The 57,671-nt window shown below is 55.4% G+C and carries 50 protein-coding genes; 25 read left to right on the forward strand and 25 right to left on the reverse strand.

Annotation, left to right across the window (positions count from 1 at the left end; all coding sequences use genetic code 11):
- The first annotated feature begins 300 nt into the window (after positions 1-300).
- Positions 301-1,197 carry an alpha/beta hydrolase gene (locus NR201_RS20335; protein ID WP_022623984.1) on the forward strand — a complete coding sequence of 299 codons (897 nt, stop codon included), beginning with the start codon at positions 301-303 and terminating at the stop codon, positions 1,195-1,197.
- 1,109 nt (positions 1,198-2,306) lie between these two features.
- Positions 2,307-2,699, forward strand: coding sequence for a helix-turn-helix domain-containing protein (locus NR201_RS20340; RefSeq protein ID WP_223566220.1), 393 nt, complete (start codon positions 2,307-2,309; stop codon positions 2,697-2,699).
- Between the two features lie 284 nt (positions 2,700-2,983).
- Here NR201_RS20340 and gorA read toward each other — a convergent pair whose 3' ends face one another.
- Entirely contained in the window at positions 2,984-4,336 is a 1,353-nt protein-coding gene (gorA, locus tag NR201_RS20345) for a glutathione-disulfide reductase (protein WP_062759566.1), read from the reverse strand.
- A gap of 128 nt (positions 4,337-4,464) precedes the next feature.
- On the opposite strand from gorA, the gene rnz reads away from it, so the two are divergent.
- On the forward strand, positions 4,465-5,376 hold the full coding sequence (gene rnz / locus NR201_RS20350; protein WP_010253411.1) for a ribonuclease Z: 912 nt from the start codon (positions 4,465-4,467) through the stop codon (positions 5,374-5,376).
- On the opposite strand, the gene NR201_RS20355 is transcribed toward rnz, so the two are convergent.
- Both NR201_RS20355 and NR201_RS20360 read right to left on the reverse strand, forming a co-directional pair.
- Positions 5,373-6,191 (reverse strand): CPBP family intramembrane glutamic endopeptidase, encoded by an 819-nt coding sequence (locus tag NR201_RS20355; protein WP_154210770.1) that lies wholly within the window; start codon positions 6,189-6,191, stop codon positions 5,373-5,375. The two genes, rnz and NR201_RS20355, sit on opposite strands and share 4 nt — an antisense overlap.
- Positions 6,192-6,251: 60 nt before the next feature.
- Positions 6,252-7,094, reverse strand: coding sequence for a 23S rRNA (adenine(2030)-N(6))-methyltransferase RlmJ (locus tag NR201_RS20360; protein WP_033768001.1), 843 nt, complete (start codon positions 7,092-7,094; stop codon positions 6,252-6,254).
- A 430-nt stretch (positions 7,095-7,524) separates the two neighbouring features.
- Here NR201_RS20360 and prlC point away from each other — a divergent pair, with 430 nt between their 5' ends.
- Together prlC and rsmJ are read left to right on the forward strand one after the other, a co-directional pair.
- Positions 7,525-9,567 (forward strand): oligopeptidase A, encoded by a 2,043-nt coding sequence (gene prlC / locus NR201_RS20365; protein ID WP_010253402.1) that lies wholly within the window; start codon positions 7,525-7,527, stop codon positions 9,565-9,567.
- An 8-nt stretch (positions 9,568-9,575) separates the two neighbouring features.
- Positions 9,576-10,322 (forward strand): 16S rRNA (guanine(1516)-N(2))-methyltransferase RsmJ, encoded by a 747-nt coding sequence (gene rsmJ, locus NR201_RS20370; RefSeq protein ID WP_010253398.1) that lies wholly within the window; start codon positions 9,576-9,578, stop codon positions 10,320-10,322.
- A 50-nt stretch (positions 10,323-10,372) separates the two neighbouring features.
- Here rsmJ and uspA read toward each other — a convergent pair whose 3' ends face one another.
- Positions 10,373-10,810 carry a universal stress protein UspA gene (uspA, locus tag NR201_RS20375; RefSeq protein ID WP_010253396.1) on the reverse strand — a complete coding sequence of 146 codons (438 nt, stop codon included), beginning with the start codon at positions 10,808-10,810 and terminating at the stop codon, positions 10,373-10,375.
- Positions 10,811-11,226: 416 nt separating this feature from the next.
- Here uspA and uspB point away from each other — a divergent pair, with 416 nt between their 5' ends.
- Positions 11,227-11,562: a universal stress protein UspB gene (gene uspB, locus NR201_RS20380; RefSeq protein ID WP_010253393.1), complete on the forward strand. Its 336-nt coding sequence runs from the start codon at positions 11,227-11,229 to the stop codon at positions 11,560-11,562.
- 37 nt (positions 11,563-11,599) lie between these two features.
- On the opposite strand, the gene pitA is transcribed toward uspB, so the two are convergent.
- A complete protein-coding gene (pitA, locus tag NR201_RS20385; RefSeq protein ID WP_010253391.1) occupies positions 11,600-13,102 on the reverse strand; it encodes an inorganic phosphate transporter PitA in 1,503 nt (500 codons plus the stop codon).
- Between the two features lie 243 nt (positions 13,103-13,345).
- On the opposite strand from pitA, the gene NR201_RS20390 reads away from it, so the two are divergent.
- On the forward strand, positions 13,346-14,530 hold the full coding sequence (locus NR201_RS20390) for an NAD(P)/FAD-dependent oxidoreductase (RefSeq protein WP_010671506.1): 1,185 nt from the start codon (positions 13,346-13,348) through the stop codon (positions 14,528-14,530).
- 5 nt (positions 14,531-14,535) lie between these two features.
- Here the strand turns inward: NR201_RS20390 and NR201_RS20395 are convergent, their stop codons facing one another.
- Entirely contained in the window at positions 14,536-15,522 is a 987-nt protein-coding gene (locus NR201_RS20395; protein ID WP_010253389.1) for an aldo/keto reductase, read from the reverse strand.
- Positions 15,523-15,814: 292 nt separating this feature from the next.
- On the opposite strand from NR201_RS20395, the gene NR201_RS20400 reads away from it, so the two are divergent.
- Together NR201_RS20400 and NR201_RS20405 are read left to right on the forward strand one after the other, a co-directional pair.
- Positions 15,815-16,012: a hypothetical protein gene (locus NR201_RS20400; protein WP_010253388.1), complete on the forward strand. Its 198-nt coding sequence runs from the start codon at positions 15,815-15,817 to the stop codon at positions 16,010-16,012.
- A 1-nt stretch (position 16,013) separates the two neighbouring features.
- Complete coding sequence (locus tag NR201_RS20405) at positions 16,014-16,841, forward strand: hypothetical protein (protein ID WP_010253387.1); 828 nt, start codon at positions 16,014-16,016, stop codon at positions 16,839-16,841.
- A gap of 32 nt (positions 16,842-16,873) precedes the next feature.
- Here the strand turns inward: NR201_RS20405 and NR201_RS20410 are convergent, their stop codons facing one another.
- Positions 16,874-17,956, reverse strand: a complete 1,083-nt coding sequence (locus NR201_RS20410; protein WP_010671510.1) for a type I restriction endonuclease — start codon at positions 17,954-17,956, stop codon at positions 16,874-16,876.
- Positions 17,957-18,299: 343 nt separating this feature from the next.
- Positions 18,300-19,319 carry a LacI family DNA-binding transcriptional regulator gene (locus tag NR201_RS20415; RefSeq protein WP_256850113.1) on the reverse strand — a complete coding sequence of 340 codons (1,020 nt, stop codon included), beginning with the start codon at positions 19,317-19,319 and terminating at the stop codon, positions 18,300-18,302.
- A gap of 228 nt (positions 19,320-19,547) precedes the next feature.
- Here NR201_RS20415 and NR201_RS20420 point away from each other — a divergent pair, with 228 nt between their 5' ends.
- Positions 19,548-20,225, forward strand: a complete 678-nt coding sequence (locus NR201_RS20420; protein ID WP_022623996.1) for an SDR family oxidoreductase — start codon at positions 19,548-19,550, stop codon at positions 20,223-20,225.
- A gap of 15 nt (positions 20,226-20,240) precedes the next feature.
- Here the strand turns inward: NR201_RS20420 and NR201_RS20425 are convergent, their stop codons facing one another.
- Entirely contained in the window at positions 20,241-21,629 is a 1,389-nt protein-coding gene (locus NR201_RS20425) for a sugar porter family MFS transporter (protein ID WP_010253379.1), read from the reverse strand.
- A gap of 271 nt (positions 21,630-21,900) precedes the next feature.
- Between NR201_RS20425 and NR201_RS20430 the strand changes: the two genes are divergently transcribed.
- Positions 21,901-22,560 (forward strand): epoxyqueuosine reductase QueH, encoded by a 660-nt coding sequence (locus NR201_RS20430; RefSeq protein ID WP_022623997.1) that lies wholly within the window; start codon positions 21,901-21,903, stop codon positions 22,558-22,560.
- Here the strand turns inward: NR201_RS20430 and NR201_RS20435 are convergent, their stop codons facing one another.
- On the reverse strand, positions 22,561-23,061 hold the full coding sequence (locus tag NR201_RS20435; RefSeq protein ID WP_022623998.1) for a helix-turn-helix domain-containing protein: 501 nt from the start codon (positions 23,059-23,061) through the stop codon (positions 22,561-22,563). It lies immediately after the preceding gene.
- A 344-nt stretch (positions 23,062-23,405) separates the two neighbouring features.
- Here NR201_RS20435 and NR201_RS20440 point away from each other — a divergent pair, with 344 nt between their 5' ends.
- On the forward strand, positions 23,406-24,428 hold the full coding sequence (locus tag NR201_RS20440; protein WP_256850114.1) for an alpha/beta fold hydrolase: 1,023 nt from the start codon (positions 23,406-23,408) through the stop codon (positions 24,426-24,428).
- Positions 24,429-24,454: 26 nt separating this feature from the next.
- On the opposite strand, the gene NR201_RS20445 is transcribed toward NR201_RS20440, so the two are convergent.
- The 5 genes from NR201_RS20445 to uxuA all read right to left on the reverse strand — a co-directional run bounded on the left by NR201_RS20445 (position 24,455) and on the right by uxuA (position 31,639).
- Complete coding sequence (locus tag NR201_RS20445) at positions 24,455-25,423, reverse strand: diguanylate cyclase (protein WP_010671514.1); 969 nt, start codon at positions 25,421-25,423, stop codon at positions 24,455-24,457.
- Between the two features lie 102 nt (positions 25,424-25,525).
- Positions 25,526-26,503, reverse strand: a complete 978-nt coding sequence (gene hemB / locus NR201_RS20450) for a porphobilinogen synthase (protein WP_010671515.1) — start codon at positions 26,501-26,503, stop codon at positions 25,526-25,528.
- Positions 26,504-26,630: 127 nt separating this feature from the next.
- The gene (proP, locus tag NR201_RS20455) at positions 26,631-28,136 is read right to left on the reverse strand and encodes a glycine betaine/L-proline transporter ProP (RefSeq protein ID WP_010253365.1); all 1,506 of its coding nucleotides are present in this window, start codon (positions 28,134-28,136) and stop codon (positions 26,631-26,633) included.
- A 423-nt stretch (positions 28,137-28,559) separates the two neighbouring features.
- Complete coding sequence (locus tag NR201_RS20460; RefSeq protein ID WP_250327948.1) at positions 28,560-30,167, reverse strand: EAL domain-containing protein; 1,608 nt, start codon at positions 30,165-30,167, stop codon at positions 28,560-28,562.
- Positions 30,168-30,454: 287 nt separating this feature from the next.
- A complete protein-coding gene (gene uxuA, locus NR201_RS20465) occupies positions 30,455-31,639 on the reverse strand; it encodes a mannonate dehydratase (RefSeq protein ID WP_022624002.1) in 1,185 nt (394 codons plus the stop codon).
- Positions 31,640-31,788: 149 nt separating this feature from the next.
- On the opposite strand from uxuA, the gene NR201_RS20470 reads away from it, so the two are divergent.
- Positions 31,789-32,472, forward strand: a complete 684-nt coding sequence (locus NR201_RS20470) for a FadR/GntR family transcriptional regulator (RefSeq protein WP_010253357.1) — start codon at positions 31,789-31,791, stop codon at positions 32,470-32,472.
- On the opposite strand, the gene NR201_RS20475 is transcribed toward NR201_RS20470, so the two are convergent.
- Positions 32,461-33,516: an AI-2E family transporter gene (locus NR201_RS20475; protein ID WP_010253354.1), complete on the reverse strand. Its 1,056-nt coding sequence runs from the start codon at positions 33,514-33,516 to the stop codon at positions 32,461-32,463. The genes NR201_RS20470 and NR201_RS20475 overlap by 12 nt on opposite strands.
- A gap of 300 nt (positions 33,517-33,816) precedes the next feature.
- On the opposite strand from NR201_RS20475, the gene NR201_RS20480 reads away from it, so the two are divergent.
- A complete protein-coding gene (locus NR201_RS20480; RefSeq protein ID WP_033785697.1) occupies positions 33,817-35,040 on the forward strand; it encodes an MFS transporter in 1,224 nt (407 codons plus the stop codon).
- 84 nt (positions 35,041-35,124) lie between these two features.
- Here the strand turns inward: NR201_RS20480 and NR201_RS20485 are convergent, their stop codons facing one another.
- Positions 35,125-35,940 carry a TIM barrel protein gene (locus NR201_RS20485; RefSeq protein ID WP_256850115.1) on the reverse strand — a complete coding sequence of 272 codons (816 nt, stop codon included), beginning with the start codon at positions 35,938-35,940 and terminating at the stop codon, positions 35,125-35,127.
- Positions 35,941-36,361: 421 nt separating this feature from the next.
- On the opposite strand from NR201_RS20485, the gene NR201_RS20490 reads away from it, so the two are divergent.
- Together NR201_RS20490 and iolB are read left to right on the forward strand one after the other, a co-directional pair.
- Complete coding sequence (locus NR201_RS20490; RefSeq protein ID WP_010253344.1) at positions 36,362-37,867, forward strand: CoA-acylating methylmalonate-semialdehyde dehydrogenase; 1,506 nt, start codon at positions 36,362-36,364, stop codon at positions 37,865-37,867.
- A 119-nt stretch (positions 37,868-37,986) separates the two neighbouring features.
- Entirely contained in the window at positions 37,987-38,805 is an 819-nt protein-coding gene (gene iolB, locus NR201_RS20495; protein ID WP_010671521.1) for a 5-deoxy-glucuronate isomerase, read from the forward strand.
- A 98-nt stretch (positions 38,806-38,903) separates the two neighbouring features.
- Here the strand turns inward: iolB and NR201_RS20500 are convergent, their stop codons facing one another.
- Both NR201_RS20500 and iolC read right to left on the reverse strand, forming a co-directional pair.
- The gene (locus tag NR201_RS20500) at positions 38,904-39,746 is read right to left on the reverse strand and encodes a MurR/RpiR family transcriptional regulator (protein WP_010253340.1); all 843 of its coding nucleotides are present in this window, start codon (positions 39,744-39,746) and stop codon (positions 38,904-38,906) included.
- Between the two features lie 492 nt (positions 39,747-40,238).
- Complete coding sequence (gene iolC, locus NR201_RS20505) at positions 40,239-42,152, reverse strand: 5-dehydro-2-deoxygluconokinase (protein WP_256850116.1); 1,914 nt, start codon at positions 42,150-42,152, stop codon at positions 40,239-40,241.
- A 545-nt stretch (positions 42,153-42,697) separates the two neighbouring features.
- On the opposite strand from iolC, the gene iolD reads away from it, so the two are divergent.
- The 3 genes from iolD (at position 42,698) to iolE (ending at position 46,655) form a co-directional block, all read left to right on the forward strand.
- Complete coding sequence (gene iolD / locus NR201_RS20510) at positions 42,698-44,638, forward strand: 3D-(3,5/4)-trihydroxycyclohexane-1,2-dione acylhydrolase (decyclizing) (RefSeq protein WP_256850117.1); 1,941 nt, start codon at positions 42,698-42,700, stop codon at positions 44,636-44,638.
- Positions 44,639-44,700: 62 nt separating this feature from the next.
- Complete coding sequence (locus NR201_RS20515) at positions 44,701-45,711, forward strand: Gfo/Idh/MocA family protein (protein WP_033780961.1); 1,011 nt, start codon at positions 44,701-44,703, stop codon at positions 45,709-45,711.
- Between the two features lie 47 nt (positions 45,712-45,758).
- Entirely contained in the window at positions 45,759-46,655 is an 897-nt protein-coding gene (iolE, locus tag NR201_RS20520) for a myo-inosose-2 dehydratase (RefSeq protein ID WP_010253335.1), read from the forward strand.
- A 58-nt stretch (positions 46,656-46,713) separates the two neighbouring features.
- Here iolE and NR201_RS20525 read toward each other — a convergent pair whose 3' ends face one another.
- The gene (locus NR201_RS20525; protein ID WP_010253333.1) at positions 46,714-47,268 is read right to left on the reverse strand and encodes a DcrB family lipoprotein; all 555 of its coding nucleotides are present in this window, start codon (positions 47,266-47,268) and stop codon (positions 46,714-46,716) included.
- 116 nt (positions 47,269-47,384) lie between these two features.
- Positions 47,385-48,050 carry a 7-cyano-7-deazaguanine/7-aminomethyl-7-deazaguanine transporter gene (locus NR201_RS20530; protein ID WP_010253331.1) on the reverse strand — a complete coding sequence of 222 codons (666 nt, stop codon included), beginning with the start codon at positions 48,048-48,050 and terminating at the stop codon, positions 47,385-47,387.
- A gap of 204 nt (positions 48,051-48,254) precedes the next feature.
- Here NR201_RS20530 and tusA point away from each other — a divergent pair, with 204 nt between their 5' ends.
- Complete coding sequence (tusA, locus tag NR201_RS20535; protein ID WP_010253330.1) at positions 48,255-48,506, forward strand: sulfurtransferase TusA; 252 nt, start codon at positions 48,255-48,257, stop codon at positions 48,504-48,506.
- 54 nt (positions 48,507-48,560) lie between these two features.
- On the opposite strand, the gene NR201_RS20540 is transcribed toward tusA, so the two are convergent.
- The gene (locus tag NR201_RS20540; protein ID WP_256850118.1) at positions 48,561-50,852 is read right to left on the reverse strand and encodes a zinc/cadmium/mercury/lead-transporting ATPase; all 2,292 of its coding nucleotides are present in this window, start codon (positions 50,850-50,852) and stop codon (positions 48,561-48,563) included.
- A 93-nt stretch (positions 50,853-50,945) separates the two neighbouring features.
- On the reverse strand, positions 50,946-51,575 hold the full coding sequence (locus tag NR201_RS20545; protein WP_010253326.1) for a lysoplasmalogenase: 630 nt from the start codon (positions 51,573-51,575) through the stop codon (positions 50,946-50,948).
- 144 nt (positions 51,576-51,719) lie between these two features.
- Here NR201_RS20545 and NR201_RS20550 point away from each other — a divergent pair, with 144 nt between their 5' ends.
- Entirely contained in the window at positions 51,720-52,076 is a 357-nt protein-coding gene (locus tag NR201_RS20550) for a DUF2500 domain-containing protein (RefSeq protein WP_022624010.1), read from the forward strand.
- 26 nt (positions 52,077-52,102) lie between these two features.
- Here the strand turns inward: NR201_RS20550 and NR201_RS20555 are convergent, their stop codons facing one another.
- Positions 52,103-52,375, reverse strand: a complete 273-nt coding sequence (locus tag NR201_RS20555; protein ID WP_003852192.1) for a DUF1145 family protein — start codon at positions 52,373-52,375, stop codon at positions 52,103-52,105.
- A complete protein-coding gene (gene rsmD / locus NR201_RS20560) occupies positions 52,365-52,964 on the reverse strand; it encodes a 16S rRNA (guanine(966)-N(2))-methyltransferase (protein WP_010671526.1) in 600 nt (199 codons plus the stop codon). The genes NR201_RS20555 and rsmD overlap by 11 nt, the downstream gene beginning before the upstream one ends.
- 232 nt (positions 52,965-53,196) lie before the next feature.
- Between rsmD and ftsY the strand changes: the two genes are divergently transcribed.
- The 4 genes from ftsY (at position 53,197) to rpoH (ending at position 57,633) form a co-directional block, all read left to right on the forward strand.
- Complete coding sequence (ftsY, locus tag NR201_RS20565; protein ID WP_256850119.1) at positions 53,197-54,888, forward strand: signal recognition particle-docking protein FtsY; 1,692 nt, start codon at positions 53,197-53,199, stop codon at positions 54,886-54,888.
- Between the two features lie 5 nt (positions 54,889-54,893).
- Positions 54,894-55,562: a cell division ATP-binding protein FtsE gene (ftsE, locus tag NR201_RS20570; protein WP_010253318.1), complete on the forward strand. Its 669-nt coding sequence runs from the start codon at positions 54,894-54,896 to the stop codon at positions 55,560-55,562.
- Positions 55,552-56,535 (forward strand): permease-like cell division protein FtsX, encoded by a 984-nt coding sequence (gene ftsX, locus NR201_RS20575; protein WP_187512154.1) that lies wholly within the window; start codon positions 55,552-55,554, stop codon positions 56,533-56,535. The genes ftsE and ftsX overlap by 11 nt, the downstream gene beginning before the upstream one ends.
- A 240-nt stretch (positions 56,536-56,775) precedes the next feature.
- Positions 56,776-57,633, forward strand: coding sequence for an RNA polymerase sigma factor RpoH (rpoH, locus tag NR201_RS20580; RefSeq protein WP_010253314.1), 858 nt, complete (start codon positions 56,776-56,778; stop codon positions 57,631-57,633).
- The last annotated feature ends 38 nt before the right edge of the window (positions 57,634-57,671 follow it).

The raw sequence follows: 57,671 nt of genomic DNA on the forward strand, positions 1-57,671 counted from the left end.
CCGTCAAAGCCGAAGGTACCGCGTGAGCGGCGCGAGGACGGCCCGGCAGCAGCAGAGGTGCTCAGGCCCGCACTGCGGCTCGCTCGCCCGGAAAAAAAGCTGCCACGTCTGACCGTGACAGCCTTTACAAATCTAATCTTAACGGATCAGCATTACGCCTGCCGGGCGCGTTTTTTTATGGCTTTTCAGGGGCCATTGCGTACATAATCGCCAGCCATGGCACCCGACTTGCATCTGTTGATTCTACTGCAGCCTGCCGCAACGGTTTGCTCACTCTTCTGGTATCACATAACAGGCATTATGATTACGCGTCGACGCTTTATTCTCGGCACGGGAGCGCTCGGGCTCTCCATGACCACCGGCAAAATATTTGCCCGCGATGACATTATTCCCCTCTGGCCGGACGATCCGCCCGGCGGCGGCGGCCCATCGGGCCAGTTGCATATTAACAGCACCGGTTCCTGGTCAAATATCGTCAGCCCGGCGATTCAGCGCTTTAAACCGGAAAATCCCAATGGCGAAGCGGTATTAATTGCAGCGGGTGGCGGTTATCGCTGGATCGGCATGGGACGCGAAGCCTGGCCGGTCGCGCGCTGGCTCAATGCCAATGGCTATACCGCCTATGTGCTCAGCTACCGGCTGCCGCATGAGAAGTGGCAGGCGGGGCGGCTGGCACCGCTGCAGGATGCGCAGCGTGCCATCCGGCTGGTGCGATCCTTTGAGCGCAAGGTGCATGTGCTGGGCTTCTCGGCAGGTGGGCATCTGCTGGGGCTGGCGGCGGCGCGTCCGGACTTTGAATCCTATCCGGCCATCGATCCGCTGGATGAAGTGGTGCCCAAAGTCGACAGCGTGGGTCTGATCTATCCGGTCATCACCCTGGAAGCGCCTTATCAGCACACCAATACCCATCTGATGATGGTCGGCAAAAATGCCACGCCGCAGGATGAGGCGAACTGGTCAGTGCAGAACTACGTAACCCGGCAATATCCGCCGACGTTTCTGGCGCAGGCCGAGGACGATCACACCTCAAATCCGTTTAACACCGAGCTGATGCGCGACACCTGTCGCCGTAATCGTGTGCCGGTTGAGCTGATTCAGATCAGCAAAGGCGGGCATGGCTTTGGTCTTGGCAAGGCGGGCACGCCAGCGGCGTTATGGGATCAGGCTTATGTTCGCTGGCTGGATCGCGTGAGCTGAGTTGCACTGGCGCGGTGCACGACTGCACCAGGGGATCCGTTCTCACCCTGCCTGGCGCAAGGTCACCAGATCGAAGGTGACCCTTTGTCCCGGTCCCGGTTAATGCTGCGCCCTCTGCCATCTTAAATCTCCCAATCCAGAGCCAGACTCAGCCCCTCAATATTGATATCAGTGGACTATGCTGACAGGTCAGGGCGCATGAATAACTCATTCTTATTTATCACGTTAACGAGGGAGAACGGAGCTAAGGGGCACTCACGCTTATTTCTGACTCGGTATACAATAAGATGACAATCTCCTGCCGTTAGTAGGGTACAAAATAGCTAAATAAGGACGCTTTAATAATTATCTTAATAAACAAACGGATCTGATTGATTCCCGGGTAAAGAACATTCCTGTCTCATATCTTTTGCTTCTGTTTTTCCGCCATTACTTTGCTTTTTTCACCGATATATTGCCAGTTGATACAGATCAAAAATTGGCCAGAAATATCAGGTCTTATGGATTATAAAAAAACTAATGAAAGCGTTGAAGCGGGCGTGTTCGGATGACGCAATCGTCTTTCAATCCAAAGCGATTCTTCTTTTAAGCTTTATTTTGGCTGATTCTGCTACAGATGGCCGTGATAAAACCCGTAAGTTTTGAACTAAAATAAAAATCCCACTTTATTGTCTTCGTTAACGTTAGATGATTTCATAACGGCTACGCATAAGATGAGGCAAATCAGACAGCAATCCATCCTGGTCAGTTTATCGGTGGTTTCTGATTTAACTAAGAAATATTTAAGTTTTCTTGCCGGCGATGATAAGCAACAACATCTTATTGCATTCTGTCGGATGAGTATTAAGGTCAGTCTGCTTCTCCGCCAGAACAGACTTATTTATTATTACTTTTATTAACGATGTGGCGAGGTGGATAGTCAGGATTTTAACACACAACAAAGCGTTATATGCATGAAGATCATCGAGGCATCGCTATTACAGACCAGGAACAATGGAAAGGCGTGGCCAGGGCTGATTAAAAAGTAATGTACAAATAATGAAGGGATGTTTTTTAAATACCTGAATAAAAGTTATTATCTTGTTTTCATCATTGTTCTGGAGAACCTCATGCTACCGGGTAATGAAGTAAATTTTATTGGCTATCTTATTGAAGGGAACGTGGTTTATTTACACAAGACAAAGCGACTAATTTGTTTGAATGGGTATGGTGAAGATATCATCCTGAGAAAAACCATGGCGCACGTATTAGAGTATCTTTTTGAAAATGCCACTATTGATGTTGTCACGGATTCGGAACTTATGGAGAACGTCTGGGATAAACATGGACTGAGTTCTTCTACGCAGCGGGTCTGGCAGGTTATGTCTAATTTAAAGTCGAAGCTCTTTTTTCTGGGTTTAAGTGATGATGTGATCCTGAGAGTTTCGAAGAAAGGCTATCTCCTCAAAAGCGACAGCGTGGAGAGGTTATTTAGCAGTCGTATCACTTCAGGCATTCATTAAGCACAGCGATAAATTCACTAACGATAATCCTGTGGAAATGGACGCCGGGCCTGTGAATATAATCGGTAGTCATTAAATAATTTCATATATAAATGGATTTAATTACTGTCGGTTCGGTTTTTTCGCTGTTAATCAGCCTGGCTCTTGCTGGGTGTTGATAATATGAAGAGAAACGCAGGTTTTACATTTCGCGTCAGCGGGCGCATTAAATTTCGTTGAGCGCAGTTGCAGGAAAAAACTGGCCCTGATGACCAGTTTTTCCCAATAGTATTTTGTTCGGGGAATTAACGCATCGTCACGAACTCTTCGGAGGCGGTCGGATGGATCGCCACGGTGTTATCGAAGTCCTTTTTAGTGGCACCCATTTTCAGCGCCACAGCGAAGCCCTGCAGCATCTCATCCATGCCGAATCCGATACCGTGAATGCCGACAATCTTCTCATCTGCACCCACACAGACCAGCTTCATGCGACACGGCTGACGATGCTGGGTTACCGCAGTGTACATGGCGGTAAATGACGATTTATAAACCTTCACCTGGTCGTCGCCATACTGTTCCCGTGCCTGCGGCTCGGTCAGTCCCACGGTACCAATCGGCGGATGACTGAACACCACCGTCGGAATATTGCTGTAATCCAGATGCTCGTCCGGTTTGTTGTTAAACAGACGCTCAGAGAGACGACGGCCCGCCGCGACCGCAACCGGCGTCAGCTCAACCGCACCGGTGTTGTCGCCCACGGCGTAGATGCCTGACACATTGGTGTTCTGGAATTTATCGACTTTGATATAGCCTTTGTCGTCCAGCGCGACGCCAGCGGCGTCAATATTCAGGGCATCGTTGGCGGGCTCACGGCCAATCGCCCAGACCAGGCAATCCACGGTATATTCGCTGCCGTTTTCCAGCTGCAGCGTCAGGCTACCATCGCCGTTTTTAATCACAGCTTTTGGAATAGATTCGGTGTGCAGCGCCGGGCCTTCGCTGTTCATCACTTCGACCAGCGTTTCGGTGAGTAGCGGATCGAAGCTGCGCAGCGGCGCGTGTTTACGGACGAACAGATGCGTTTCCGATCCCAGCGCGTTAACCACGCCAGCCAGCTCAACCGCAATGTAGCCTGCGCCGATGACCGCAGTGCGTTTTGGCAGCGCGTCCAGCTCAAAGAAACCGTCGGAATCAATGCCGTACTCTGCACCCGGTATAGAAGGGTGGACCGGACGACCGCCGGTGGCGATCAGAATATGGTTAGCCGTGATAATCTCGCCGTTGACTTCAACACTGTGCGCATCGACAAAGCGGGCAAAGCCTTTGATCACTTCAACTTTGTTTTTACCCAGCACGTTGTCATAGGAGTTGTGGATGCGATCGATGTAGGCGCTGCGGTTTTTCACCAGTGTGGCCCAGTCGAAGCGATTCACGGTGGTGTCGAAGCCATAATCCGGTCCGTAGAGATGGATCGCTTCGGCGATTTGCGCGGCATGCCACATGATTTTCTTCGGCACGCAGCCCACGTTCACGCAGGTGCCGCCCAGCTCTTTCGCTTCAATCAGGGCACATTTCTGGCCATACATAGCCGCACGGTTAATTGAGGCGATGCCGCCACTGCCGCCGCCAATGGCGAGATAGTCGAAATGTCGGGTCATTGAAGTATCCATCCGGTTGCATAAAAAATTGGGGTTGAGTGTAACGCTGCGGGTCGAAATGACGCAAAGTTTGCGCCTATGATTGTAATAGGGTTCTGTTTTTTCACTCGCTTACAGGGAAGCATACCATGCACCTTACTTTTCTCGGCACCGGCGGCGGTGCTCCCAGCCTGCAACGTAACGTCACGTCTATTGCTTTTACCCGCGCGCTGAGTGGTGAAACCTGGCTGTTCGACTGCGGGGAAGGCACACAATTACAGTTTATGCGCTCCAGCCTCAAACCGGGCAAGCTGGATAAGATTTTTATCACCCATCTGCATGGCGATCATATTTTCGGGCTGCCGGGATTACTCACCAGCCGGTCAATGGCCGGGCTGACCACACCGATGACGGTCTATGGCCCCAGGGGATTAAAAACCTTTGTTGAGACGGCGCTGTCGATCAGCGGCTCCTACACCGACTACCCGCTGACCATCGTTGAGATTGAGGCGGGCTGGACGCTGGACGACGGTGAGTTTCGTATCAGCGCCTGGCCGCTGAGCCATCCGGTGGAGTGTTTTGGCTATCGCATTGAACAGCATGACAAACCCGGTCTGCTGGATGCTGCGCGGCTGAAAGCGGAAGGGGTGCCACGCGGCCCGTGGTTTCAGCAGCTGAAGCAGGGTGAATGCGTGACGCTGGAAGATGGGCGGGTAATCAACGGTGCTGACTATCTTGGCCCCGCGACACCCGGCAAAACGCTGGCTATCTTTGGCGATACGGCACCTACTGAGGTCGCGCTGCAACTGGCGGCCAATGTTGACCTGATGGTGCATGAAACCACGCTGGAGGCCGCGATGGTAGAAAAAGCCAACGGGCGCGGGCACTCCACCACACTGCAGGCCGCCGAAGTGGCAAAACGCGCCGGGGCAAAACGGCTGATCGCCACCCATTTCAGTTCACGCTATCTGGCAAAAGACATGAACCGCCTGCTGGCGGAGTGCCAGACGATTTTTCCCTGCACCGAGCTGGCCTGGGATCTGGCGGTTTTTAACCTCTAATGATGCAGTGCGGGATAAGTGAAAAACAGCAGATGGGTCAGGTTAAGGCCAAAGTGCAGGGCGGTCGCCAGCCATAAGCGGCCGCTCCAGTGCCACGCCAGCCCATATAACAGCCCGGCCAGGGTGGCGAAGATCACCAGCAACAGGCCGCCGCTCAGATGCACCAGACCAAACAGCAGCGCGCTTAGTAACAGCGCCGGGATGCCGCCCACTACCTGCTTTAATCGCTGCTGCAGATAGCCACGAAACAGGGCCTCTTCCGCCAGCGAAACAAAGAACAGGTTGGCGAGCATAAATGGGCCCAGCCATTCCGGCGTATGTTGCTCAAACGCTAATCCGCCCAATAATACCGCGCAGTACAGCAGCAGCGGAATGGCCGCGATCAGCGCCAGTGCAGCGGGTAGCCGATAGCGTGGTGGCGTGGCAGGCGCGCGAAACAGCGTCGGCAGGCAGGCCAGTAGTACAAAAGGAATAAGCGCTTTATCGAAGTTAAACCCGAAGCTGAAAGGCACGCTGCGCGGTCCGGCCTGCACATCCTCTGCCTTAAGGGGATTATTAAAGCCTGGAAAAAGATGGAGGAGCAACCCGATGGCGATCAGCACCAGCAGCGCTTCGGTCACTATTTGTCGTCGATGATGGTCACGGTCGTAAATACGGAGTGCCACCACAGCGGCGGTGCCGGTAAACAGCAGCAGCACCGGCCACGCTAACACGTCCTGATAAAAACCCAGCAGTGTGGCGAGCGCCAGTAATAATAATGCCAGCCGTCGGGCCGGTTGCAGCGCGGCCAGCGCGCCAGCCAGTATGATCCACATGGTAAAGACCTGGTACAACGCCGCAGCACCGGTAGTGAGCGGCGTAGAAGACAAAGAGAGTTATTCGGGTACGATCTGGTTAACCGCGTAGTGGCCGGTACCCGTCGGAACCAGTTTCTGGTGCAGCCACGGCAGCAGGGTATTCATCTGCTGGGCCAGTTTCCACGGCGGGTTAATCACGATCATGCCGGAGGCGGTCATGCCGCGCTGATCGCTGTCGGGACGGGCCGCCAGTTCGATCTGCAAAATATTGCGAATGCCGGTCGCTTCCAGGTCGCGCAGCATATGTTTGATCTGCTGGCGTAAAACCACCGGATACCACAACGCAAAGACGCCGGTGCCAAAACGTTTATGGCCTTCCTGAATCCCTTTCACCACTGCCTGGTAGTCGCTTTTCATCTCATACGGCGGATCGATCAGCACCAGACCGCGACGTGACGGCGGTGGCAGTTTCGATTTTAACTGCTGATAACCGTCGGCACGATCGACGCGGGCACGGTTGTCTTTGCTGAATTCGTTACGCAGCAGCGGATAGTCGCTGGAGTGCAGCTCAGTGAGTTGCAGTTTGTCATCTTCACGCAGCAGATGGCGGGCAATTAGCGGCGAGCCGGGATAATAACGCAACGTCCCGTTACGGTTTAATGCACGAATCGCATCAAAATAGGGTTGCAGCAATTCCGGCGCATCGGGCTGCTGCCAGATACGTGAGATGCCTTCCAGATATTCACCGGTACGCTCGGCGTGCTCGCCGCTAAGCTGATAACGGCCTGCGCCCGCATGGGTATCCAGGTAGAAAAACGGTTTCTCTTTCTCTTTCAGCGCCGTGATGATCAGGCTCAGAACGGTGTGCTTCAGCACGTCGGCGTGGTTGCCAGCATGGAAGCTATGGCGATAACTCAGCATTGTTTATCCTGTTGAATGTATAAGGTTTTAATTGATGGAAAATCAATTTATACCAATTATTACCTCACGTATTACCCACAGAACGACGCACAGCAACCGACGCAGGAAAAGCATGAGAATCCGCGATTATATCAGGGATGACCCACTGATGGGCCAGAAGCGTGATAACAAATCGGGATTACCGCGAGCCGCTCAGGGCGGGGCGTGTGGTTCCCGGCACGCAGTCACGGAAAGCGACCGCAAATCTTCCCCGACGCGCCAGCCAGCATTACGTGCATGAGATAAAAGCGTGCATCTTCCGTGCTGCTATTCGCGCGTTTCTTCCCCACCTCATCCTGGCTGCCATTGATTTTCGCTACACTAAGCCGCATGTTACTTAGATTGCGTTGCGCGACCCGCTGCGCCCCATACATCTATAAAGGACTGCGCTATGACCAATCCGCTACTGACATCTTTTACGCTACCCCCTTTTTCTGCCATTAAGCCTGAACATGTGGTGCCTGCCGTGACGGAAGTGCTGAGCCACTGTCGCGCAGAAGTCGAAAAAGTCGTGGCGCAGGGTGCGCCGTATACCTGGGATAATCTGGTTCAGCCGCTGGCGGAAACTGACGATCGCCTGAGCCGTATCTTCTCACCGGTCAGCCACCTTAATGCGGTGAAAAACAGCCCGGAGCTGCGTGAAGCCTATGAGCAGACGCTGCCGCTGCTCTCTGAATACAGCACCTGGGTTGGTCAGCATGAAGGGCTCTATCAGGCGTATCGCAACCTGAAAGAGGGCGATCAGTACGCTGCACTGGATCTGGCGCAGAAGAAAGCGGTCGATAATGCCCTGCGTGATTTCGAACTCTCCGGCATCGGCCTGCCAAAAGATAAACAGCAGCGCTACGGCGAAATCGCCGCGCGCCTCTCTGAGCTGGGCTCGGCTTACAGCAACAATGTGCTCGATGCCACCATGGGCTGGAGCAAGCTGATTACCGATGAAAGCGAGCTGGCCGGTATGCCGGAAAGCGCGCTGGCGGCGGCTAAAGCACAGGCTGAAGCCAAAGAGCAGGAAGGCTGGCTGCTGACGCTGGATATCCCAAGCTATCTGCCGGTCATGACCTACTGCGACAACGCTGCGCTGCGTGAAGAGATGTATCGCGCCTATGCGACGCGCGCCTCCGATCAGGGTCCGAACGCCGGTAAGTGGGATAACGGCCCAATCATGGCGGAAGAGCTGGCGCTGCGTCACGAGCTGGCACAGCTGCTGGGCTTCGACTCCTACGCCGATAAATCGCTGGCGACCAAAATGGCGCAAAGCCCGTCCCAGGTAATCGACTTCCTTAATGACCTGGCGGAACGCGCCCGTCCGCAGGGTGAAAAAGAGCTGGAGCAGCTGCGCGCCTTTGCCCGTAAAGAGCACGGCGTGACCGAGCTTAATCCGTGGGATCTCACCTATTACGGTGAAAAGCAGAAGCAGCATCTCTACACCATCAGCGATGAGCAACTGCGCCCTTACTTCCCGGAAGAGCGTGCGGTCGCCGGTCTGTTTGAAGTGGTGAAACGCATTTACGGCATCACGGCGAAGCAGCGTAACGACGTTGAGGTTTATCATCCTGACGTGAAGTTCTTCGATCTGTTCGATGAAACTGGCGAACTGCGCGGCAGCTTCTATCTCGATCTCTACGCCCGCGAACATAAACGTGGCGGTGCCTGGATGGATGACTGCGTCGGCCAGATGCGTAAAGCCGATGGCAGCCTGCAGAAGCCGGTTGCCTACCTGACCTGTAACTTTAACCGTCCGGTGAAAGGCAAACCTGCGCTGTTCACCCATGACGAAGTGATCACCCTGTTCCATGAGTTTGGTCACGGCCTGCATCACATGCTGACCCGTATCGAAGCGCCTGGCGTCTCCGGTATCAGCGGTGTGCCATGGGATGCAGTGGAACTGCCAAGCCAGTTCATGGAGAACTGGTGCTGGGAACCGGATGCGCTGGCCTTTATCTCGGGCCACTTTGAAACCGGCGAACCGCTGCCGAAAGAGCTGCTGGATAAAATGCTGGCGGCGAAGAACTATCAGGCTGCGCTGTTTATCCTGCGTCAGCTGGAGTTCGGCCTGTTCGATTTCCGTCTGCATACCGAGTTTAATCCGGAGAAAGGTGCTCAGATTCTGGAAACCCTGCGCGAAGTAAAAAGCCGCGTGGCAGTGGTTCCGGGTCCGGAATGGGGCCGTTTCCCGCACGCCTTCAGCCACATCTTTGCCGGTGGCTATGCGGCGGGTTACTACAGCTATCTGTGGGCAGACGTGCTGGCGGCGGATGCTTACTCCCGCTTCGAGGAAGAGGGCATCTTCAACCGTGAAACCGGTCAGTCCTTCCTGGATAACATCCTGACGCGTGGCGGTTCTGAAGAGCCGATGGAGCTGTTCAAACGCTTCCGTGGCCGTGAACCGAAGCTCGATGCGATGCTGGAACATTACGGCATTCAGGGATAAGTCGGTTCGTGAAAATCTGTTTGCTCGATGAATCAGGCGCCGGAGACGGCGCCTTATCACGTTTAGCGCAGCGCTGGCAGCTGGAGCACGATGAAGACGCACTGCTGGCGCTGGTGCAGACCCCGACGCACCTTGAACTGCGCAAGCGTGATGAGCCAAAGCTGGGCGGCATTTTTGTTGATTTCGTCACTGGCGCGATGGCCCATCGCCGTCGCTTCGGCGGTGGACGCGGCGAAGCCGTCGCCAAAGCGGTCGGCATCAAAGGCGGTTATCTGCCGGATGTGGTCGATGCCACCGCCGGGCTGGGACGAGATGCGTTTGTACTGGCGGCGCTGGGCTGCCGGGTGCGAATGCTGGAGCGTCATCCGGTTGTCGCTGCGCTGCTGGAAGATGGATTGCAGCGCGGGTATCAGGATGCGGAAATTGGCCCCTGGCTGCGCGATCGGCTGACGCTGATTCATGCGGCCAGCGCACAGGCGCTGGGGGATATCACGCCGCCGCCGGATGTGGTCTATCTCGATCCTATGTATCCCCATCGCCAGAAAAGTGCGCTGGTGAAAAAGGAGATGCGGGTGTTTCAGTCGCTGGTGGGGCCGGATGAAGATGCTGACGCATTACTGGAACCCGCTCGCCGGCTGGCGAAGAAACGCATCGTGGTTAAACGGCCAGACTATGCACCGCCGCTGGCGGGTATTGTGACGCAGGCGGCCGTGGTAACCAAAAGCCATCGCTTTGATATTTACCCACCGCTTTAAAGCATAAAAAAGCCGGCTCTGCGCCGGCTTTAATCATTTATACGACGAAATTACGCCTCGTCTTCATCGCGCAGCGGCACAATCAGCATGTCGATATGCACGGTGTTGATCAGCTGACGGGCTGAGGACATCAGCTTGCTCCAGAAATCCTGATGATGACCACATACTACAAGGTCAACGTCATATTTTCTGATCGCGTCAACCAGTACCTGGCCGAGGTCGCCACTGCCGCTCAGCGTCTCACTGATCGGGTAGCCCGCCGCATCTGACAACCCTTTCAGCGCCGCATGCGTCTCTTCAGAGATACGCTTCTGCATATCCCCTAAGTTGACATCAATCAGGCCGGTGTAGAGGTCGGAGTAATTGACATCAACGTGAATCAGGGAAATTCTGGCATCGTACGGACGAGCCAGCGAGACGGCCTTATCCACCAGCAACTGGCTTTCGGGAGAAAGGTCTACTGCAATCAGGATATGTTTATAAGCCATGATAAAACTCCTTTCACGAGGTTAAGGATGGCATCCGGTGTTCCTGCCGCGTCACAGCTTAGCGAAATCCCTTGCGCGAGCGGGCGATGAGCGCCACCAAAGTGTCTACCTGCATTGCAGGTGATGATGTTGTTATGTCCTCAGTATAGCCTTCTCCCACTGTAAATGCTGCCGTTGCCGCCTGGCTTATGAATAAGATCAAGGCTATGCCAGATTTACTCGCGCTGAACGAAAATCATCGTTGGAAAAAATGTAAAGATTTCTCCTACACTGAAAAAAGGCGGTCCGATTCGCAACCGCTCAGGGGGTCGAAAAACTTTCGCAGTCCGGTGATTCAGTGGCTGGTTATTTCTGCAGGTGGACTCAGTGTCTGACGCTGGGCCTGTTGCTGCGATTCCAGCCGGGAGGGGGAGAATATGATCAGCACTATTGCGCTTTTTTGGGCGCTTTGCGTGGTGTGTATCGTGAATATGGCGCGCTATTTTTCATCCCTGCGCGCTCTGCTGGCGGTCTTACGCGGTTGTGATCCGCTGCTGTATCAGTATGTCGATGGGGCGGGTTTTTTCACCTCTCATGGCCAGCCGAGCAAGCAGGTGCGGCTGGTCACTTATATCTGGGCAAAGCGCTATCTCGATCATCATGACGATGAGTTTATCCGGCGCTGCGAGCGGGTGCGGGGGCAGTTTATGCTGACCAGTGCGCTGTGCGGACTGGTAGTCATTAGTCTGGTGGCGCTGGCGATCTGGCATTAAAAAAGGGCGACTTGCGTCGCCCTTTTTTTTGCTGGCATCACACCAGTTTTAAGGCAATCCAGTAGAGCGAACCTGACAGCAGAATACAGACCGGCAGGGTGAAGATCCACGCCATGGCGATGTTCTTGATGGTCCGGCTCTGTAGCCCGCCACCGTCGACCAGCATGGTACCGGCAACCGATGAAGAGAGGATATGCGTGGTGGAGACGGGCATGCCGGTATAGCTGGCGACACCAATCGACAGCGCTGCTGTCACCTGTGCTGACATTCCTTGCGCATAGGTCATGCCTTTTTTACCAATCTTCTCACCAATGGTGGTGGCAACACGACGCCAGCCAATCATGGTGCCGATGCCCAGCGCCAGCGCGACGGCCACAATAATCCAGATAGGCGCATACTCGATGGTGCCAAGCAGGTCGCTTTTCAGCTTATTGAGGAAGCGTTTGTCATCTGGCGAGGTTTCCTGCAGACGAGCCGCTTTATCGGCGGTATCGGAGATACACAGCAGCAGACGACGCATCTGACCGCGCTGATCAACCGTCAGCTGATCGTAGCTCTGCAGGTTATTCAGCAACACCTGCGCACCCTGTACCGCCTGTAATGCGCGCGCGCTGTCACAGTGGAACTCCTGCGGGCTGGTTGCTGGCACTTCTTCCGGCGTTGGCAGCTTAGGCGGTGCCATCTGGATGATATGGGTCAGCGAGGCGTTATGCTGCTGATAATACTGCTCCAGGTGATTGACTGCATCGCGGGTTCGCGTGATGTCGTAACCGGAGGCATTCATATTCACCACGAAACCAGCAGGTGCCACGCCAATCAGGACCAGCATGATCAGGCCGATCCCTTTCTGACCGTCATTCGCACCGTGGGAGTAACTCACGCCAATTGCCGAAACAATCAGGGCGATACGGGTCCAGAACGGCGGCTTTTTCTTGCCGTCGATCTTCTCACGGTCAGCAGGCGTCATATGAATACGCGCACGCTTTTTGGTATTGCTCCAGTAGCGACGCAGTATAAAGATTAAGCCACCCGCCATCACCAGACCGACAATCGGCGACAGGATCAGAGAAAGGAAGATGTTCAGCACTTTCGGGATGTTGAGCGCATCAACCACCGAGGTTCCGCTCATCAGGGCGTTGGTCAGACCGATACCGATAATGGCGCCGATCAGCGTATGGGAGCTGGATGCCGGCAGACCGAGATACCAGGTGCCGAGGTTCCAGATAATCGCCGCCAGCAGCATAGAAAACACCATGGCGAGACCGTGAGCCGATCCAACATTTAACAAAAGATCGGTGGGAAGCATATGAACAATAGCGTAAGCGACACTCAATCCACCGAGCAGCACGCCAAGGAAGTTAAATACACCCGCCATGACCACAGCAAGCTGGGCACGCATAGCACGCGTATAGATGACCGTCGCAACTGCGTTGGCCGTGTCGTGGAAACCGTTGATCGCTTCGTAAAACAATACAAACAGCAGGGCAAGAACCAATAACAGGCTAGTACTGAGGTCTAGACCAGCAAACAGATGTAGCATAAACGTTACGCCATTTTTGGAGGACATGAACGCGGCGCATTATCCGCGACAACGTGCTGTATGGGAAAGGAAAATATAGCGCTAATTTAACCTTTCGATGTAAGGCGTAAGGGTAACTCAGAGAAAAAGGGTTAGATATTAGACAGATACAATATGACACATTTGCGGCATTTTTTTGACGCTGGCGTCTCAGTGAGCAGATCACTACAATCTGCGCCTTTCCAGTTAAGTGAGCGAGTCGTAGTGGAACAGTTTGACGTTATCATCATTGGTGCCGGTGCCGCAGGGCTGTTCTGCGCCGCCCAGGCCGGGCAGCGGGGACGCCGCGTGTTACTGCTGGATAACGGCAAAAAGCCGGGACGTAAAATTCTGATGTCTGGCGGTGGCCGCTGCAACTTCACCAATCTCTACACCGAACCGGCGGCGTATCTGTCGCACAATCCTCATTTCTGTAAATCGGCGCTGGCGCGTTATACCCAGTGGGATTTTATCGATCTGGTTAATCGCCACGGCATCGCCTGGCATGAGAAAACCCTGGGCCAGCTCTTCTGCGACGACTCCGCCCAGCAGATTGTCGATCTGCTGCTGGCCGAATGTGACAAGGGCAATGTCACCCTGCGGCTGCGCAGTGAAGTGCTCAGCGTGGCGCGCGATGAAAGCGGCTATACCCTGCAACTTAACGGCAGCACGGTTCAGGCGGAGAAGCTGGTCATCGCCAGCGGCGGTCTGTCGATGCCAGGCCTGGGCGCCACGCCGTTTGGCTATAAAATAGCGGAGCAGTTCGGGCTGAGCGTCTTTCCGACGCGGGCGGCGCTGGTGCCCTTTACCCTGCACAAGCCGCTGCTGGAGCAGTTGCAGACGCTGTCAGGCGTCGCGCTGGAGACCACTATCGATGCCCAGGATGGCACCCGCTTCAAAGAGGCGATGCTGTTTACCCACCGCGGCCTTTCCGGCCCTGCGGTGTTACAAATCTCCAGCTACTGGCTACCCGGAGAATTCGTCACCATCGATCTGTCGCCTGCCACGCCGCTTGAGGCGTTTCTGACGGCGCAGCGTGAAGCACACCCGAATCTCAGCCTGAAGAACAGCCTGGCGAAAATCCTGCCGAAGCGTCTGGTGGAAGTATTGCAGGCGCTGAAGGTGGTGCCGGATATCACTCTGAAGCAGCTCAACAGCAAACAGCAAACCGAGCTGGCGCAGACGCTGCACGCCTGGCGCATTCAGCCAAACGGCACCGAGGGATATCGAACTGCTGAAGTGACGCTGGGCGGCGTGGATACCACACAGCTCTCCTCGAAAACGATGGAGGCGCGCGCGGTGCCGGGACTTTACTTTATTGGTGAAGTGGCTGATGTCACCGGCTGGCTGGGCGGCTATAACTTCCAGTGGGCGTGGAGTTCCGCCTGGGCCTGCGCCCAGGCGTTGTAAGGCGCTTACCAGCGCTGATGCACGTGAGGCGCGATCTTCTCCTGATAGATCTGCTTCAGCGCCGCCATCGTATCTGCAGAGAGCGCATCGACATCGCTGGCGCGGGCATTGGCTTCAGCCTGTTCGCGGTTTTTCGCGCCAGGGATCACCACGCTGACATCTTCGTTCATCAGTATCCAGCGCAGGGCAAACATCGCCATGGTGGTGTCGCCAGTGACAAAGCGGCGAATCTCTTCAACCGCCTCCAGCGCCACCTCATAAGGTACGCCGGAAAAGGTCTCGCCCTTATCGAACGCTTCGCCATTACGATTAAAGGTGCGGTGGTCGTCAGCGGCAAACACGCTATCGGCACGCATTTTGCCGGTCAGCAGGCCCGACGCCAGCGGCACGCGGGCGATGATCGCCACATCACGGCGTTTCGCTTCACGCAGCAGCAGTTCAGCCGGACGCTGGCGGAAAATGTTGTAGATCAGCTGAATTGACGAGACGTTTGGAAACTCCAGCGCCTTCAGACCTTCTTCAACTTTCTCAACGGAGACACCGTAGTGACGGATTTTTCCGGCAGCGACCATCTCATCCATCACCGCAAAGACGTCCGGGTTGTAGTAGACCTCGGTCGGCGGGCAATGCAGCTGCACTAAATCCAGCGTGTCGGTTTGCAGGTTCTCGCGTGAACGGTCAATAAAGGCGTTGAGGTTTTCAGCATTGTAACCTTCAGCCACATGTGGCGAGAGGCGACGCCCCAGCTTGGTGGCGACAAACGGACGTTCACCGCCGCGCTGATTCAGCACCTCTGCGATGATTTTTTCGGAACGGCCATCGCCATAGACATCGGCGGTATCAATAAAGGTAATGCCCGCATCCAGCGCAGCATTCAGCGCGGCTTTGGCATCCTCCATGCTCACTTCCCCCCAGGTTCCGCCAATGGCCCATGCGCCAAAGCCAATTTCGGAGACGCGCTGACCGGTACGGCCCAGTGTTCGTAGTTTCATGCAAACATTCCTCGATGCGTTTCAGACAGGGTGACAGAAAGCGGCTAACCAATGAGCTTAGCGCTTCCTGGCAGAGAGGCGATGTGACGTCGTTGCAGACCTGCACGGTAAAAATACGATGCTGCTACGCCATGCTGCTGGTTACGTTGAAGATTTCAGCGGAAAACGGCATGGGCAAGGTGACTACCGCTTCGCTAATTAATTGATTTTAAGAAATTTCACCCGAAATTAAACAGGCGAGAGTGTGGATTCGGTCACATACTTCAATTTTAAGGCCAACAAGTGGATCGCTATGTTTAAATTTGTTAAGTCGGTCTTTGCCAGTCCGGATAAGTTTCTGCAGATCATGACCCGTCAGGATATCAATGACTCGATCGCTGAAGGTGAGCGCATCATTATTGATGAAAACGGCAATATCTCGGTCAACACGCTGAGCGAGGAAGTCCATGAAGATTTTGCCCGCCACGTGAATACGTTAAAGGGAGTGTGAGGTGGGTACCGCAATATTTATGGTGTTGATGGTCAGTGGTTACTGGTACACCAGCCGTGATTTGAACAGCCGCTTTAAAATCCGTCGTTCGTCGGGCTGGGATGTCTATTTCCTGGTCGCGCTTTACGGTTGTATTTTCGTCCTGCAGGGTGTGTTTGCGACCGGTATCATCTGGCTGGTGCTGCTCTGTATCTCCGGCATCGCCAACGCCGTCCAGATGATCCCCGGCGTCCACCTGAAGTGGCAGGTGGAGTTTATGAACTGGAGTTTCCTGGGCATCCAGGCTCCCGTGGTGATCATGCTCACCTTTGCCATTCTTCTCTGCCTTTACCGCTCAAACTGGGCAGGCAGTGCACGACTGAACGTCTCCGGTCGTAAAGACCTCTATCAGCAGCTGTCACGCTCTAATGGTGTGGAGCAACTGTTATTTCAGTGCATGGAAGAGGGCGAACTGGCGTGGATTACAATGAAGTCGCGCCGCATTTACATCGGCATGATCCATGCTTCAACTTTTGAATATGAGAGCACCAAAAATATCGTGCTGATCCCGATGCTGAGCGGATATCGCGACAGCAAGACGCTGAAGCTGGCGGTGGAACATAACTACAGCAAGTGGTACGCCGAGCACGACATCACGCTCGACTCGAAACCCAAAGATGCGATGTCGTTCCGTAAAGTGATCATGGTTGACCAGATTGAGAGTCTGTCGCTGTTCGACCCGGCCAGTGCGGCTGCGCTTTCGATGGGACATCCGCAGGAAGTGGAGAAGAGCCAGGGTAATGACGATGCGGACAGCCCGGACGATAAAAGCCGGGATGCCGCGGGTTAATCGAGCCAGGACTGCATCCTGGCTCCTGGCTATCAACAATATTGCTTCGCTGCATCCCTTAACAGATCGGTGAAGTTGTAGATATCGTTGAGTGATGTAATCGGATGGCGAGTCTCTTTTTTCTCGCCATCAAACATCCCGATATATAGCTGACTGCGATTGAAGTGAAGACGGCAAATTGGCTTACGATTGTTGTCATCGATTAAAATACCAAGATAACTTTGAGTATCCCGGAAAGTGATGCGCTGAGGTTCAATAACTTTTCGGATTATTGATTTTATGATGTGAAACCCTTCTATCTCCATTTCTGTAGTGACAATCATGCCGCTTTCAGCCTCGTTCTTGTCACTGCTGCTTTTTGCCGAATCCTCGTTATTAGGTTGTGGCGAAACCATCGCTCCACCGCTGATCGCGGATTTGAGTCTTTCATTCACCTGATCATTTAGCCACTGAGTGGCAGCTTTTTTAGTTAGTACAGAGAATTGCTCTCTGACTTTCTGCGTGAGTATGCCGTCATATACACGTGAGGCAAAAAGTTTAACGAAATCCTCATCAGGCTCACTGAACTGACTGGAAATCATCTTTTTTATCTGACTGATAAATTTAAGTTCACCAGCTGCACTGACAATCGAATCAACATCAAAAGCACTTTTGGTGAGCTTAACCAGTTCTGGAACCACGTGTTCATCAATATCCAGCAAATCCAGTTCTAAAAATGGCTTTTCATCCATTTTGTTCGGTGCATCCAGATCGGTAAAAAATTTATAGAGCTGGCCATTTGTTAAAATGGAAATTCGCGCGTTAGTCACATGGAAGTAACGGAAGAGTTGCGAGGCATGTTTAACATTTAACGGTTCGCCAATCTTTTTGCATTCAATCAGGATCTGAATCTCTCCGCCTTTAGAAATGGCGTAATCAATCTTCTCACCTTTTTTGGTGCCGACATCACAAATGAATTCAGGTATGACTTCAGTCGGGTCAAATACATCATATCCCAGTATCTGACTGATGAAGGGCATAACAAACGCGCTTTTAGTGGCTTCTTCTGTCTGAATAATTGCTGCTTGCTGCTGAATCTTAGCGGAAAGACCATTGAGGTTATTGAAAATATCCATAGCTCACCCTGTTTTTAGTTCTTCTTAGCCATAGTGTTTAACTTCATTAGCTGAGGTAATGAAGCTTCCGGAATGCAAGAGGTCGTTTTTTATATTTTTACGATGCCAATCAATTGGTTAATTGATTGGCATCATTTTGAATTGTTCCTTCAATTCAGGATAAAGTAAGAAAAAATTATCAGAAAAAAAGGTAATTGGCTATTTCGTGATCGTTTAGAAAGGTTTTTTTTCAAAAAAATTCACTTTAAAAGGCTGATTTTGAATTTTAACCAGCCACATCAGGTATTCGCCAGACAACGCTGACTCGGTTATCAGGCGATCACTCCCCTGAATATGGCCCACCTCACACCATATTTTCCGCCGTAAACAGCCGAAAGGCCACTTTGCCCGCCTGATAGACATCCGGCTGATAGCCGGTTTCGAGATGACTCAGCATCAGATCAATCGCTAAACGGGCATGCTGCTGAGCATGCTGATCCAGGGTAAAGGCCACTTCATCGTTCAGCAGTAGCTGGCGGGTGACATCATAAAGCTCATGGGTGATGTAGGTGCATTTACCCAGCAGCTGGTGGGCGCGCAGGGTGTCGCTGACATCACTATTCCCCATGCCGGTGTTATAAACCCCTGCAATCGCCTGCGACGGACGCAGATGGCGGGCCAGCTCACTGCGAATGGTTTCCCGCTGATCCTGACCCGACAGCACTTCACGCAGATGACGCTGCGGCGCGCGCTGCTCCATGGCCTCACGGAATCCCGCGATGCGCTGACGATGGGCGCGGTAATCAAAACGGCCACTGACCATCAGAATGTCGCCGGGCTGGTTCACTGTCTTACTCATCAGCAGTCCGGCTGTGCGTCCCGCCTGATACTGGTCGATGCCAACATGACACAAGCGGTCGGCATCGGGCAGATCGGTGACGATGGTGATCACCGGCACATTGCGGCTGCGGCACAGCGCCAGTGCCCGATAGATGGGCGGCGAGTCATGCGCAAAAACAATGATGCCGTCGCGGGTGCTACTGCGGGCGATAATGCTTTGCGCCAGCTGCTCAGGCTGCGCTTCGGCCACCAGGGTTTTGTGCAGTTTCAGGCGGCGATAGCCAAGCTGACTGGCGACCTCGCTGAAATGGATGGTGAGCTGCTGAAAAAAGGATGAGCCGTTATTGCTGAGGAACACCTCAATCTGCCACGGATGCTGGTACTCCTCTGGCAGCAGACGCTTCAGCCCCACTTCGCGTGCGGCTTTCAGGACTTTACGGCTGGTCTCCAGGGAGACGCCGCCGCGCTCATTCAGCACCCGATCGACCGTCGCAATCCCGACGCCTGCCATTTTTGCCACCACCTCTAAGGTGAGCTTTTTCATTCAGACTCCATGCGAAAATGGCAAATTGACTGCTGCCTGCCAGACTGTTTATCTCTTCTAACCGGTTAAAAGTAAAAGATAAAGCGATTTAATGATGGAAAGCCATCAACAGCGCTACGCCGTGGGGTTTTACCTGCAGTGCGGTCGTCTGGCTAAAAAGCACAACTGGCCGCTGCCTGGGCCGATTTACCGTTAAGCTTGTGACGAGACAATCAACGAGGAATGAATATGGCTCAGCAAAAAGAGGTTCTGATTATTGGTGCTTCACGTGGTATCGGTCTCGCGGTGGCGCAGGCCTTTGCCGATGAGGGCTGGCAGGTCACGGCCACGCATCGTAGTGGCATCCCGGAGCAGGGTAACCGGCCAGACATTCACTGGCATTCGCTGGATATGACCCACTCATCAGCGGTTCAACAGTTTGCCAGCCAGCTCAGTGGCAAGTCGTTCGATGCGATTCTGATTAACGCCGGGATTTCCGGGCCTGCGCACCAGAAAGTGTCGCAGAGTGACGATCAGGTGCTGGCGCAACTGTTCCTGACCAATGCGATAGCCCCGGTTCGCAGCGCAGAGATCCTGTTGCCGCTGCTGAAACAGGAAGGCGTGCTGGCGCTGACCTCATCTCAGCTCGGCAGCCTGAATGAAAATCCGGAGGCGCAGATGCCGATTTACTCGGCCAGCAAAGCCGCACTGAATATGCTGAGCCGCACGCTGACTCCGGCAGTGGAAGCGCAGAGCGGGACGCTGCTGACGCTGCATCCCGGCTGGGTGAAAACGGATATGGGCGGCGAGAGTGCGCCCCTGACGGCAGAAGAGAGTGCCGCCGGTATCGTCCAGCAGCTGATCCAGTGGCGCGGTCGCGGTGGTCATCACTATGTCGATTACGCCGGCCAGCAACTGCAGTGGTAGGCTGAAGCGGGGCGGTTACGCCCCGATGTCACGCAGCGCTTTACCCTTCATCAGATTGCGTTCAATGTGCTCCAGTGTCACATGTTTGGTCTCCGGCACCAGCATCAGCGTCAGCACGATAAACACCAGGTTGAGCGCGCCGTAGAACCAGAAGGTGTTGGCATTACCCAGTTGATCCAGCATGGTCAGGAAGGTGGCGCCAACAATCATATTGCCGACCCAGTTAGTGGTGGTGGAGGCGGTAATGCCGAAATCACGCCCTTTCAGCGGCTGAATCTCTGAACAGAGCAGCCAGATCACCGGTCCGGCCGCCATCGCAAAGCCGACGATAAACATCAGCAGCATCGCGACAGCAAAGTATTTGCGGAAATCTGTCTCAACGCCGATGTGCAATAGCGTTCCCAGCACGCCCATGCCAACCGCCATCACCAGAAAACTGGTGGTGAGCATCGGCTTGCGACCCCAGCGATCGACAAAGAAGATCGCAATCAGCGTGGCCAGCATATTAACCAGCCCGACAATCACCGTGCCCCACATCTGCTCACTGGTGCTGGAGAAGCCGGCGATGTTGAAGATTTTAGGCGCGTAATACATCACCACATTCATGCCGGTAAACTGCTGCATAACCTGTAGCAGCATACCCAGCCACACCGCGCGGCGGAAATTGCCATTAGAACGGAACAGCGACCAGCCGCGCTGCTTCACCTGCAGGCTTTCCCGGATCTCTTCCAGCTCCTCCCGGGCCTGTTCGCTGCTGTTACGCAGCCGATCCAGCACCCGCTGCGCCTCGTTAAAGCGTCCGTGCGCCGCCAGCCAGCGCGGACTGTTGGGCAGAAACAGCACGCCGATAAACAGGATCACCGCCGGAATGGCGATCACGCCGAGCATCCCGCGCCAGTTACCGCTGTAGCTGAACGCGGTGTCGGAGAGATAGGCCACGACAATGCCGGTGGTCAGCATCAGCTGGTACATCGAAATCATTGAGCCACGAATACGTTCAGGCGCAATCTCCGCCAGATAGAGTGGCGCGGTGTAAGAGGCGATTCCCACCGCCAGACCCAGCATCACGCGGGCACAGACCAGCGACTCCACATCCGGTGAGAAGGCCGACCACAGCGAGCCAATGACAAACAGCGTCGCCCCCGCCAGCATACTTTTCTTGCGTCCCAGCTTTGATGACATCCAGCCCGCCGCCAGTGCGCCCAGCGCCGCGCCAAACATCATCGAACTCACTACCCACTCCTGCTGATGGTTAGTGATCTGCAAATCCTTCGCCAGAAACGGCAAGGCACCTGCAATGACGCCGATATCCAGACCAAACAGCAGGCCGGACAGCGCAGCCATAAAACAGACGAACCAGGTAAAGCGGTTCTGTTGATTTCCTGATTTTTTTGCCGCGACCATGCGAGTCTCCTTGCGAGGGTTCAGTGTCAATATTGTTAATGTTATGTAAACATAGTCGATGCCAGTGTGGGGGCGATCACACTTCCGGCTATCACCGGTGCTACACAGCATTGCCTCAATTAGAAAGCATCAGAGATCAGCGGGTTGGTTCAGGAGAGGGAAACCGCGGCCGGGGCACGATTACGCAAAACAGGGCGCGTCAGGTCAGGTTTTGCAACTGCCCGCCTGCGGCATTACACTGCCGCTTTACTGCTATTGATTGAAGGTGCTTATGTCTGAACCTTTCCAGCGTCAGCCGCTGCCTCTGCCGGGCGGTCATAAAAAAGTCCTGCTGCACTCCTGTTGCGCACCCTGCTCGGGGGAGGTGATGGAAGCGATGCTGGCATCCGGCATTGAATACACGATCTATTTCTACAACCCGAATATTCATCCGCTCAAAGAGTATGAGCTGCGTAAAGAAGAGAATATTCGCTTTGCCGAAAAATTTGGTGTGCCGTTTATTGATGCGGACTATGACCGGGATAACTGGTTTGAGCGGGCGCGCGGCCTGGAGTGGTCACCGGAACGGGGTGAACGCTGCACCATGTGCTTTGATATGCGCTTTGAACGTACGGCACTCTATGCCCATGAGAACGGCTTTCCGGTGATGACCAGTTGCCTGGGTATTTCGCGCTGGAAAGATATGAAGCAGATTAACAGCTGCGGAGTCCGCGCAGCGGCGGCGTATCCGGATCTGATGTACTGGGATTTTAACTGGCGTAAAGGTGGTGGGTCGTCGCGCATGATTGAAATCAGCAAGCGCGAGAGTTTCTATCAGCAGGAATATTGTGGCTGTGTCTATTCACTGCGCGACACCAATCGTCATCGCGTCACCCAGGGACGTGAGCGTATTCAGATTGGTGTGCAATATTATCAGCCGGATGAATCCTGATTAACCTATTTCGCGGAAAGCGTCTGATGGCGCATATCCGCGCGCTGAGCGCGTAACAGGCCGGACTGTTACGCCACAGCTCTGCTTTATGCTTTCCGCCCGACCGTAACTGCACAGCGCACAGGGATCATCAACGTCGGCCAGCTGCTGCTTTGCCTCGTCCTTCATCAGACGTTTACGGCAGACGCTCGGCGTGCAACCCATAATCTGCTTAAAAGATCGGGTAAAAGATTGCTGGCTTTCAAAATGGTATTTCAGCGCCAGGCTGATGATGGGCGTGCGGCTGTTTTTTAAATCATGAACACTGGCGTTAAGCTTTTTCTTACGAATATATCGCGCCAGGGTTTCATTATGATAACGGGCAAAAAGTTTCTGTAAATACCACTTAGAGTAACCCGCCTTTTCTGCAATATCATCAACGCTTAAACGCTGGTCCAGATTATTATTAATCCACTCAGTGATAGAGACGATCACGCTTTCGTTATATTTATTTTCGTTCATAGAACCCCCTGTTTGATTTAAGAAGATTCTAAAATTTTTATCTTAATGTGCTTATTCTTTGCGTAAAGATTTTTCAGGATTTTAATCGTTATCTCTGAAGATATTCATTTGAGGGGGTGTTATTAATAAAAAAGATGAATTGTGATTAATCTGTTGGTAATTGTGGGTGAATGAATAAGCGATTCCGCGGGACAGTAATCAAAACGAGCCGTGAGTCCGCAGCCAGACTCACGGTTTACCTTGCCGGAATCTCTGTAATCACGGCTATAGCACGGCACATCAATAGATTTTTGGCTGCGACATGCCAGGCTTACGGCTCACCTTTAACCTGGAGAACCCCCCGGATGAGCCCGACATACGCGCTGAAAAAACCGCTTGCCGCCTTGCTCACCTCGCTGGCGTTATTTGCTCATGCACCTGCCAGTGCCGCTGGTGTGTATGGCGAACAGCTGGAAGGATTTCAATACCCCTATCCGTTGCAGCATTTTGATTTTAAATCCCAGCAGCAGCCGCTGAGTATGGGCTATATGGATGTGAAACCGGTGCAACAGGCCAACGGTGAAACCGTGGTGCTGATGCACGGTAAAAACTTCTGTGGCGCGACCTGGGAAGAGACCATTCGCGCACTCAGTCTGCAGGGATATCGTGTTATCGCGCCCGACCAGATTGGCTTCTGCAGCTCGACCAAACCAGCCAGTTACCAGTATAGTTTTCAGCAGCTGGCAGATAACACCCACCAGTTGCTCACCCGGCTGGGTGTGAAGAAGGCGGTGATTATGGGTCACTCCACTGGCGGGATGCTGGCAACACGTTATGCGCTGATGTACCCGGAACAGACACAGAAGCTGGTGCTGGTTAACCCGATCGGGCTGGAGGACTGGAAAGCCAAAGGCGCACCATGGCGATCCGTGGATCAGTGGTATCAGCGCGAACTCAAACTCAGCGCAGAGGGCATTAAGAAGTATGAGCAGCAGACCTACTATATCGGTCGCTGGAAACCCGAATATGACAAGTGGGTTGATATGCTGGCCGGACTCAACAGTGGGCCGGGCCACCAGAAGGTGGCATGGAACTCCGCCTTAATCTACGACATGATCTTCACTCAGCCCGTATTTTATGAATTCGGCGAGCTGAAAGTGCCCACCACGCTGATGATCGGCACCTCAGACACGACTGCCATCGGCAGTGATATCGCCCCGGCAGAGGTGAAAGCCCGGCTGGGTGATTACGCGGTACTGGGGAAAGAGGTCGCAAAACGCATTCCAGGGGCGCGCTTAATCGAATTCCCCGGTATGGGACACGCGCCGCAAATGGAAGAACCGGCAAAATTTAACCAGACGCTGCTGGACGATCTGGCGCGTCCCTGAACCGTCAGGCGCTGCGGCGCCTGACCTTAGATCGCCACGCGTTTCTGCTTTTTACTGAGGTACATCTGCTCATCGCTGTCGTGCAGCAACTGCTCCAGCGATTGCGGATGCGCCGCGTCAAACTCCACGACGCCGGACGAGAATTGCAGGCGGTAACGGCGGTTCAGACTGACTGATTGCTGTTGCAGATAACGGTCAAACTGCAGCAGCAGCGCTTCGCTCTGCTGCTGCTGCAGACCATTAAACAGCACCACAAACTCATCGCCACCCAGACGGGCAAACAGATCCGAATGCTTGAACACCACTTTCATCGCATCGGCAAAGTCCATCAGCGCGCGGTCGCCTTCACGGTGGCCCAGCGAGTCATTAATCTGCTTAAATTTGTCGAGATCGAGAAACGTCAGGCAGGCGGGCCGGTTTTTCAGCCGGCACTCGTTCAGCACCATCTGTCCCAGCGTCATAAAGCCGCGACGATTGGTGATCTGCGTCAGTTCATCACAGGTGGCAGTCTGAAAGGCGACCAGTTCCGCTTCGGCCATGGCGGCCAGGTCGCGCATCGTGGCCTGATCCTCTTCATTAAACTGACGCGGTTCACGACCAATGATACAGAGGGTACCCATTTTAGCGCCGCCCGGTGCCCGCAGCGGACAGCCGGCATAAAAGCGGATATGCGGTTCGCCGGTAACCAGCGGATTATCATAAAAACGTTCATCTTCTGCGGCATCTTCAACGATCATGATCTCATCCTGCAGGATGGCATGACCGCAAAAGGAGATGTCGCGGGGCGATCCTGCGGGTTCATAGCCCTGAGCGGATTTAAACCACTGATGGTCAGCTTCCAGCAGGCTGACTAACGCGATAGGAACGTCATACAGGCGGCGCGCCAGACGGGTTAAACGATCAAATCGTTCTTCCGCTGGGGTGTTCATTATGTTCAGCGCACGCAACTGCGATAAACGTTGTGCCTCGTCGGCAGCGATTTCAGGTGCTTTCATCACAGAGCCCTTTATTTTTTAGCTCAAGCCAGGTTCTGGTGTTTGCCTTACGGCGAAGAAGAAGAGCGTGACATAGCCATCACGCTCTTTATAAGGAGGGGATCAGAGCACTTTTTGTTCGGCGAGATCAAGGGCGAAATAGCTGAAAATCAGGTCTGCACCGGCGCGTTTAATCGCACCCAGGCTTTCCAGCACCACATTGCGTTCATCAATGGCACCGGCCTGAGCGGCAAATTTGATCATCGCGTATTCACCACTCACCTGATAAGCCGCCAGCGGCAATTCGGTACGTTCACGGATATCGCGCAGGATATCCAGATAAGCACCTGCCGGTTTCACCATCAGTGAATCCGCGCCCTGCGCCGCGTCGAGCAGCGATTCACGGATCGCTTCACGGCGGTTCATCGGGTTCATCTGGTAGGTTTTACGGTCGCCTTTCAGCGCCGTTCCGGCCGCTTCACGGAAAGGGCCGTAAAACGAGGAGGCGAATTTGGTGGAGTAGGACATGATGGCGGTCTGAGTGAAGCCCGCAGCGTCCAGTGCCCGGCGAATCGCCTCAACCTGACCATCCATCGCCGCTGACGGGGCGATGAAATCCGCACCGGCTGCGGCGGCAACGACGGCCTGCTTACCCAGGTTTTCCAGGGTAGCATCGTTATCGACGCCGTGATCACACAACACGCCACAGTGGCCGTGGCTGGTGTATTCACAGAAGCAGGTGTCAGACATCACGATCATTTCTGGCACGGTATCTTTGCAGATGCGGGACATACGTGCCACCAGACCGTTCTCGTTCCAGGCATCGCTGCCGGTGGCATCGGTGTGGTGCGAAATACCGAAGGTCATCACCGAGCGGATACCCGCTTTGGCGATGCGCTCAATTTCATAGGCGAGACGTTTTTCCGGAATACGCATCACGCCAGGCATCGCCTGAATCGCTTTGTAATCGTCGACTTCTTCTTCAACAAAGATGGGCAGAGCCAGATCGTTCAGGCTCAGTGAGGACTCCTGGAACATTTCACGCATTGAGGCGCTGGCGCGCAATCTTCTTGGGCGCTGGATAAGGGAATAATCAGACATTTTCATTCTTACGCAGGTGAAAAAAGTGACAACAGTTTACTCCCTTTGCCCGCGAGGGATGAAGGTTTGTGTGCGGTAAGAGAGGGGGAAAAGAACTCTCCCGCCGGGCGGCGGGAGAGCAGAACGATTACTCGTTGATATCCGGATGCTGCTGCACCAGGTTTTTACGTTTCGCTTCCAGACGGGAGATCTCTTCGTCGATATCTTCGATTTTGTGCTCGATGTTATCGTGATGTTCCTGCAGGATTTCGCGCGCTTCTTCCATATCAGAAGCCGCCGGTGTCGCGCCTTTCAGGGGCTTGTTGGCAGTTTCTTTCATGTACAGACCGGTAATCAGACCAATCACTGCCACCACCATCAGATAGTAGGCTGGCATGTAGAGGTTATTGGTCGTTTCTACCAGCCAGGCGGCCAGCGTTGGCGTCAGACCGGCAACCAGTACCGAGATGTTAAACGCACTCGCCAGCGCACTGTAGCGGATGTGCGTTGGGAACATCGCAGGCAGTGAAGAGGCCATCACGCCAGTAAAGGCGTTGAGGATTACCGCCAGCAGCAGCAGACCACCAAAAATCAGTCCGAGTACGCCACTGTTGATCATCATAAAGGCGGGAATCGCGAAGATCATCAGGGCGATACTGCCGATGATGACAAACGGACGACGGCCGAAACGGTCACTCATCATGCCGATCATTGGCTGGACAAACAGCATACCGATCATGATGGCGATGATAATCATCACACCGTGGTCTTCGCTGTAGTGCAGGTTATGTGACAGGTAGCTCGGCATGTACGTCAGCAACATGTAGTAGGTGACGTTAGTGGCGATAACCAGACCGACACAGGAGAGCAGGCTACGCCAGTGTTTGGTCGCAATCTCTTTAAACGATACCTGTGGACCATCCTGCAGGCCTTCGCGGTCGCCCTGTTCCAGTTTGTCTACGTGCTGCTGGAATGCCGGGGTCTCTTCCAGCGCATGACGCAGGTAAAGACCGATAATTCCCAGCGGCAGCGCGACGAAGAACGGCAGACGCCAGCCCCACTCAAGGAAACTCTCTTCTCCGATAATGGAGGAAATCAGCACCACCAGGCCCGCACCGAGCACGAAGCCCGCAATCGAACCAAAGTCGAGCCAGCTTCCCATAAAGCCGCGTTTACGGTCAGGCGAATATTCGGCCACAAAGATTGAGGCACCGGTATATTCACCGCCCACCGAGAAGCCCTGAGCCATCTTCGCTAACAGCAGCAGAATAGGTGCCCAGATGCCGATGGAGGCGTAGGACGGTATCAGGCCGATACAGAAAGTACTGACCGACATGATGATGATGGTGATGGAGAGGATTTTCTGACGACCATATTTGTCGCCCAGCATACCGAAGAACAGTCCACCCAGCGGGCGAATCAGGAAAGGAACAGAGAAAGTGGCGAGCGCCGCTATCATCTGAACGCCCGGTGAAACGTCCGGGAAAAAGACCTTACCCAGCGCATAGGCCACAAAGCCATAAACACCGAAGTCGAACCACTCCATCGCGTTGCCCAGAGAGGCCGCGGTGATGGCTTTACGTAAACGGGTATCATCGATGATAGTCACATCATCGATCCCAATTGGTTTTACACGCTTCCTACGCAATTTCATAGAATTACCCTGTATTGGAACACGAAAGTCCTCAACGGCGCGAGCCGGGTGTGAGTCGTTCAGACCGCTGCGTTGAGAAATTTAAGCATAGCCGTAAATAAGCACTGTTTATGCGCCGGCAGACACAATAATTACTGTTGTAATTATTGCGAACAGCGACAGAGTATACCGTTTTTGTGTGATATCTGTCATGTTTGGGCTACATCCGGCCTGTTTTTACAACAAATAGAGCTGTTTGCAACCGCAAAAAAATTATCACTGAGCGTGACGACCGCCGTTTTTTTCAGCGAATCAGGGGCAAAGAAGGGAAGATACGGGCCATGCTGGCACCGGAAGCGGTTATCCGCTTTGCATCACAGGGCGGAGAGCAGAAAGATGAGTGAGTGTTGCTCGACTGGCGGTTCAGCTGCAATCTGCTCTGGTTCAGACGTCGGGTTCCTGCCGGGTCTGAAGAGCCAGCTCCCGCTCAATCGGCTGTTCGCCCCGATCGGTCAGCCAGGCAACCAGCGCCGTGTTGTCCATCGGGCGGGCATAATAATAGCCCTGGATAAAGACCACGCCGCGCCGTTGCAGATAGCTGAACTGTAACGCGGTCTCAACGCCTTCTCCCAGCACTTCCAGCTCAAGCTCATGGCTGAGCTGGATAATGGCGTCCAGCACCGGCGTTCTGCCTTCCAGAGATTCAATCGCGTTGATAAAGCCGCGATCGATTTTCAGATAATCTATCGTGAAGGTCTGTAAATAGCTCAGCGAACAGTGACCGGTCCCAAAATCATCAATCGCGACCTTCATTCCGCAACCACGTAACTGCTCCAGCTTGCGAGCCACCTCAGCGCCATCTTTGATCAGGCTGCGTTCGGTCAGCTCAAGGGTAATCAGGAACTGCTTATCTTTGATCCGTTCGGCAAACTGCAGCATATCGTCGACAAAGTCAGGATGCTGCAGATGATCCGCCGCCACGTTAATGGCCAGGTGGAAATGGGGCTCAACCTGCCACGCCTGCACATCCTCTGCAATTAAATCGAGCAGATGGCGGGTCAGCGGCACAATCATGCCTTCCGCTTCTGCTGCGCCGATAAAAATATCTGGCCGCACGCCTTTACCGTCGGGCGTTGTCCAGCGCAGCAGGGCTTCAGCACCGCTGCAGCGTTGCAGCCGGTTGTCATAGACCGGCTGATAGTGCGCCCTGAACTGGCCGCTGGTGATGGCCCGGCGAATCTCATCGCGCCATGAAATACGCCGTTTCAGCCAGTTCGCCATCAGCATCATCAGCAGAATAGAGAAGATAGCGGCCATCGGCATGATGATAAACATCACCTGACGCCAGGCCGAGATCAGTTCAGAGGGTGAGGCAATGAGGGTGACAGAGAGCGGATAGCGATGGGAGATAGCCTGATAAATCATGGGTTCAAACCAGCTGGACGCGGCGATGTGTGGATCGCCAAACGAGATCGGCGCGCCGCCGCTGAACGTCATGCTGAAATGATAGAGATGGCTGCTGCTGATCGCGCGCATAAAATCGATCAGATACTGGCCATCAATCACTGCCCAGAATCCCTCGCCATCGGGCAGATCGCGCATAAAAATCACGGCCGGACGATTCGGTACGCCCGTTGTTCCGGCAATGGACAGACTCCACCAGGCTTTTCCGGTAACCGGCGCGTCGCGCATGATCATCTCTTTCAGCAGGCCTGGGCGTGAACCATACACCGATGAGCAGGCGATGTGATCCTGCTCCATTTTACCGATCGCACGAAAATAGGGGTTGAGCGAGCCAATGCGCTGCAACTGGTTTTCAATCTGGCTGCAGGGCTGATGATGAAACTGGCGCAGCACGGTAATCATATCCCAGGCGCTGTCGCTCATTCTTTCAGCCTGAGATAACAGCGTATTCGCCGCGGTGACCTGCTGCTGATACACGGTGTGGCGCGCATCCAGGGCGGTGAAAAAAATGCCAATAATCAAAGGCAGCACGCCGGAAATAATAATCACCAGCCTGGCGTAGTCGCGTTTTCGTTTCAGTAGCGGCACCGCTGAATCCTCTGAGTATTATTGGTGTTATGCGGAGGTGCTGATCAGTGGCGCAGCATAGCATCTCTCCGGGCGGTGCAGATTAGCGTTTTTGCGATCAGGAGAACTGACTAAGGTCAATTATCGACCAGACATTGCATTTTTTGACAGATTGTTTGGTTTTCGTTGCGATGCAGCAAAACAATCAGGTGAAAACGGGAGGCAGGCAGGGCAAAAGGCCGATCCGCCGCAGTGGCCAGGAGAGACCCTGGCCCGTCACAGGGCGGGCGCAGGGCAGGACGTTTTATTTAATCGGCAAAATAGATCTGTTTCAGCGCTACTTCAACGCCGCGCAGTTCGGCAAGGCCTTTCAGGCGGCCAATGGCGGAATAACCGGGATTGGTGCGCTTATGCAGGTCGTCCAGCATCTGATGGCCGTGATCGGGACGCATGGGAATCGCCCGCAGGTTGCCCGCCCGACGGCGGCGCTGCTCTTCCGCCAGAATAACCTTGATCACGCTGACCATATCGACGTCGCCCGCCAGATGCGCCGCTTCATGGAAGCTGGCCGGGTTTGCCTCGCGTTTCGTGGCGCGCAGATGGATAAAGTTAATGCGGTCGGCATAGGTTTCCGCCATCTCAACCAGCGCGTTGTCGGCACGCACGCCATAGGAGCCGGTACAGAAACAGAAACCGTTGTGCAGGCTGTCCACGGTTTCTTTCAGCCACTGCATATCTTCCTGGGTAGAAATAATGCGCGGCAGGCCCAGAATAGGACGTGGTGGGTCATCCGGATGCACCGCCAGTTTAACGCCCGTTTCCTCCGCAACCGGCACGATGGCGCGCAGGAAGGTGGCCATATGCTCGCGCAGTTTCGCTTTGTCGATGCCGTCATACTGCGTCAGCTGCGCCTGAAACTGCTCCAGGGTGTAACCCTCTTCGGCGCCTGGCAGACCGGCGATAATATTGCGCACCAGAGTGCTTTTCTCTTCTGCGCTCATGGCGGCAAAGCGCTGAGCGGCGGCCTGCTGCTCGGCAGCGCTGTAATCCTGCTCGGCCCCCGGACGCTGCAACAGATAAAGCTCGAAGGCCGCAAAAGCGTCGGCGTCGAAGCGCAGCGCTTTTGCGCCATCCGGCAGCGTCCAGGCGAGGTCGGTTCGGGTCCAGTCCAGCACCGGCATGAAGTTGTAGCAGACGGTATCAATGCCGCAGGCGGCCAGATTGCGTATCGACTGCTGATAATTAGCGATATAGCGAAGGTAGTCACCACGCTGGGTTTTAATCGCCTCATGGACCGGGATGCTCTCTACCACCGACCAGACCAGACCTTTTTCCGCCAGCAGTGCCTGACGCGCTTTAATCTCCTCAACCGGCCATACCTCGCCGTTAGGGATATGGTGCAGCGCCGTCACAATGCCGGTCGCGCCCGCCTGACGCGCATCATCCAGTGAGACCGGATCGTTGGGGCCGTACCATCGCCATGTATGTTCCATTTTTACTCCTCAACTGTGATGTGGCCCAGTGGTCAGGCCGCTGGACCAAGAGTATGATAGTGGACAAAACAGGGCCGTGATCCGGATCGCAGCATGACAAACTGCATCGGTGAAGAGATCGCTTTTAAGTGCAATCAGAGGAGAGGGTGATGACGCTGCCAGTAATAAAAACCGAGCGCCTGTACCGTCAGATCGCCAACGTCATCATGGCCGGTATCACGCGCGGTGACTTTGTGGCAGGTGGGTTGCTGCCACCGGAGCGTGAGCTGGCAAAACAGCTGGGTGTCAGTCGTTCATCAGTGCGTGAAGCATTGATTGCGCTGGAGATGACCGGCTGGGTCGATATCCGCACTGGCAACGGTGTTTACGTCGCCCAGCCGTTGCCGCAGGCTGCGGTTCCGCAGGAGAGCGAAACCTGCAGTCTGCAGGATCTGTTGCAGGCGCGTGAAGCCTTTGAAGGGATGCTGGCAGGATTTGCCGCACGTAACGGCACCACCGTTCAGCGTGCAGCACTGCTGGCGCTGACCGCTGAACTGCAGCAGTACAATGAAAACGACGCGGCCTTTCTGGAGCAGGACAAGCGCTTCCATCTGCTGATCAGTGAGATGAGCGGCAATGATGTATTACGCGACCTGCTGGAGCAGTTATGGAACCGGCGCCACAGCCCGCATGTGCAGCGACTGGAGCGCCATTATGCCGATAACAGCTTCGCGCAGGAGATGAACGCTGACCATCAGCAGATCGCCAATGCGATTGTGGCGGGCGATGAAGCAGCGGCCCGTCAGGCGATGGAGAGCCATCTCCAGCACGTGCAGCAGCGGCTACTTGGTTAATGCCCGTGCCCGCTTAGGTCGTCCGGTGCCCAGCATAATCGCCAGACGGCTGCCGCCTGGCGTGGTTTCCATCAGAATTTTAGTAATGCTGGTGAGCGGCACCGAGAGCAGCATGCCGACCGGACCGAGCAGCCAGCCCCAGAACACCAGCGACAGAAACACCACCAGTGTCGATAAGCCAAGACCGCGCCCCATCAGGCGCGGTTCCAGCATATTGCCAAACACCATATGAATCGCGGTAAACAGCGCCGCCACCATCGCGGCATCAAACAGGCTGTTCAGTAACAACGCCTGCAGGAAGGGCGGGATACCGGCAATAATCGGGCCGATATTGGGAATAAAGTTGAGGATAAACGCTACGACACCCCATAACAGCGCAAACTTCACATCCAGCAGATAGAGACTCAGCCAGACCGCGATGCCGGTTATCAGACTCACCAGGGTTTTCAGCGCCAGATAGTGCGTGACGCCTTTCAGCGCTTTATGCAGTCCGGCGATGCGAATTTTCGGATTCACCAGCGCGTTGCGCATTTTATAGGGCAGGTGATGGACCTCAAACAGCATAAAGACCACGGTCAGCACCAGCAGCACGGTATTGGTCATCGCGCCGGAAAAGCCGCTCAGCGCCACGGTAGCCAGGTTCATCATGGTATTAGGATCGAAACGCTGTACCAGCGCATCGGTTGAAATATTGAGATGAAAGCCCGCCGCCAGATGTTGCAGCACCGTCATTTTCTGCTCCATGGTGGCACGCAGTTGCGGATAGAGATCGGAAAACTCACTCATTGAGCTGGCAATAATGGCACCCAGCAGCACGAGAGCGCAGAAGATTACCGTGATCACCAGCCCAATCGCCAGTCCACGGCGGAAGCCACGCCGCATCAGCATCGTCACCAGTGGATTAAGCACAATGGCAAAGAACGCCGCCAGCAGAAGCGGGACCAGAATGTCTGACGCTGCCCGAACCCCGGCGAGGATAATGACCAGCATCGCCAGTTTTATCAGAATATTTTGTCCGATCTTTTCCCGTTGCAGCTCGCTCATTCTCTCTCTCATAACGTAATTTGGCTGTTGAAAGTGTAGCTGAAACAAAATTAACAATCTGATTTATCAGAGAAACGGTAAAGCGTGGTGGCAGGTGGATGATGTAATCAGCGCCACAGCACTCAGCTATCGCGCCAGAGCAGCAACTCCCCATTGTGCCGGTTTTAACCCGGCTTTCTGCTGCACGTGCGGGCAGGGGCAGCCGCCCGATAACCGTGTCATTAAGAGGCACCAGTGGCGAAAGCGGGTATAGTTAAAGGATAAACCTTATCATTCAGCCAAATACGAGCGCGAGGACTCATGCCTGAACAGCCTGCCGCGGAACCGAACACCCCATCCGGAAACCTGCACATCTCTCTGCTGATCCTCTCTATCGTGGCCTACAACTTTGCCAGCTATCTCACTATCGGTCTGCCGCTGGCGGTATTGCCAGGATGGGTGCATGACCAGCTGGGCTTCAGCGCATTCTGGGCGGGCCTGGTAATCAGCCTGCAATATGTGGCGACGCTGCTGAGCCGCCCACACGCCGGACGCTATGCCGATCTCTGGGGGCCAAAGAAAGTGGTGGTGACTGGCCTGGTGGGCTGTCTGATCAGCGGGTTATGTATTTTGCTGGCGGCGCTCATCGAATCACCGCTGTTAAGCCTGACGCTGCTCTGCGTGGGCCGCTTGATTCTGGGCGTGGGCCAGAGTTTTACCGGCACCGGCACCTCGTTGTGGGGTGTGGCGCGGGTGGGTTCGCTGCACATTGGCCGGGTTATCTCCTGGAACGGCATTGTCACTTATGGCGCGATGGCGATTGGCGCGCCGCTCGGCGTGGTGATATTCCGGGCGGGTGGCCTGCTGTGGCTGTCGCTGGTCATTGTTGCTATCTGCGTGGTAGGCATCGTCTGCGCGGTGCCGCGTCCGGCCGTAAAAGCCAGCCGGGCCAGACCCCTGCCGTTTCGTGCGGTGCTGGGGAAAATCGCCGGTTTTGGTGCGATTCTGGCGATGGGTTCGGCGGGTTTCGGTGTCATCGCCACCTTTATTACCCTGTTCTATCAGGATAAAGGCTGGGAAGGGGCCGCCTTTGCGCTCTCCCTGTTCAGCGGCGCTTTCGTCGGCGCGCGCCTGCTGTTCCCGAATGCGATTAACCGCCACGGCGGTCTGCGGGTCGCCAGCATCTGCCTGGCGGTTGAAGCCGCCGGACTGTTTCTGGTGGCCGCAGCGGGTGATCCCTGGATGGCAAAAGCGGGCGCATTTCTGACCGGTGCCGGGTTCTCGCTGGTATTCCCGGCGCTGGGCGTGGTGGCGGTAAAAGTGGTGCCGCAGCAGAATCAGGGCAGCGCGCTGGCGACCTACACCGCCTTTATGGATCTGTCGCTGGGGATAACCGGGCCACTTGCCGGATTCATCATGACTTATGCGGGTGTCTCACGCGTCTACCTGCTCACGGCGCTGCTGGTCTGCGTCGCTTTTTTCTGCACGCTGCGCATGCAGCGGCGTCAGGCGGTGTTGCCGGCAGCAGACGATTCTTCAGGATAAAAAAAATGGCCCAGCAGCGGGCCAGAACGTCTTTTCAGACACAGATAAACCGATTAATGGTGCGCGCAAAGCGCAGAACAGGATTCAGGCTTGCAGCAGTTCAATACTGTTGCGGATCTGGCGTTCAATCTCCGCAGGGGCCCAGTTGCTGAGCTGACTGGAGAAAGGCTCAAAGGCATAAACGCCCTTATAGCCAAGCATCTCCAGCCGCTTCACCTGCACCACGCTCTTCAGTACATCGTTATCACTCAACATGATGCGTTCTTCATCGGTCAGTTCGGCGGTCGGACGGCGATCTTCCACGCCCGAAAGGTGCACCAGACCGATCTGGTTAACATCAATGCCGGCTGGAAACTCCTGCTCAGCCTGCTCATAGAGATGATGGTGAAAGGTATCCAGCAATAACTTAAAGGGCACGTCCGCCGCGGCGATCAATTGCTGCGCTTGTACCGCCGAACGCAGCGAGCTGACCGGAAAACCCAGTGGCTCCACCAGACCCTGAATGCCATAGTGGGCAAAGCGCGGGGCCAGCTGCTGCATCGCCGCCTGGGTTTGCTGAGGTGACACGGCAATCCCCTCATTCAGCGGACACATGACCAGCGCCTTTGCACCAATCTGTTGTGCTGTCTGTAACAGTGCTTCGACCCGGGCCAGTAGCGCGTCATCAATGCGGTTAAACGGATAGAGCGCATTAATGGTGATGATATCAATATGATACCTGTCGGTCAGAGCGCGCAGCTGATCGGTGCTGAGATCGTCAGTGACGCTGCCGCCCGGCATGTCATTACGCAGTTCAACCTTGCTCAGCCCCAGACGCTGAACCAGCTGAAAAAATGCCTCCAGCGAGAGCCGGGGCGCAATTTTGCGGTTGATACAGAAACGGGTTGGATCGATGGCCATGCGCTGACTCCGGGACAGGAGGATGATGCGACCAAAGAGAACATTTATTTCATTAATAGTGAATAATGAAACGCAAATTATTAGATCAGCCTCGCATTAATTTCATATTCCGTTTCAGCCCGATGCATAAAGGCTGGATCGACTTCGCAGTAAAACGCCCAAACCACTCCCCGGCTATTACCCTGCTACGCTAAGGCTGACCGCTATTAGTGGCCTCCCGTCATCGTGATGCCGCGAGAGACTAAGTGGCGGGAAAAATGCGATCTATGCCGCTAAAATCAAATTTTCCAAAAAGAACCATTTGAAAAATTTGTTCCACTGTAATAGCTTCTTAGCACGCTTTCAGGTTTGCCTGGTCAGGCAGTGTGGCAGGTCGCATGGTCCGTCTGCAGGGAACTTAACCATCTAAAGAGGCAACATCATGACAATCATAGGTAACTTTATTGGCGGTAAAACCACTTTCAGCGCCAGCAACGAAACCATTCCTGTTTACGATCCGGCAACCGGCAAAGTGGTACGTGAACTGACGCAAAGTACCGCTGATGAAGTGGCCCAGGCGATTGGTGTCGCGCATGACGCTTTTGCCGCCTGGTCGAAAACCTCGCCGCTGCGTCGCGCCCGCGTTCTGTTCAACTTTAAAGCCCTGATGGAACAGCACCGTGATGAGCTGGCGGCGCTTATTGTCTCTGAGCACGGCAAAGTCTGGTCTGATGCGCTGGGTGAACTGACGCGTGGCATCGAAGTGATTGAGTTTGCCTGCGGGATCCCCCATCTGCTCAAAGGCGAATATTCCCCGAACGTCGGCAGCGGCGTTGACAGCTACTCGCTGATGCAACCGGTCGGCGTCGTGGCGGGCATTACGCCGTTTAACTTCCCGGCGATGGTGCCGCTGTGGATGTTCCCGATAGCCCTGGCCTGCGGTAACACCTTTGTGCTGAAGCCACCGGCGCTGGATCCTTCCGCGGCAGTGCGTATGGCTGAACTGCTGACTGAAGCGGGCCTGCCCGATGGCGTATTTAACGTCGTACACAGTTCCAATGAAGATGCTGAGCAGCTCTATAAAGATCCACGTATTGCCGCGGTGAGCTTCGTCGGTTCTTCTGGCGTGGCTGAGCATATCTATAAAACCGCCAGCGCCCACGGCAAGCGGGTACAGGCGTTTGGCGCGGCGAAAAACCACGCTATCGTTATGCCGGATGCCGATCTGGATGCCACCGTCAACGCCATCATGGGCGGTGCGTTTGGCTCTGCTGGTGAACGCTGCATGGCGCTGCCGGTTGTGGTCGCCGTGGGCGATGATACCGCCGACAAGCTGATCGCCCGTCTGACTCCGCTGGTGAACGCGCTGCGTATCGGCCCTGGCATTAATCAGGGCGCTGATGAAAATGAGATGGGACCGGTCGTTTCGGCGGCGCACCAGAAGAAAGTGCTGGGCTACATCGACAAAGGCGAGCAGGAAGGCGCGAAGCTGGTGGTCGATGGCCGTAACGTGCAGGTTGCAGGTCACGCCGAAGGTTACTACGTCGGCGGCACGCTGTTTGATCATGTCACCTCTGAGATGGTGATCTGGCGTGAAGAGATTTTCGGGCCGGTGCTGAGCATCATGCGCGCGCCGGACTACGACAGTGCGCTGCAACTGGTTAACAGCCATGAATTCGGCAACGGAAGCGCGATTTTCACCAGCAACGGTCACACCGCACGTGAGTTTGTGCAGAACGTTGAAGCGGGTATGGTCGGTGTCAACGTGCCGGTTCCGGTGCCGATGGCATTCCACAGCTTCGGCGGCTGGAAGCGTTCAGTGTTTGGCGCGCTCAATGTTCATGGACCGGATGGCGTGCGTTTCTATACCCGCATGAAAACGGCCACCGTACGCTGGCCATCCGGTCAGCAGACCGTGTCTGAATTCAGTATGCCAACCTTAGGCTGATTCATTTCAACGCTGATCCCGGTGCGCGACCGGCAGGATAATCTGCCGGTCGCTTTGTTCGCTGGCACCGCGCCCGCGAGCCCACCGCAGCGTCAATCGTGACAGAGAGGAGTATCAGGATGTCTTTACTGTCGAAAGCACAAGCCCCTGACGCGCAGGGTCGTATTCAGCATGTGACGCCTGAGCGCGCCGGCTGGCGTTATGTGGGATTTGATGCCTATTTGCTGAAGAAAGGGGAAACCCTGCGTCTCAGCAGTGGTGATAAAGAGCTGTGTCTGGTGCTGGTGGCCGGGCTGGCCTCCGTAAAAACCCGCCATGCTGATTTTCCCGGTATCGGTCAGCGCATGTCGCCTTTTGAGCGCGTACCGCCTTATTCCGTTTATGTGCCGCATGATGATGAAGTAGAGGTTTACGCTGACAGCGATCTTGAGCTGGCGGTCTGTAATGCGCCCGGTCAGGGGAATCTGCCTGCGCGCCTGATTGCGCCAGCCGATGTTGGTGTTGAGCATCGCGGAAAAGGGCGCAACCAGCGCCTGGTTCACAATATCCTGCCTGACAATGAACCGGCTGATAGCCTGCTGGTGGTGGAAGTCTATACCAACGAGGGCGATACCAGCTCTTATCCCAGCCACAAGCACGACCAGGAGGAGAGTGAAAACGAAACCTACCTGGAAGAGACCTACTATCACCGTTTCGATCCGGAACCTGGCTTTGCCATGCAGCGCGTTTACACCGACGACCGTTCCCTGGATGTCTGTATGGCACCCTATAATCGCGACGTGGTGATGGTACCGCGCGGCTATCATCCGGTAGCGACGCTGGCGGGATACAATAACTACTATCTGAACGTGATGGCGGGGCCGGTGCGGCTGTGGAAATTTACCTGGGAGAAAGATCACGCCTGGGTGAACAGCGACAGCTATCCACGGAAAGCGTAAGTCTTCGCTGAAAAATAAACAGCAATCACGGTTTATAATCCGCGTTCATATCAGTAAAAAGGGCAGCCTGTCGCGCTGCCCTTTTTTGTGTGTGGAACTCAGCTGGTCTTTGCGTTGTTCAGTGCCAGCGAAACCGCCAGCGTCTGTGCCAGGCAGAGTGAAGCGACCTGCGAACGGAAGCCATCGACCTGCGCTTCACGTACCACAAAGCAGACATCGCTGAAGGCGGCCAGCGGACTGACCTGACTGTCGGTAATGGCAATCTGATGCGCACCGCGTTTGGCACCCATTTCAACCACCTCGACCGCTTCACGTGCATAAGGCGAGTAGCTGATCGCAATCACCACATCTTTCGGGTTTACCAGGCTGAGCTGCTCGGTAAACATCCCGCCCAGGCCATCAATCAGGAAAGCGCGGCGCTCAAGATGACGCAGCGCGTAGACCAGGTAGGAGGCGACGCTGAAAGAGCGACGCAGGCCGATAACATAGATATTCTCAGCCTCATTCAGCAGCTTCACCGCTTTGTTCAGCTGCTCAGGATTAACCTGCATCGCCAGCTGCTGCAGCGCCTGGCTGTTAACCATGGTAAAGACGTTGAGGATTTCCGCCGGACTTTCAGGCGCACTGGCGCTGTCGTCCGTGGAGGTCTGACGAAACAGGCGAGCGCGCTCAGTATAGTTGACCGTCTCCTCCATCAGGTGCTGACGAAAAACCTGTTTCATTTCGTTGAAGCCGCTGAAGCCAAAAGCATTCGCAAAGCGGATTAGCGTCGACGGTGGCACATCGGCCTGCTGAGCAATTGAGGCGACGGTATCGAAAGCAATACTGTTACTGTTATCAAGGATGTAGCGCGCAACCTGTTTAAGACGCTTGCTCAGCGTTTCGTAGCGGCGACGAATATCGTCCTGCAAGAGAGAAAGTTGGGTGGGATTATTGTTCATCACTTCTGCCCGTATAATTAGAATAATGGCTGCATAATGAGCGCTATAGTATCAGATGGATGGAAAATTTCATTTCTTTGCGTCAACGACGCGGTTTATTTCATGGCTTTATGAAATGGTTCACAGATTAGCCTCAGCACCCGAGGCGCGCCTCTGCACAGGCAATAATGGGGTGGAAACCCGGATGAAATCACAGCAGGGGAGGAAGGATAATCAGTAAAAATGCCATTCTGATTGGAATGGCGTGAGATTGCTGAGGCATCGGGTCTGGCAGCAACGCATTAGCTAAATGAGCAGGGAACACGGTCAGAGGAGGAAAGCGTCCCGCGTCAGGGACGACGCGGGCCGAGCATGCCATGGATGGCGGCTTTTGCGTCTTTCCGATCTGACCGTGTTCCCTGCGTCCGCACGGTTTCACAGCGGCCCGTAACAGACGTCGTCATTGACCTTCAACGCTATCCTGGTTGAGACAGCCTCTGGCATAGCAGGAAATCAGGCGCGGGCAGCGCGCCAGTACTCAATCAGTCGCAGATAGTTGCCTTTAACCGTCTCAATCAGCGCCTGATCGTCCAGCTCCCCCTGTAACCACTGGCGGGAAGGCTGACCAAAGATAGTGCGGCCTACCGCAAAACCTTTCACCCAGGGCGCTTTGGCCGCCGCGGCGAAGCCCGCTTTAAGCTTCTCTTCGGGCGCATCCAGACCGAGTAACAGAATGCCGCGACAGTGGGGATCCTGCTGCTCAATCAGACCGCTGATCGCCTGCCAGCTTTCCGCCGACAGCGGTGGCAGTTTCCACCAGTCAGGCTGGATGCCCAGACTGTAGAAATGGCTCAACATATCAAAGTAATACGCTTCGTTCTTATCCGGGTTGTTGTCAGGCAGAATCACTTCCAGCAGCAGCTCATGACCGCTTTTGTTACAGCCGTTCCAGACGTCGAGCACCAGCTCATCCTGCTCTTTACGCAGTTCAGCACTGTCATGCGGATGATAGAAGACCAGACATTTCACCACGTGTTCGGCAGGCCAGTCGATCAGCTGTGAGCCGATGTTGCCATGTTCCAGGCACAGCGGACGCGAGCTCGGCAGCTCAATCGGGCGGCCAATCCACCAGTTCTTACCGGTGATGGCGTTCAGCGCCTTCTGACCGTAGGTCGTATCCGCCAGAATCCCGCTTTTATTCTCTAATCCTGCCTCTCTGGCAGCCTGCTGAGCGGCTTCCAGCAGCAGCAGTTTCAGTTCCGGAATGCGGCTCTCGTCCACGCCCGCTTCCTGCGCCATATCCGCCAGCTGTTTGCGGTGGTCAAAGGCGAAGACATTCAGCTCCGGCCACTGCTGCTTGCGGGTAGTCACGCGGTGCAGATGGTTCAGACGGCTGTCGAGATCAGGACGCTTCACCTCTTTGTCGCGACTCAGGAAATCATCCAGCTCCGCTTTGGTTGGCATGGCGGGTGCGCAACCGTGGCGTGATACCACCAGCGCTCCGCAGGCGTTGGCGTAACGGCACGCCTGAGTCCAGCCCTCATCATTCAGCCAGCCGCGCAGCAGGCCAGACATAAAGGCATCGCCCGCGCCCAGCACGTTGAGAACCTCGACGCGTACGCCCGTGTGCAGCTCAGTCTGTTCCCAGCTATCCGGGATCTCGCCTTCAAACACCACGCAACCCAGCGGTCCACGTTTGCAGACCAGCGTCGCCTGACTCGCCTGACGCACGTTTTTCAGCGCGGTCAGGGTGTCGGTGCTGCCACCGGCAATATGAAACTCCTCTTCGGTGCCGACGATCAAATCGAAATAGTGCACCACTTCCTGTAACTGCTGCGTGACCTGTGACGACTCAATGAAACGTGTTTCACCGTCGCCCAGAGAGGTCAGTCCCCACAACACCGGACGATAATCGATATCCAGCGCCGTGCGCAGGCCGTTGCGGCGGGCGATATCCAGCGCTTTTAGCACCGCTTCGCGGGTCTGAGGATGGGATAAGTGGGTGCCAGTAACCGCCACGGCGCGCGCAGAGGTAATAAAGGCTTCATCGATATCGTCCGGAACCAGGCCCATATCGGCGCAATTATCGCGGTAGAAAATCAGCGGAAAAGTCTCTTCATCTTTGATGCCGAGGATCACCAGTCCGGTCAGACGCTGCGGATCGGTGATTAGCGCATCGGTGTTACAGCCTACGCGCTGCAACTCTTCACGCAGAAAGCGACCATTATGCTCATCTCCCACCCGCGCCAGCATCGCCGATTTCAGCCCCTGAATCGCGGTGCCATAGGCGACGTTGCCTGACGAGCCGCCCAGATATTTAGCAAAGGAGGTGACATCTTCCAGTCGCGCCCCGATTTGCTGGCCATAAAAATCAACGGCGATGCGCCCGATACAAATCACATCAAGCGGTTTCTGTTGTGTACTCATACCTGTTGTTTCCTTCTGTGATTAGCAGCGCTGGCGGGCGTAAAGACCGACACCAGTTACGCTCTGCTTCCGGGTCTGTAGGTGTCTGACTGGCTATGAGGGGAGTATGAGGAATAAAAATTCCATATTCAATACGAAATGAAATATCCATCGCAATTTTGTGAACCAGGTAAAACTCCTGATTGCCGCCCGCCTGCGCGAACTCTGCCAGCGTGATGTGCGGTATGTCAGGGTTGTGAAGGGGATCGCAGGAATCCGCACGCCAGTCAGGCAAGCTGCTGCATTGAAATGAATTTTTTCATCAGGCACCACTCTCTGTTAAACGTTCCAGATTTCCCCACTGCAATCGCCCGCCAGACCTGTTGCCGTCATTAAATTTGATCTCACTCGCAAAATGAAATGTTTCTTCTGTAATCGTGTTTTATGAAAAATATATTTGTTTATAATCGCCTCACGTTTCAGTTATTCAGGTCGCCTTTTCCGCCGATGACAACGCCTGGCGTGCTGTCGCGGAAGTCGGGGTCCACCAGCATGTAAGGAAGAATATGGGCACTATCAGACTGACCACGGCACAGGCGCTGGTTAAATTTCTTGATAATCAATTCATTGATGTCGATGGCGTTGAGACGAAGTTCGTAAAAGGCATCTTCGCCATTTTCGGACATGGCAACGTGCTGGGGCTGGGCCAGGCGCTGGAACAGGATAGCGGCGATCTGGTGGTCTACCAGGGCCGTAATGAGCAGGGCATGGCTCATGCTGCCACCGGCTTTGCGCGCCAGTCGCTGCGCCGCCAGATTATCGCCTGCAGTTCGTCTGTGGGGCCTGGTGCGGCCAATATGATCACCGCCGCGGCGACCGCGACCGCCAACCGCATTCCTCTGCTGCTGCTGCCAGGCGACGTCTTCGCCACCCGCCAGCCCGATCCGGTACTGCAACAGATTGAGCAGAGCTACGATCTCAGCATCAGCACCAACGATGCCTTCCGCGCCGTCAGCAAATACTGGGATCGCGTCAGCCGCCCGGAACAGCTGATGTCCGCCTGTATCAACGCCATGCGCGTACTGACCGATCCGGCAGAAACCGGCGCGGTCACGCTGTCGCTGCCGCAGGATGTGCAGGGCGAAGCCTGGGATTACCCTGACTACTTCTTCCAGAAACGGGTGCACCGTCTGGATCGCCGCCTGCCCGTGGCGGCGCAGCTGGCAGATGCCCTGACGCTGATTAACCGTAAGCGCAAGCCGATGATTATCTGCGGCGGCGGAGTGAAATACTCCGAAGCGGGCGAGGCGCTGCGCCAGTTTGCCGAGCGCTATCAGATTCCCTTTGCGGAGACGCAGGCGGGCAAAGGCACGCTGGTCTCTGACCATCCGCTGAATGTCGGCGGCGTGGGCGAAACCGGCTGTCTGGCGGCTAACCTGCTGGCGAAAGAGGCCGATTTAGTGATCGGCATCGGCACCCGCTACACCGACTTCACTACCGCGTCGAAATGGATTTTCCAGCATCCCGATGTCAGCTTCCTGAACATCAACGTCAGTAACTTTGACAGCTACAAGCTCGATGGCGTGCAGCTGCTGGCCGATGCCCGCGAAGGGCTGACCGCGCTCACCGCCGGTCTGGCCTCGCAGCACTACAGCAACGACTGGGGCAACCAGATTGAGCAGGCACAGAGCCAGCTGCTGGAAGAGACGCAGCGTGTCTACCAGGTGGAATATCACGATGGCGACTTTGTGCCGGAGATTGCGGATCATCTCGACCGTAAAGCGGTGTTCGCTGAGTTTAACCGCCTGACCCAGTCGCTGCTGACGCAAAGCAGCGTGCTCGGCACCTTAAATGAGCAACTGCCAAAAGACGCAGTGGTAGTGGCAGCGGCGGGCAGTCTGCCGGGCGACCTGCAGCGCGTCTGGCGCACCAAAGATTACAACGCCTACCACGTTGAATATGGCTACTCCTGCATGGGTTATGAAGTGAATGCCGCGCTGGGTGTGAAGCTGGCGCAGCCGCAGCGCGAGGTCTATGCGCTGGTCGGTGATGGCTCCTTTATGATGCTGCACTCAGAGCTGGTCACCTCGATTCAGGAAGGGGCGAAGATCAACGTAGTGCTGCTGGATAACATGACCAACGGCTGCATCAATAACCTGCAGATGGAACACGGCATGGACAGCTTTACCACCGAGTTCCGGTTCCGTAATGCGGAAGGTGGCAAGCTGGACGGCGGCTTTATTCCGGTCGATTTCGCCGCTATCGCCGCCGGTTATGGCTGTAAAACCTATCGTGTGACCACGCTGGAGCAGCTCAAAGCGGCGCTGGAAGATGCCCGTACCCAGACGGTTTCCACCCTTATCGACATCAAAGTGCTGCCAAAAACCATGATCCACAAATATTTCAGCTGGTGGCACGTCGGCGTGGCGCAGGCCTCGAAGACCGAACGTTCTCAGGCGGTGGCGGACAAGCTCAACAGCCATCTGGATCAGGCACGAAAATATTAATTTCAGGGCCGTGCCGCGGCCCGTTTTGCTCTTCTCCGTACGAACCCTACACAGGTGTAATTATGACTTTGAAACTTGGCGTCATCGGTACAGGTGCAATTGGTCAGGAACATATTCGTCGCTGCAGCCACGTGCTGCAGGGTGCACAGGTGGTTGCCGTCTCTGACATTAATGTCGAAGGCGCGCGTGCCGCACTGCAACGCCTGAATATTGAGGCGGAGGTATTCGAAAATGGACACGACGTGATTCAGTCTCCGAATGTTGATGCGGTGCTGGTCACCTCATGGGATCCGACCCATGAAGAGTTCACCTTAGCGGCGATTGCCGCCGGTAAACCGGTGTTCTGTGAAAAGCCGCTGGCGATGAGCGCCGAGGGCTGCCGCCGGGTCGTGGATGCAGAGATTCAGGCGGGTAAACGCCTGGTGCAGGTCGGCTTTATGCGTCCTTACGATGCGGGCTACCGTGCACTGAAAAAAGTAATCACCGATGGCGATATCGGTGAGCCGCTGATGCTGCACTGCGCGCACCGCAACCCGACCGTGCCGGAGAACTACACCACGCCGATGGCGATCACCAACACCCTGATCCACGAGCTGGATGTGCTGCGCTGGCTGACAAACGATGACTATAAAACGGTGCAGGTAGTCTTCCCGCGCGTCACCTCGAAGTCACACAGTCAGCTGAAAGATCCGCAGATCGTGCTATTCGAAACCCAGAAAGGGGTTCGCATTGACGTCGAGATCTTCGTTAACTGCGCTTACGGCTATGACATCCAGTGTGAAGTGGTGGGTGAAGAGGGGATTGCGCGCTTGCCAGAGCCCTCTTCGGTGCAACTGCGCAAAGAGGCCCGCCTCTCGAACACCATTCTGGTGGACTGGAAAGATCGCTTTATCGAGGCGTATGACGTTGAGTTGCAGGCGTTTATCAACGACATCAAAGCGGGCCAGTTGACCGGTCCTTCTGCCTGGGATGGCTTTGCCGCCTCAGTCGCCGCCGATGCCTGCATTAAAGCGCAGAACAGTGGTGCGATTGAGCCGGTAGAGATGCCGCCGCGTCCTGCTTTCTATAACTGATTTAGCTGTCTATGCGGCATGGCCGCTCTCCGCCTGGGAATAAGATAATGAACAAAGAGAATGTAAAACTGGCGATCGCCCCGATCGGCTGGACCAACGATGACATGCCGGATCTCGGCAGTGAAAACACTTTTCAGCAGACCGTCAGTGAGATGGCGCTGGCTGGCTTTACCGGCAGTGAAGTGGGCAGCAAATATCCCCGCGATCCGGCGATCCTGAAACCGATGCTCGACATTCGCGGCATCGAGATCTGCAACGCCTGGTTCAGCACCTTTTTCGCCAACGGCGACAAACAGAAAACCATCGAACAGTTCATCGAGCATATGAACTTCCTGCATGCGATGGGCGCGCGGGTGATTGGCTGTTCTGAACAGAGTAAAAGTATTCAGGGCACCGGGCTTGCGGTGTTTGAAGAGAAAGCCATTTTCAGCGATGAAGAGTGGCAGTTAACCGCGGAAGGCTACAACGAACTGGCCCGCATCGCGGCGGAAAAGGGGATGCGCGTGACGCTGCATCACCATATGGGCACCGGCATTCAGACCACTGAAGAGATTGACCGGTTTATGGAGATGACCGACGAGCAGGTCGGTTTGCTCTATGACACCGGCCACGTCTACTACTCCGAAGGCTCCCAGCAGAAGATGCTGGCGGTACTGGAGAAATATCTGCCGCGCATCTTCCACGTTCATCTTAAGGATGTGCGTGATGAGGTGGTCGCCGAGGTGCGTGAGAACCATCTCTCGTTCCTGGAAGGAGTGAAAAAGGGCACCTTTACCGTACCGGGTGATGGCGTGATCGACTTCAGACCGGTGTTCAAAATCCTGGATGATTACGGCTATAAAGGCTGGATGGTGGTTGAAGCGGAGCAGGATCCGGCACTGGCCAATCCGTTTGAATATGCGGTGAAAGCGCGGAAATATATTCGCGAGAATGCAGGTTTATAAAAAGCCCTTCTGACCGAAGGCTGGCTTCCCCGCCGTGCAGGGAAGCCAGCCTTTTGTTTTACTTCAGCGTAATGCTTTTCACGATGTTGTCAGCATCGCTCTGCGCCTGCTGCTGATTATCACCTGGCAGCGTAATCTGCAGCGTCACCAGTTTGCCATCTACTTTCGCCAGAACCACTGAAGACCATGAGGTCTGGTTGTTGGCAGAAATCACCGTATCCAGCTGCTGCGCGGGCTGATCTTTGAGCGTCACAGATTTGTTCGACACCACCTGCAACTGCGGATCGCGGTTACGCTGCTGCTGTTCCATACGCTGCGACAGCACATCCAGACCATCATTGGTCGGGTCACCGGCAATCACAATAATGGCGCGGGCACCGGTTTCATCCGCATAAACGTGCATGTTAGTGGTCTGCGAACCCAGTTTACCGCTTTTATCGGACATGCCTGGTGGCAGCGAGAAGCTCAGTTTGCCATCCATCAGCGTGACGGTTTGCGCCGACTGACTGGCGCTGACGCCGTTGTCATTCGCCGCTTCATCTTTCTTCTGGTCACAGGCCGCTAAGCCGAGTACCAGTAAACCCATTCCTACATATTTCACCAGGTTGCGCATCAGAATCCCTTTTTAAGTTTCCAGTCAGGCATTAATACAACAGGAATCAGGTTGCAAACGCAACCTGATGATTGTCAGAAGATCTTAGCGGATAGTAGTGGAAACCGTATGGGCGCTTAGCCGAAATTGACCTGGCGGGCGGTCTGGCGTTCAGCCAGACGTTTCAGCGCCGCGTTGAGCAGCACGCCGTAGGCGGGCAGGAAGAAGACCATGCAGATCAGCACTTTGAAGCTGTAATCCACCAGGGCAATCTCAACCCAGTGCTGCGCCATAAACGCATCGGGGCTTTTATAGAAGGCGATAAAGAAGAAGGCCAGCGTATCGCTGATATTCCCCAGGAACATGGCGCAGCCCGGCGCAATCCACCACTGTGGCAGGCGACGCAGACGGTTGAACACGTGAACGTCGAGGATCTGACCCAGCGCGTAAGCCATAAAGCTGGCGCAGGCGATACGGGCAACAAACAGATTCATCACTTCCAGTGCCTGCCAGCCCTGCCATTCACCCTGATAGAACAGCGCCGAGACACTGTAAGAGATAAACAGTGCCGGGATCATCACGGCCAGAATAATGCGTCGGGCCAGCGGTGCGCCAAAAATACGCACGGTGAGATCGGTCGCCAGGAAGATAAACGGGAAGCTGAATGCACCCCAGGTGGTGTGGAAGCCAAACACTGAAATAGGCAACTGCACCAGATAGTTACTTGAAGTGATCACCAGCAGGTGAAACAGCGATAACCAGAAAAGCGCATGCATGCGCTGACGCGAAGAAAATGCGAGCATATTCAACCTTTTTAATGTTGGGGTGAGGGAACCCATTGCGGGACGCCGTTCGGGCAGCGCCTGGCAGTTTTATGAGCAAAAAGCGGCGGCATCTTACCGCGTTGTGCTTTTTATGCAATGGTTAATTTTAGCGCAATCGTTATCGCCTTGCTTCACCGCCAGCACGCGCTAGAATGAGCGCCCCTTACCTGAACCGAGTTGATTATGAGCGATGCTTTTTCCTCTGCCGACCATCAGCTGGATGCCCGTGGCCTGCGTTGCCCGGAGCCGGTGATGATGGTGCGCAAAACCGTACGCAGCCTGCAGGATGGTGAGACGTTGCTGATCATCGCCGATGATCCGGCCACCACGCGTGATATTCCCGGCTTCTGCCGCTTTATGGAACATGGCTTGCTGGCGCAGCAAACCGACACGCTGCCCTATCAGTTTCTGATCCGCAAAGGCATGGCGGGTTAACGACAGCCGTACAGGCCGCCGTTAACCTCACTCTTCAGATCAGAAGCCGCCTGCTCAGGCGCGGCGACGCAGTAACCGCAGCGCGTTGGCGGTGACCAGCGCGGTCGCACCCGAATCCGCCAGCACCGCCAGCCAGAGTCCGGTCAGACCCAGCAGGGTTGTGACCAGGAAAATCGCCTTCAGCCCCAGCGCAATACCGATATTCTGGCGGATGATACGCCGTGTCCGGCGTGCCAGCGCAATCATCGGAGCCAGATTGCTGAGCTGATTACGCGTCAGGGCAGCATCGGCCGCTTCCAGTGCCACATCGGTGCCGCTGCCCATCGCAATGCCCAGCGTTGCCGCTTTCATTGCTGGCGCGTCGTTAATGCCATCCCCGACCATCGCCAGCGGCTGTTGCTGACTCAGTTCGCGGATCGCCGCGACTTTATCGGCGGGCAGCAGACTGGCGCGATAATCAATATCCAGCTGGCGGGCAATGGTCGCCGCAGCGCGCGGATTGTCGCCGGTCAGCATCAGGCTCTCAATACCCAGCTTTTTCAGCGCCTTTAACGCCTCAACGGCGTCGTCGCGCAGCTGATCGCGCAGAGCCAGCGCACCCAGCGCTTCGCCATCGCGCATCAGCACCACCAGCGTTTCACCTTCAGCTTCCTGTTGCGCTATCTGCGCATTTTGCTGCGGCGTCAGATCGGGTGCATGGCCGGGCGTCAGCAGCTGAATCTGCTGGCCAGCGACTTTCGCGCTGATGCCGCGTCCCGCCTGCACCTGCTGATCCTGCGCGTCAGGAATCACCAGATCACGCGCCTGCGCGGCCGCCACGATAGCGCTGGCCAGCGGATGGGTGGCACCCTGTTCCGCAGCGGCGCTCAGCGCCAGCATCTCTGACTCGCTGGCCGTGCCAAAGCGCAGGATCTGCGTCAGCTGCGGCTTGCCCAGCGTCAGAGTACCGGTTTTATCAAACGCCATTCTGCGCACCGAACTCAGCCGCTCCAGCGCCGCACCGCCTTTGATCAGTGCGCCCTGTCGCGCCGCCGCAGCCAGCCCGGAGGTAATGGCGGCAGGCGTGGAGATCACCAGTGCACAGGGGCAGCCAATCAACAACAGTGTCAGCCCTTTGTAGATCCACGGCTGCCAGTCGCCTGCGCCGAGCAGTGGCGGCACCACCATCACCAGCAGCGACAGCAGCATGACCAGCGGCGTGTAAATACGGCTGAACTGGTCGATAAAGCGTTCGACCGGCGCACGATGCGTTTCCGCTTCTTCAATCAGCTGCAGGATACGGTCGATCGCGCTTTCACCCGGCTTCGACACCACTTCCAGCATCACCAGGCGATCAACGCTGGTAGCACCGGCGAGGATTTTTTCGCCGCTGGCCCGCGTTACCGGCAGTGATTCACCGGTTAGCGCGCTCTCATCGAAACTGGCAAGCGGGCTGATTAAGCTGCCATCGACCGGCAAGCGGCTGCCCGCCGCGACTTCAATCACATCGCCGGGTTGCAGCGCTGCGAGCGGTACCTCAGTACGTTTGCCCTGTTCAAGACGGATCGCCGATTCAGGCCGCAACGCCATCAGGCTGGTAACGCCGCTGCGCGCCCTGGAAGCGGCATAGCTTTCCAGCTGTTCGCCCAGCTGAAACAACACCAGCACCATCGCGGCTTCAGCGTGTGCGCCAATAATCAGTGCGCCAGCTGACGCCAGCGTCATTAATGTCTCAATAGTAAAAGGCGATCCGCTGCGCAGACGCTGCCAGGCACCGCGCGCCACCGGGACCAGGCCGACCAGCGTGGTCAGCACAAACAGCCGATCGCCCCAGGCGGGCGCGAACTGGCTGAGAATGCTACTGGCAAGCACCAGCAGCGCCAGCAAAATCAGCATTCGGTTATGCTGCCAGCCCGGCGTAGCGGGGGATGTGGCCGACGTGGCTGATGGGGTTGCGAGCTGGAAGCCGGCTTTTTTCACCGCCTGTTCAACGGCGTTTTGTACATCGTGTTCAGCGTTGACCACCAGTTTCTCGCTGCTGAACAAGACACGGGCGTCGGTCACGCCACTTACCTGACGGACAGCGGTTTCAATGGTGCGGGCACACGACGGGCAATCCATCCCGCTGACCTGCCAGCTAAAGGGATAACTGTCGGCGCCTCGCCGGTCGCTTTCCTCAGCGGTGTCGGCGTCGTTGCCAGGGCTGCAGTGACTGTCACAGCAACAGCCTGCCGTCTCGGCAGGTACAGGCGTCGCGGCGTGAATAGAAAGGGAGAGGGGGCGGGCCTGGCGAACCTGGCACAGCGGTTTTGCTGCGGCGTGACTGGCACGGGGTTTGCCGCAGCCACAGGCGTGATGTTGATGCATATGACCTCCAGAGTGTAAGGATAGTGGGATGAGCAACGCAGCCCATCCCTTATCCTACACTCTGGAGTGAACTCCAGAGTCAAGGCTATTTTTTCAGACGACCCACAACGAACGCACGATCATAAAGTGACCGGCGAAGTAGCAGGCGGCGACAATCGCGCTGTCGGCGGTAAAGCGGCGACGATAGTGTGAGATAAACCAGACGGCGTTGGCCAGCAGCAGCAGACCGGCACCCACCATGATCGAGAAGCTGTAATCGGTCGGGCGGAAGAAGTACTGCTCGGTCGCTATCCAGGTCATCACCAGCGTCATGCCGATAAAGGTGCAGACAGGCCAGCGCAGATCTTCCAGTCGGCTCCAGATGATGCCAATCAGGGCGGCACCGATGATGAGCAGCGTCAGCGGAATTGGCCAGAAGAAGGTCATGGTCATGCTGGCGGCGAAGCAGAGGGTATAAAGCAGGTGCGACAGGAAGAAAGCCCCGATGGCATAGAGCATCTGCTGACGCGGCAGCAGCGTTAACGCATCACCGACCAGCGTCGCGACCAGACCGGCCAGAATCAGGTAGTCCGTAGTCTGCAGCACCGGTGCCTGCCAGGCCAGCCCGACAAGCAGCAGCAGCGTGACCGGCTTAAATAACCAGCGTTGCCATTGCGGGCCGCGATAGGTGGCGTCGACATAGAGCCAGCCGGAGAAAAGTACAGCGAGGAAAGACCAGAGCATTGTTTCTCCCTTTTTTGTTCAAAATGGTGAAAGATCCCAAAATACCCCTTTCAGTTTAGGTTAAGCCTCTGAGATGTGACAATCAGGCAACTCTGGTTGTATGCTTTGCCGCCTGATTAATCATCCTGCAGGCACAAGAACGCTATGAGCAAACCGCCGCTAATCTTTATCATCGTTCTGGCGATTATCGCCGTGCTGGCGACCCGTCAGTTCATTAAGCAACGCCGGGAAGTGGCGGTGAATGACGCTTCACCCGAGCGTTCTCTGCAGGCTGAGGTCAAAACCAAACGTGAATTTCCTGCACCCAATCGCCGTTCACGGCAGCGGGAAGTGATCGCCGGGGAAGAGATGCGCTACGAGGTGCTGTTTCACCCGCTGAACGGTGCCAGCGACATCAAAGTGCAGCTTAAAGAGGCGGAATATCATCAGCTGGACAAGGGCGCCAGAGGCGAGCTGAAGATGCAGGGCACGCGCTTTATCAGCTTCACACCCCGGCAGTAACCGGCGGGCATTGCACCCGCCCGGGATTATTTCTTGCGTGGGAAGTTTTTCTTCTGCCAGGCGACCAGTTCGAACACCCCGAACAGAAACACTTTGGCCTGGGTGACGCGGTCAATCGGCGGCGCATCTTTGGTCTGCGTGGTGCGCAGTAACACCAGCTGCAGGCCATGCATCAGGATCATGAAAATCAGCGCAACGTTGATAAAATAAGTCAGCGGTTTCGGGTAGGGATGGACCAGGTTAGCCAGCAGAAATCCCCACACGCATAGCATCAACAGACGCCCCAAATTAAGTAACATCCTGCGTCTCCTGTTGACGTTGATACAAACGATAAGCCACTTGTCCGGCTATTTTTTCGCGATAAAGATCCCACTCTGGCGGCACCGGCGGTGCGCCATTTTCCACTTCACTTTCGACGTAAATCAGCGCCTGATCGGCCAGCCAGTGATTCTGCTCCAGCAGCTGTAACGTCTGTTCCAGCAATCCCTGACGAAACGGCGGATCGATAAACACCACATCGAACGGTTCACCTGGCTGTGCCAGCCAGTTTAACGCATTGGTCTGAATCACGGTGCCATTACTGGCGCGCAACGTCTGCAGATTTTTTGTCAGCTGCTGCGCCACCGGCCGTTCCAGCTCGAGCAGCGTCGCCGATCCCGCGTAACGCGACAGGGCTTCCAGTCCTAATGCGCCGCTACCGGCAAAGCAGTCGAGGCAGCGCGCCTCTGGCAGCACCGGGGCCAGCCAGTTAAACAGCGTCTCACGTACCCGATCGGTGGTCGGGCGCAGTCCGGCGCTGTCCGGCACCGGCAGTTTGCGTCCGCGCCACTGGCCGCCAATGATGCGAATCTGCCCGGCACCGCCTGTACTGCGGGGGTTTTTATTCATCTTGCTCACAACTCGTCATAATTTGTTGCGTAGTTTAACGGGCGAATCGGTGAGAAGAAACGTTAAAAAAGGGTGCTGTGGTGAGCTGGCTGGAAAGTGTTAGACTACTGAGTTGCTGAAGTCATGCATTATTCTGCGGTTTACGCCGGTCTGGCGCTGACCAACTTTCATTGATTTACCCCTGGAAACCACGCGCGACCGGGACAAAGCCATCGAGGAGTGTCGTCACACAATGGCAAAAGAGAAAAAACGTGGCTTTTTTTCCTGGCTGGGATTTGGCAAAGAGGAAGAGAAACAACCTGTAGCGGAGGAGCAGACACAAGAGGTCGCAGAACCCGCAGAGCAGCAGGCAGAACAGGACGCCCCGGCATTAAGCCAGGCTGAAGCGCAAGCGGAAGAGACTGTCGTTATCACCGAAACGGTGGCCGGGCAGCAGCGTGAGGCGGAAGTCACCGCGGCAGCGCCGCATGAGTCAGCACCCATGGTGCTGGATGAAGCTGCGCCGATTGAGGCCGGTCCTGAAGCGCTACTGGAAATCGCCGCACCTGAACATGACGCGACGCCGGTTATTGACGCCGACGACGTGGTAAAGCCAGCCGTTGATGCGGAACCCGCGGATGCGCCGTTAAGCGAAGAAGAGCTGACCGCGCTGGCACTGGGCGATGCAGCGATCGTTGAAACCCCGGACAGCGAAGCGGACGCGCCGTTAAGCGAAGAAGAGCTGACCGCGCTGGCGCTGGATGACGCCGGGATCGTTGAAACCCCGCACAGCGAAGCCGAAGCGCCGTTAAGCGATGAAGCGCTGACGCCGGACGAGGCTGCGATCGTTGAAACATCGGACAGCGAAACGGAAGCACCGCTCACCGAAGAAGAGCTGACCGCACTGGCACTGGGCGAAGCCGAAGTCACCGACGCGGAACCGGCAGAGACATTATCCGATACCGTCAGCGATCTCCCGCTGGCCGCCGCGCCACTCATCATGCAGGAGCAGGAGCGTCCCAGCAAAGAGGGCTTCTTTGCCCGCCTGAAGCGCAGCCTGGTGAAAACCCGTCAGAACCTCGGTTCCGGTTTTATCAGCCTGTTCCGTGGCAAAAAGATTGATGATGAGCTGTTTGACGAGCTGGAAGAGCAGCTGCTGATTGCGGATGTGGGTGTGGATACCACTCGCCGCATCATCACGCATCTGACCCAGCAGGCAAACCGCAAGCAACTGCGTGACGCGGAAGCACTCTTCGGCCTGCTGAAAGCGGAGATGGCCTCGATTCTGGCGAAAGTGGATGCGCCACTGGACGTCTCAGGCAAAACGCCGTTTGTGATCCTGATGGTTGGCGTCAATGGTGTAGGTAAAACCACCACCATCGGTAAACTGGCGCGCCAGTATCAGGCTGAAGGCAAATCTGTGATGTTAGCGGCTGGTGATACCTTCCGCGCTGCGGCTGTTGAGCAGCTGCAGGTGTGGGGCCAACGCAATAACATTCCGGTGATTGCTCAGCACACCGGTGCAGATTCCGCTTCGGTGATCTTCGATGCTATTCAGGCGGCTAAATCGCGTGGCGTTGACGTGCTGATTGCCGATACCGCGGGTCGTCTGCAGAACAAATCGCACCTGATGGAAGAGCTGAAAAAAATCACCCGCGTGATGAAGAAACTGGATGATTCAGCGCCACACGAAGTGATGCTGACGCTGGATGCCAGCACCGGACAGAATGCGGTCAGCCAGGCCCGACTGTTTAATGAAGCCGTTGGCGTGACCGGGATTGCGCTCACCAAGCTGGATGGCACCGCCAAAGGCGGCGTGATCTTCTCGGTGGCCGATCAGTTCGGTATTCCGATTCGCTACATCGGCGTCGGTGAAGGCATTGAAGATTTACGGCCGTTTAAGGCAGAAGATTTTATTGAGGCACTGTTTGCCCGAGAGGACTAATTAGGATGATTCGCTTTGAAGAGGTCAGTAAGGCATATCTCGGCGGACGTCAGGCGCTGCAGGGGGTAGATTTCCGTCTGCGTCCCGGCGAAATGGCGTTTCTGACCGGCCACTCCGGTGCCGGTAAAAGTACCTTGCTGAAGCTGATTTGTGGCATTGAGCGCCCGAGTGCCGGAAAAATCTGGTTCAGCGGCCATGACATTTCCCGCCTGCGTAACAGCGAGGTGCCTTTCCTGCGTCGTCAGATCGGCATGATTTTCCAGGATCACCACCTGCTGATGGATCGTTCGGTTTATGAAAATGTGGCGATCCCGCTGATTATCTCCGGTGCCAGCGGCGAAGACATTCGTCGTCGCGTTTCGGCGGCACTGGATAAAGTGGGTCTGCTCGACAAAGCGAAAAGTTATCCGATTCAGCTCTCTGGCGGCGAACAGCAGCGTGTGGGCATCGCCCGTGCGGTGGTGAACAAGCCCGCCGTGCTGCTGGCCGATGAACCGACCGGTAACCTTGACGACGCGCTGTCAGAAGATATTCTGCGCCTGTTCGAAGAGTTCAACCGCGTCGGCGTCACCGTCCTGATGGCGACGCATGACAGCGGTCTTATCGCCCGACGCAACTACCGGATGATGACGCTGAATCAGGGACGTCTGCACGGAGGCCACGATGGTCAATAAACGCATTAAACGTCCGGCTGCGCCGAAAGCGAAGCAGCAGTCAAAGAGCAAAGCGCTGAAAGGCGGCTGGCAGGAGCAGTGGCGCTATGCGCTGCGCGGCACGCTTTCTGATATGTGGCGTCAGCCGCTGGCAACCCTGCTGACGGTGATGGTCATCGCCATTTCACTGACGCTGCCCAGCGTCTGCTACATGGTGTGGAAAAACGTCAGCCAGGCGGCAACGCAGTGGTATCCGGCGCCGCAGTTAACCGTTTATCTCTCCAAAACGCTGGATGACACGGCGGCAGAAAACGTGGTGGCGCAGCTCAAGCAGGTCGAAGGCGTGGATAACGTCAACTACCTGACGCGGGAAGAGGCGCTGAACGAGTTCCGCAACTGGTCAGGCTTTGGCGGCGCAATGGATATGCTGGAGCAGAATCCGCTGCCTGCGGTGGCCATCATCACACCTAAGCTCAATTTCCAGAGCTCAGACACCATGCAAAGCCTGCGCGATCGGGTAACTAAAGTGCAGGGCGTGGATGAAGTGCGGATGGATGATAGCTGGTTTGCGCGGCTGGCGGCGCTGACCGGGCTGGTGGGGCAGATCGCCTCAATGATTGGCGTGCTGATGATCGTGGCTGTGTTCCTGGTGATCGGTAACAGCGTCCGGCTCAGCATCTTTGCCCGACGCGACACCATTAACGTGCAGAAGCTGATTGGCGCCACTGACGGCTTTATCCTGCGTCCATTCCTCTATGGCGGGGCGCTGCTGGGCTTCAGCGGGGCGGTGCTGTCGCTGCTGCTGTCGGAAGTGCTGGTGCTGCGTCTGCAGTCCGTTGTTGCCAGTGTAGCGACGGTATTTGGTACCACCTTCTCGCTGGAAGGCTTCTCCTGGGATGAGGCGCTACTGCTGTTACTGATTGCGGCGATCATCGGCTGGGTGGCTGCGTGGCTGGCCACGGTACAACATTTACGTCGATTTACGCCGCAGTAAACGCCTGCAACATTTTTTTGTTATAATGGTCCTCTGCTACCGATGGTGGGTGCAGAGGATATTTCCCCTCTTCCCTTCCTGTCATCTGTGTGTAAAATATTCACCGCTATAATTGAACTTGTGGATAACTTTACCACTCTAAGTAGCACAGATTGCTTTCGGATTTCGCGCGACGTTGACGTAATGTATCGTCTGCGCAGGGAAATGTGCGGCAATTCCACTGAATTTGTGAGGGTTTGAATGACCAAAGAAATGCAAACTTTAGCTATTGCTCCTCTTGGCAACCTGGAGTCTTACGTCCGGGCTGCGAATACCTGGCCGATGCTCTCGGCAGAAGAGGAAAAAGCGTTGGCTGAACGGCTGCATTACCAGGGCGATCTGGATGCGGCAAAGACGCTGATCCTGTCTCACCTACGCTTTGTAGTTCATATCGCTCGTAATTACTCCGGCTACGGTCTGCCACAGGCTGACCTGGTCCAGGAAGGCAATATCGGCCTGATGAAAGCGGTACGTCGCTTCAACCCAGAAGTGGGCGTGCGTCTGGTTTCGTTTGCCGTGCACTGGATTAAAGCGGAGATTCACGAATACGTGCTGCGTAACTGGCGTATCGTGAAAGTCGCGACCACCAAAGCACAGCGTAAGCTGTTCTTTAACCTGCGTAAAACCAAGCAGCGTCTGGGCTGGTTCAATCAGGACGAAGTCGAGATGGTTGCGCGTGAGCTGGGCGTAAGCAGCAAAGATGTGCGTGAAATGGAATCGCGTATGGCCGCGCAGGATATGACCTTTGATATGTCTGCCGACGACGAGAGCAGCGAAGGCCGATCTATGGCACCCGTGCTTTATCTTCAGGATAAAACCTCTGACTTTGCTGACGGCATTGAAGAGGATAACTGGGATGCGCACGCGGCTGACAAGCTGAGCTATGCGATGGAAGGTCTGGATGAGCGTAGTCAGCACATCATTCGCGCCCGCTGGCTGGACGAAGACAATAAAACCACGCTGCAGGAGCTGGCCGATCAGTACGGCGTGTCAGCCGAACGTGTCCGGCAGCTGGAGAAGAACGCCATGAAGAAACTGCGTATGGCGATCGAAGCGTAACGCACTTCGACATCTCAAGGGGCGACTTTATGTCGCCC

Source organism: Pantoea sp. Fr-CA_6 (assembly GCF_024520895.1).
Taxonomy (GTDB): domain Bacteria; phylum Pseudomonadota; class Gammaproteobacteria; order Enterobacterales; family Enterobacteriaceae; genus Pantoea; species Pantoea agglomerans.

Bases quoted from the DNA above. Each gene is read 5' to 3' on its own strand.
- NR201_RS20335 (WP_022623984.1), top strand. From the start codon at position 301: ATGATTACGCGTCGACGCTTTATTCTCGGCACGGGAGCGCTCGGGCTC.
- NR201_RS20340 (WP_223566220.1), top strand. From the start codon at position 2,307: ATGCTACCGGGTAATGAAGTAAATTTTATTGGCTATCTTATTGAAGGG.
- gorA (WP_062759566.1), bottom strand. From the start codon at position 4,336: ATGACCCGACATTTCGACTATCTCGCCATTGGCGGCGGCAGTGGCGGC.
- rnz (WP_010253411.1), top strand. From the start codon at position 4,465: ATGCACCTTACTTTTCTCGGCACCGGCGGCGGTGCTCCCAGCCTGCAA.
- NR201_RS20355 (WP_154210770.1), bottom strand. From the start codon at position 6,191: ATGTGGATCATACTGGCTGGCGCGCTGGCCGCGCTGCAACCGGCCCGA.
- NR201_RS20360 (WP_033768001.1), bottom strand. From the start codon at position 7,094: ATGCTGAGTTATCGCCATAGCTTCCATGCTGGCAACCACGCCGACGTG.
- prlC (WP_010253402.1), top strand. From the start codon at position 7,525: ATGACCAATCCGCTACTGACATCTTTTACGCTACCCCCTTTTTCTGCC.
- uspA (WP_010253396.1), bottom strand. From the start codon at position 10,810: ATGGCTTATAAACATATCCTGATTGCAGTAGACCTTTCTCCCGAAAGC.
- uspB (WP_010253393.1), top strand. From the start codon at position 11,227: ATGATCAGCACTATTGCGCTTTTTTGGGCGCTTTGCGTGGTGTGTATC.
- pitA (WP_010253391.1), bottom strand. From the start codon at position 13,102: ATGCTACATCTGTTTGCTGGTCTAGACCTCAGTACTAGCCTGTTATTG.
- NR201_RS20395 (WP_010253389.1), bottom strand. From the start codon at position 15,522: ATGAAACTACGAACACTGGGCCGTACCGGTCAGCGCGTCTCCGAAATT.
- NR201_RS20400 (WP_010253388.1), top strand. From the start codon at position 15,815: ATGTTTAAATTTGTTAAGTCGGTCTTTGCCAGTCCGGATAAGTTTCTG.
- NR201_RS20410 (WP_010671510.1), bottom strand. From the start codon at position 17,956: ATGGATATTTTCAATAACCTCAATGGTCTTTCCGCTAAGATTCAGCAG.
- NR201_RS20415 (WP_256850113.1), bottom strand. From the start codon at position 19,319: ATGAAAAAGCTCACCTTAGAGGTGGTGGCAAAAATGGCAGGCGTCGGG.
- NR201_RS20420 (WP_022623996.1), top strand. From the start codon at position 19,548: ATGGCTCAGCAAAAAGAGGTTCTGATTATTGGTGCTTCACGTGGTATC.
- NR201_RS20425 (WP_010253379.1), bottom strand. From the start codon at position 21,629: ATGGTCGCGGCAAAAAAATCAGGAAATCAACAGAACCGCTTTACCTGG.
- NR201_RS20430 (WP_022623997.1), top strand. From the start codon at position 21,901: ATGTCTGAACCTTTCCAGCGTCAGCCGCTGCCTCTGCCGGGCGGTCAT.
- NR201_RS20435 (WP_022623998.1), bottom strand. From the start codon at position 23,061: ATGAACGAAAATAAATATAACGAAAGCGTGATCGTCTCTATCACTGAG.
- NR201_RS20440 (WP_256850114.1), top strand. From the start codon at position 23,406: ATGAGCCCGACATACGCGCTGAAAAAACCGCTTGCCGCCTTGCTCACC.
- NR201_RS20445 (WP_010671514.1), bottom strand. From the start codon at position 25,423: ATGAAAGCACCTGAAATCGCTGCCGACGAGGCACAACGTTTATCGCAG.
- hemB (WP_010671515.1), bottom strand. From the start codon at position 26,503: ATGTCTGATTATTCCCTTATCCAGCGCCCAAGAAGATTGCGCGCCAGC.
- proP (WP_010253365.1), bottom strand. From the start codon at position 28,136: ATGAAATTGCGTAGGAAGCGTGTAAAACCAATTGGGATCGATGATGTG.
- uxuA (WP_022624002.1), bottom strand. From the start codon at position 31,639: ATGGAACATACATGGCGATGGTACGGCCCCAACGATCCGGTCTCACTG.
- NR201_RS20470 (WP_010253357.1), top strand. From the start codon at position 31,789: ATGACGCTGCCAGTAATAAAAACCGAGCGCCTGTACCGTCAGATCGCC.
- NR201_RS20475 (WP_010253354.1), bottom strand. From the start codon at position 33,516: ATGAGCGAGCTGCAACGGGAAAAGATCGGACAAAATATTCTGATAAAA.
- NR201_RS20480 (WP_033785697.1), top strand. From the start codon at position 33,817: ATGCCTGAACAGCCTGCCGCGGAACCGAACACCCCATCCGGAAACCTG.
- NR201_RS20485 (WP_256850115.1), bottom strand. From the start codon at position 35,940: ATGGCCATCGATCCAACCCGTTTCTGTATCAACCGCAAAATTGCGCCC.
- NR201_RS20490 (WP_010253344.1), top strand. From the start codon at position 36,362: ATGACAATCATAGGTAACTTTATTGGCGGTAAAACCACTTTCAGCGCC.
- iolB (WP_010671521.1), top strand. From the start codon at position 37,987: ATGTCTTTACTGTCGAAAGCACAAGCCCCTGACGCGCAGGGTCGTATT.
- NR201_RS20500 (WP_010253340.1), bottom strand. From the start codon at position 39,746: ATGAACAATAATCCCACCCAACTTTCTCTCTTGCAGGACGATATTCGT.
- iolC (WP_256850116.1), bottom strand. From the start codon at position 42,152: ATGAGTACACAACAGAAACCGCTTGATGTGATTTGTATCGGGCGCATC.
- iolD (WP_256850117.1), top strand. From the start codon at position 42,698: ATGGGCACTATCAGACTGACCACGGCACAGGCGCTGGTTAAATTTCTT.
- NR201_RS20515 (WP_033780961.1), top strand. From the start codon at position 44,701: ATGACTTTGAAACTTGGCGTCATCGGTACAGGTGCAATTGGTCAGGAA.
- iolE (WP_010253335.1), top strand. From the start codon at position 45,759: ATGAACAAAGAGAATGTAAAACTGGCGATCGCCCCGATCGGCTGGACC.
- NR201_RS20525 (WP_010253333.1), bottom strand. From the start codon at position 47,268: ATGCGCAACCTGGTGAAATATGTAGGAATGGGTTTACTGGTACTCGGC.
- NR201_RS20530 (WP_010253331.1), bottom strand. From the start codon at position 48,050: ATGCTCGCATTTTCTTCGCGTCAGCGCATGCATGCGCTTTTCTGGTTA.
- tusA (WP_010253330.1), top strand. From the start codon at position 48,255: ATGAGCGATGCTTTTTCCTCTGCCGACCATCAGCTGGATGCCCGTGGC.
- NR201_RS20540 (WP_256850118.1), bottom strand. From the start codon at position 50,852: ATGCATCAACATCACGCCTGTGGCTGCGGCAAACCCCGTGCCAGTCAC.
- NR201_RS20545 (WP_010253326.1), bottom strand. From the start codon at position 51,575: ATGCTCTGGTCTTTCCTCGCTGTACTTTTCTCCGGCTGGCTCTATGTC.
- NR201_RS20550 (WP_022624010.1), top strand. From the start codon at position 51,720: ATGAGCAAACCGCCGCTAATCTTTATCATCGTTCTGGCGATTATCGCC.
- NR201_RS20555 (WP_003852192.1), bottom strand. From the start codon at position 52,375: ATGTTACTTAATTTGGGGCGTCTGTTGATGCTATGCGTGTGGGGATTT.
- rsmD (WP_010671526.1), bottom strand. From the start codon at position 52,964: ATGAATAAAAACCCCCGCAGTACAGGCGGTGCCGGGCAGATTCGCATC.
- ftsY (WP_256850119.1), top strand. From the start codon at position 53,197: ATGGCAAAAGAGAAAAAACGTGGCTTTTTTTCCTGGCTGGGATTTGGC.
- ftsE (WP_010253318.1), top strand. From the start codon at position 54,894: ATGATTCGCTTTGAAGAGGTCAGTAAGGCATATCTCGGCGGACGTCAG.
- ftsX (WP_187512154.1), top strand. From the start codon at position 55,552: ATGGTCAATAAACGCATTAAACGTCCGGCTGCGCCGAAAGCGAAGCAG.
- rpoH (WP_010253314.1), top strand. From the start codon at position 56,776: ATGACCAAAGAAATGCAAACTTTAGCTATTGCTCCTCTTGGCAACCTG.